Below are 55,926 nucleotides of genomic sequence, written 5' to 3'. Positions count from 1 at the left end.
GCCCACCCTACGTATCCCAAGAACAGAAACACGATGACCGTCGCTTCAATCGAGAGCAGTTCCTCGGCTCAGGCTCCCCTCGAAAAGATTCCGCTCGAAACCTATGTGCCGCCGGCCAAACCATCGCTGATCGGCCTCTCTCGCGCTGAGATCGCCGACCGGCTCGGCGAGATCGGCGTGCTGCCCGCGCAGCGCAAGATGCGCACCCAGCAGCTCTGGCACTGGATGTATGTCCGCGGCGCCAAAGATTTCGACGCGATGACCAGCATCTCCAAGGAAATGCGCGCCCAACTGGTGCAGCATTTTACCGTCGATCGTCCCGAAGTGGTCGCCGAGCAGGTCTCCAACGACGGCACCCGCAAATGGCTGCTGCGGCTGCCGAGCGGCAATGCCCTCGAGAAGGCGCATGAAGTCGAGTGCGTCTATATCCCCGAAACCGATCGCGGCACGCTGTGCGTTTCTTCGCAGGTCGGCTGCACGCTGACCTGTTCGTTCTGCCACACCGGCACGCAGCGGCTGGTGCGCAATCTCACCGCCGGCGAAATCGTCGGCCAGATCATGGTGGCGCGCGACCGCCTCAACGACTGGGCCGATCGCGAGACCCCGACCGGCAGCCGCCTCGTCACCAATGTGGTGATGATGGGGATGGGCGAGCCCTTGTACAATTTCGACGCGGTGCGCGATGCGCTGCTGATCGTGGCCGACAATGAAGGCATCGGCATTTCCCGCCGCCGCATCACGCTGTCGACCTCGGGCGTAGTGCCGAACATCGTCCGTGCCGGCGACGAAATGGGCGTCATGCTGGCGATCTCGCTGCACGCGGTGCGCGACGAATTGCGCAACGAGCTGGTGCCGCTCAACCGCAAATACCCGATCGCCGAATTGCTGCAGGCCTGCCGCGATTATCCGGGCTCGTCCAACGCGCGCCGCATCACCTTCGAATATGTGATGCTCAAGGGCGTCAACGATTCCATGGACGACGCCAAGCTCCTGGTGAAAATGCTCAAGGGGATTCCGGCCAAGATCAATCTCATTCCGTTCAACCCGTGGCCGGGCACCAAATACGAATGCTCGGACTGGGACCAGATCGAAAAATTCTCCGAGTATATTTTCAACGCCGGCTATTCCTCGCCGGTGCGCACGCCGCGCGGCCGCGACATCCTCGCCGCCTGCGGCCAGTTGAAATCGGAAACCGAAAAACTGTCCGCGCGCGAGCGTCAGGCGCTGCGCGCGATGGCGATGACGGATTGAGTTGATCAACGTAACTATTCGTCATGGCCGGGCTTGTCCCGGCCATCCACGTCTTAACGTGGTCTCAGCGAAGCAAGACGTGGATGGCCGGGACAAGCCCGGGCATGACGGTGGAGAGGTTCGTGACCGAGCAGCGACGCAATGACGGTGGACTAATCCAATGGCGCTGATCGGCCGCTTCTTCGTCATCCTGTTCGGATTCCTGTTCGCCTGCCTGGCGGCGGGGATGATCGTGGTCGGTGCGGTGCTGTATCCCGAATTCAGCGATCTCGGCGCAGGGCCGATCGATCAGGGCGCGATCAATGTGGTGCTCGGATTCGGCTTCATCTTCATCTCGGGTTTTGCGCTGTTGCCGGCGCTGATCGTGGTTCTGATCACGGAAGCGTTTCATGTCCGGGGCGTGCTGACCTACGCGATCGGCGGCGCGCTCGTCGGCTGCGCCTGCTATCTCGGTCTGGTCCCGTTCGATCCCGAAACGATGCGCTTTGACGGCATCGTCCGCCGCCATCTCGAAATCATGACCGGGGCGGGCATCGTCGCGGGCCTGGTCTACTGGATGATCGCCGGGCGCACCGCCGGCGCATGGCGCGAACCGCCGAAACCCTTGCGGCCGCCACCGCCGCTGCCGGCGCATTCACGGCCGCATCCGTGAGCCTTTTCAAGACCCATCCCCTCGGCTAAACACCGCGCCATGAACCGGACCGGACTTTTCATCGCGCTGGGGCTGGCGCTCGTCATCGGACTGCTGTTCGGGATTTTTCCCGAACTCGATCTCAAACTGGCGGCGCTGTTCTACGATCCCGCGACCCATTCGTTTCCGTTGAAGCAGAGCTGGATCGCGGGCATCGCCCGCGACGCCGCGATGTGGATCGCGTGGGCGCTCGCATTGCCGTCGCTCGCGGCCATCGTGGTGAAGATGGTGCGGCCGGATTTGCCGATGTTCATTCGCGCGCGTACCGCCGTATTCCTGCTGAGCACGATTTTGCTGTCTGCGGTCGTTCTCACCAACCTCACCTTCAAGACCTATTGGGGCCGGCCGCGGCCGGTGGTGGTCACGCAATTCAATGGGCCGCAGGAGTTCGTGCCGTATTGGGATCCGCGCGGCACGTGCGGACGCAACTGCTCGTTCTTCTCCGGCGAGGGCGCCACCGCGTTCTGGGCTTACGCGCCCGCGGCGCTGACGCCGCCGGCATGGCGACCCCTGGCCTATGTGGCGGCGACCCTGTTCGGTATCACGACCTCTGTGCTGCGGATGGCGTTTGGCGGGCATTTTTTCACCGATGTGGCGGCCGCCGGCCTGGTGAGCTTTCTGGTGATCTGGCTGGCCCATGGCTGGCTATACCGCTGGCCGTCGACCCGGGCCTCGGATGCGGCCGTCGAGGCCGCGCTGACTCGCCTGGCCCGGCCCTGGAACCGTCTGGCCAAGGGCTCGCGCCAGCCGGGCTGAGCCATCCCGGCCGGCAGCCGCCCGGTGCTATTAAACACGTGCCGACAAGCGCAAAGTTTGATATTCGCGCACCCAAAGCCGCACCCGACCTCAGCCATTTCGACCGATTGGAAGCACGATGAGCACGATCCTGAAGAGCCTGCCCAAAGGGGAAAAAGTCGGCATCGCTTTTTCAGGCGGCCTCGACACCTCGGCGGCGCTGGTGTGGATGAAGCAAAAGGGCGCACGCGTCTTTGCCTATACCGCCAACCTCGCCCAGCCTGACGAGGCCGACTACGAGGAGATTCCGCGCAAGGCGCTCGAATTCGGCGCCGAAAAAGCCCGCCTGGTGGATTGCCGCACGCAACTGGTGCACGAAGGCATCGCCGCCATCCAGTCCGGCGCCTTCCACGTCTCGACCGGCGGCAACACCTATTTCAACACCACGCCGCTTGGTCGCGCGGTGACCGGCACGATGCTGGTCGCGGCGATGAAGGAGGACGGCGTCAACATCTGGGGCGATGGCTCCACCTACAAGGGCAATGATATCGAGCGGTTCTATCGCTACGGCCTTTTGACCAATCCGAGCTTGCGGATTTACAAGCCCTGGCTCGACCAGCAGTTCATCGACGAACTCGGCGGCCGCGCGGAAATGTCAGCGTTCATGACCGCCAACGGCTTTGCCTACAAGATGAGCGCCGAAAAGGCTTACTCGACCGACAGCAACATTCTGGGTGCCACCCACGAGGCCAAGGATCTCGAGAGCCTCGGCACCGGCATCAAGATCGTCAATCCGATCATGGGCGTGCCGTTCTGGCGCGACGACTGTGCCGTCAAGGCCGAAAAGGTCGTCGTGCGTTTTGCGGAAGGCCAGCCCGTCGCGCTGAACGGCCAGACCTTCGCCGATCCGCTGGCGCTGTTCCTCGAGGCCAACGCCATCGGCGGCCGGCACGGCCTTGGCATGAGCGACCAGATCGAGAACCGGATCATCGAGGCCAAGAGCCGCGGCATCTATGAGGCGCCCGGCATGGCGCTGCTGCACATCGCCTATGAGCGCCTGGTCACCGGCATCCACAACGAAGACACCATCGAGCAATACCGGATCAGCGGCATGCGCCTCGGCCGGTTGCTCTACCAGGGGCGGTGGTTCGATTCCCAGGCCCTGATGCTGCGCGAGACCGCCCAGCGCTGGGTGGCGCGCGCCGTTACCGGCGAGGTCACGCTCGAGCTGCGCCGTGGCAACGATTACTCGCTGCTCAACACCGAAAGCCCGAACCTGACCTATCAGCCGGAGCGGCTGAGCATGGAGAAGGTGGAAGATGCGGCGTTCACGCCGGCGGACCGTATCGGCCAGCTGACCATGCGCAATCTCGACATCACGGATACCCGCGCCAAGCTGAAGCTCTATTCGGACACCGGCCTGCTTTCGAGCGGCGATGGCTCCGAGATCTTCAAGCTCGGCAACGACAAGAGCTGAATCCGCGAGGCCAGACTGTATTTGGCACCTCTGCAACTCTGCGGGCCGCCGTTACATAGCTGTCATCCGGGGTGGATAGAACGGGTCACCTTCACTTCTTGCTGAGCAATGGCTGTCGCTGTCCCGCCGGCAAGCACGCGCGGAGCCGAGATCTTGATCAAGCCAGTCACCGTCATCACCCTCGCCGCCGTGCTCTCGGCATCGCCGGTCGTTGCCCAAACAGTCTATCCGATCGACCGCGCCGAAATCCTCTCCGGCGCGCGGTTCGACTTCAAGGTCGAATTTCCTGATCGGGTCGACCAGTCGAAACTGAAGGTAACGGTCAACGGCGAGGACCATGCCGCCGTGTTCGGCCGGGCCGCAACGTTTATCGAGCGTGAGGACGACAGGGATCAATCCGCGCTGATGCTCCGCGATGTCGAGCTGGCAAAGCCCGGGCCGGTCTTTGTCGAGGTCAGTGACGGCACGAAGAGCCGCAAGGTGACGTGGACGGTCTACGACACCGGGCCGCGCAAGGCGAAGAACGTGATCCTGTTCATCGGCGACGGGATGTCGCCCGCCCATCGCGTCGGGGCGCGGCTGCTTTCCAAGGGCATTGCGGAGGGCAAGAGCCTCGGCAAGCTTGCGATGGACGACATGCCGCATACGGCGCTGGTGGCGACCGCCGGCTCGGATTCGATCATCACCGATTCGGCAAACTCGGCCAGCGCCTATTCCACCGGCCACAAGAGCGCGGTCAACGCGATGGGCGTCTATGCCGACCGCACCAGAGACGCGTTCGACGATCCCAAGGTCGAAACCGTCACGAGCCTTGCCAGGCGCCGGCTCAAGATGAGCATCGGTCTCGTGACCTCCACCGAAATCCAGGACGCCACGCCGGCGGCGATGGTGGCGCATACGCGCCGCCGGGCTGCCTATGACGAGATTACCGAGCAGCTTTTCGCGGCGAGGCCCGACGTGTTGCTGGGCGGCGGCAGCGCAAACTTCCTGCCGAAGTCGGCGGCCGGATCCAAGCGCAAGGACGAGGTCGATTATATCGCCCGGTTCCGCGAGGCCGGCTATGCCCTGGCGACGACTGCAGGCGAACTCAATGCGCTGGCGGCCAAACCCGAGACGCGCCAGTTGCTCGGGCTGTTCGCTACGGGAAACATGGACGGGGCGCTCGATCGCAAATTCCTCAAGGGCGGCGGCGTCAAGAAATTTCCTGAGCAGCCCGACCTGACCGAGCAGCTCCAGGCTGCGCTGAACGTGCTGTCGAAGAACGAGGCCGGCTTCTTCCTGATGGTGGAATCCGGATTGATCGACAAGTACGCGCATGCGCTCGACTTCGACCGCGCCGTCTACGACACCATCATGCTCGACAATGCGGTGCGCCTCGCCCGCGACTGGGCGAGCAAGCGCGGCGACGACACCCTGATCCTGGTGACGCCGGACCATAACCACCCCAACGCACTGGTCGGCACCATCAATCACGACATGGGCACGACGTCGGAAGCGCCGATGCGCGAGCGCGTCGGCGTCTACGAAAAGGCCGGCTTCCCGAATTACCCGGCGCCCGATGCCGACGGCTATCCCTCGCGCGTCGACGTCAGCCGGCGGCTCGCCATCTTCTCGGCCAGCCTGCCCGACCATTACGAGACCTTCCGCCCCAAACTCGACGGCCCGAACGACCCGACCATGAAGGGAGACGATGACGGAACCTTCAAGGCCAACGAAAAGTACAAGGGCGTTCCCGGCGCCGTGCTGCGGCCCGGCAATCTGCCGGCGATGATGAACGCCAGCGTGCATTCCGGCGAAGACGTCATCCTGACCGCGACCGGGCCCGGCAGCGACCGGGTCAAGGGTTCGATGGACAATACGGAAGTCTTCCGCGTGATGGTCGACGCGCTGGGGCTCGCCGCGGCTAAACCGTAGTAGAACTCTCATCGTCGTCCCTGCGAACGCAGGGACGACGGGTGGGATGAAAGCGCACCAAACAAAAATGGCCGGGATTGCTCCCGGCCATTTTCATTTCAAAGCGATCAGCCTCAGCGCCGCGGCGGCGCGGTGCCGGGCGGGGGCGGCGGCAGTGAAGCCTGCCCGCCGTTGAGCAGCGGCGTGATGTTGCGGATGGTAACGCGCCGATTGATCTCGCTCGGTCCGTCCACCGGGTCCTTCGGATACTGCTCGCCATAACCCTGCGAGGTCAGGTTCTCCGCCGGCACGTTGAACTGCTGCGTCAGCAGCGTTGCGGCGGATTCGGCGCGGCGGTCCGACAGCGAGAGATTGTCGACGTCGGAGCCCACCTTGTCGGTGTGCCCTTCGATCAGGAACACGGCGCGCGGGTTGGCCTGGATCGCCTGGTTGAGGCCGTCGGCGATCACCTGCAGCTTCGTGGCCTGGTCCGGCGGGATCTCCCACGAACCGGTCGCGAAGTTGATCGAGTTGACGTCGATGCTCGGCATCTGCATCCGCACATTGGGGCTGTAGCGGATTTCGTCGAGCGAGTAGCGCCGGTTGATCCGTTGCACCGGCGGCGCCCTCAGCGTCTCGTAGATCACTTCCGGGGACGCTTCGTCGGCGCTGACGATGTAGCGATCGTAGGGCATGCTGACCACCGGCGGCGGAAGGTCGACATAGAAGCCGCCGACGGCTTGCGGATCGCGGTAGCTGTTGTCGATGATGATGATCTCGCGGCCACGGTCGTCGCGGCGGATGCGGCGCAGCAGCCGCCCGTCAGCGCCGACCACGGTGATGATCCGGCTGCCGTCCGGCCGGATCACGACGGTGCGGGTTTCGCCGCCGACGGTCTCGGTCTGGATGTCGCGCGCACCATAACGGAAGCGATTGAAATCGTTGCCGCGAACGTACTGCTGCCCGCTCGGGTCGCGGATGATGATCCGGTCCGGCTCGGTGTAGATGGTGCGACCGCCTTCGACGGTTTCTCGCCGCTGGCTGTGCATGTTGGCGATGGTCGCGCCGACCACGGCGCCGGCGACGACCCCCGCACCGATCGCGAGCGGCGTCATGTTTTCACGCCGCGGCGGTGGCGGCGGCGGCAGTTGCGTTGTGATCGTGGGTGCAGCCCGGAACGCCGGTGCAACCGTCGGCGGAGCGTTTTGCGATCTGCCGGGCGGTGCTGTTGCGGCTGCCGAGCCGGGAACGACACTCGGTGCCGCGACGCCGGCGGGAGGCGCAGGCGGAATGGCCGGGCGACCCTGCTGACCGGGCGTCGGAGACGTCGGCGCGCCAGCGGCCGGCGCTCCGGCTGACGGAGGTGCGCCCGCAGGCGGCGTCGTTCCGGCAGCGGGCGGTGCGCCAGCAGGCGGTGTCGTTCCGGCAGCCGGCGGTGCGCCGGCTGGCTGACCGGGGCGTGACGGCTGGCCACCCGGAGGTGTCGTCGTCGCGCCACCCGCGGCGGGCGGCGCTGTTGCGCCAGGACGCGAGGGCGCTGTCGGTGCTGCGCCGGCAGGAGGCGTCGAAGGCGTTGCAGCGGCCGGAGGCGTGGTCGGCGATGGTGTAGCGGTCGGCGTTGCCGTGGGGGCTGCGCTCGGCGCTCCCGGCACACGCTTGGTGCCAGCCGGAGGCGCGCCCGTGCCGGGGCGCGGTGGCGCGCCCGGAGGTGTCGTCGTTGTGCTGCCTGCAGCGGGCGGCGATGCGGTCGGCGCAGGCGTCGTGGTTGCCGCCGGCGGAGGCGGCGTACGCGCGGGCGGAGTTGCAGCAGGCGGCGGCGTTGGTGTGGTACGCGCGGGCGGAGCCGCAGCCGGCGGCGGCGTTGGTGTCGGACGTGGAGGCGGCGCAGCGGCGGGCGGTGCCGGCGGAGCAGGTGGCTTCGGCGCAGCGGCCGGTGGCGGCGCGGGAGGAGGTGTCGGCCGCGGCGGCGGCGCGGCAGCGGGCGGTGCCGGCGGCGGTGCGGGACGCGGCGGAGGAGCCGCAGCAGGCGGCGGAGGTGTCGGGCGCGGAGGCGGAGCCGCAGCCGGTGGCGGCGCGGGCGGTGTCGGTGGCTTCGCGGCCGGCGGCGGCGCGCCCTTTGGCGGCGCCTTGGGCTTTCCGTCGGGACCAAGCTCTTCCCTGGCCTGTGCGACGACCAGTGGCGCGGTTTGCGCGTGCGATGCGGATGTCGCGATCTGCGTCACCGTCAGAGCGGTCGTGGCAAGCAGCACGATGCGAAGGTTTGTCATGATGTTCTTGGTCCCTGGAAAGGTTCTGGCAGCAGAGGAATCGTTTGGCGGGTCGATCAACGGCTAATCGTTAGGCCGGATTGTGGCGGGCTGGAAAGCGCGAATGCCTTTTATTTCGAGGGCGCAACAGGTTGCATGCGCAATTGTTCATTGCGTATTCAGGCGACGCTTTCAAATCGAAGTCAAATTGCTCCCTGTGGCCGATCTGTGGCCGGATTGGGCGTCGAGGGCCCGTTCGGCCCGCGCACCGGCAGTTCATCCGGCGTCTTGCCCGGCAGTTCCTGCGGCGGCGGCGGAGCGCCCGGCTCGCGCATCGGTGGCGGCACCTCCGGACGGGGGTTGCCCGGAGGATCTTCGCGCGGTGGCTCGGTTGGTTTTCCCGGCGTCGGCGGCGGGATTTCGGGAGGTTCGATCGGCATCTACATCGCGACCTTGCGATTGTCGCCGATCTCGGGCCGCGTCCCGGTCACCGCGGCGGCGGCCATCTTCACGTAGCTGATGACGGTGCCCGGTGAATCCCAGAACTCGGCATCGTCGGGCGTAATCTTCAACACGCGGATGTTGGGGTCCTCAGCCGAATCCCACCAGGCTTTCGCCTCCGTCGAGAACAACTGCTTGATCTTGGCGCGGTCGTTCGAGACGACAGCCGTGCCCGTCACCGAGACATACTTCTGATCGCTGGCGTCCGCGAACGACAGGTTGATGCCGGGATTTTTGGCGATCTCTTCGTCCTTGTGGCGCCGCGCGTCGGTCAGGAAATAAACCGCATTGTTGTCGCGATCCAGATACGCGCTCATCGGCCGCGCGCGGAGTTTGTCACCGTCGCGGGTGACCAGCATCGCAAAGCTGATCTTCCGCATCAGCTCCCAGGCGCGATCGACATCGCGCGCATTATCATTGGCCATATTTCGCTCCATTACTGCCTTGGCGATAACGGAACTGATGCTGTGATGTTCCCGACGTAATCGGAAGGGAACCGCCTCATCCCGGTGCGTCAGTCACCCCGGCGTGTGGCAGACCGCCTCGATGTTGTGGCCGTCGGGGTCGAGCACGAAGGCGCCGTAATAGTTCGGGTGATAATGCGCGCGAATTCCAGGCGGGCCGTTGTCGCGCCCGCCGGCAGCCATGGCGGCGTTGTAGAACGCATCCACGGTGGCGCGGTCCTTGGCAAGGATCGCGACATGCAGCGGCTTGTTCAAGCCGCCTTCGCCGCCGATCCAGAAATCCGGCTTGCCGCCAGCGCCAAAGCCGGCGGCGGGATCATGGCCGGTCTGATCCTGCGTCACTTCCATGACCAGCGCATAGTCGAGCGGCGCCAGCGCCTTCACATAGAACGCCTTGGCGCGTTCATAATCCGAAACCGGAAAACCGATATGGTCGATCATCGAACTCTCCCTTGGTTAGAAGATGGTCGGTTCAGCCGCGCACCAGCAGCGTATTGCTGCGGGTCTTGCCGGTTTCGGCATAGCCACGCGCGCGCATGTCGGCGATGCAGTCATTCTGCCATTCATTCGATGACAGATGTTCGATCACGACCGCGCGGGGCCACAGCGCCTGCGGGGCTTCCTTGAAGAAGCCGGTCAACACGCGGTCCTCAAAACCTTCGACGTCGATCTTCAGCGCATCGACATGCGAGACACCTGCTTCATCGAGGATACGCTGCAGCCGCAGCGAGGGCACCTTGATCGCCTTGCTCGAGGCCTGCCCCGACACGATGTGGCTTGCGCCGAGATTGTCGCCATCGGTCTCGATCATCAGCTCGCCATCGGCGGGACCGGCGGCCGCGGCCACCAGTCTGGTCTGGGCAAAGCCGGAGGCGGTGTTGTTGAAGGCGAGCCTTGCATGGGTGACCGGATGCGGCTCGATCGCGATCACCCTGCCGCTGGCGCCGACATGGCGCGCGAGCGCCAGCGCATAGGTGCCGACATTGGCGCCGACATCGACGAATACGCCGCCTCCAGGGGCGTGCGCGCGCAAAAAATCCAGCTCCTCGATGTTGTAGTCCGGATTGAACAGCGCGCCGCGCTCGGTGGCGCTGGCCTGGTGATAGAAACGAAACGATGCGCCCTGGTATTGCACGTCCACCGGCCCCGCGCGCAGCACATTGACCAGCCGCGACAGCATCGGCCGGAACGCGCCGCGCTTCAGCCGCGAGCGGTGGGCCAGCGCAATGATCGCGGCCTGCGCAGCATTCGGTGCGAACGCGCCGAACGGCGCGGGCGTGGGGTCGTTGTCGGGCTTCAAACTGATATCCTCGATGGAAAGCGGCGCATGCATAGCGACTTTTAGCGAGGACTCCAACCGCTAGCGTCGTCCCGGCGAAGGCCGGGACCCATAACCACAGGGCGTTGTGAGTTAAGGAAGTCGCCGACCACCGCCTTTAACAAGCACGGCCGCGGCGTATGGGTCCCGGCCTTCGCCGGGACGACATTTAGTTTTCACGCCGCCTTTTTTGCCGGCGGCTTGCGTTGGCGCAAGAAGCGGCCGAGCAGGCGGCGTTTGCCCTTGCGCGGGATCAGATCGACGTCGCTGACGAGTTTGGCGCCGCCCTTGCGCCGTTCCAGCACGATCTTGCGGCTATGGAAGGCTTCCAGCTCGGCGCGATGGGCGACGCTGACGATAGTTGCTTTCGGTAGCTCCTTGATGACGATCTCCATCATCTTGTCCTGGCTCTTCTCGTCGAGCGCGGAGGTCGCTTCGTCCAGCACCACGATGTCGGGGTTGTGCAGCAGCAGCCGCGCGAACGCCAGCCGCTGCTTTTCGCCGCCCGACAAAGTCTGGTCCCACGGCGCCTCTTCCTCGATCTTCTCCTTGAGATGGTCGAGGCCGACCTTGTGCAGGGCTTCGCAGAATTGTTCGGACCTCCAGTCCTCGGCGGCGCCGGGATAGGCGATCGCGCGGCGCAGCGTGCCGGTGGGGATGTACGGCCTCTGCGGCAGCATGAAGAGCCGGCGGTCAGGATGGAAATTGACGCTGCCGCCGCCCCATGGCCACAGCCCCGCAATCGCGCGCACCAAGGTGCTTTTGCCGGTGCCGGATTCGCCGGCCACCAACAACCGTTCGCCGGGTTCAATCACGACTTCGGTCTCGCCGACCACGGCGGTGCCGTCGTCGAGCGTTACCGAAAAATCGTTGAGGCTGAGCATGGCCTCGCCCTCGGTCTCGCCGCGCTTGATGCGGCCGAATCCGTCGCCGCGTTCGGCCCGCTCCAGCCCGTCGAGCGACATCATCAGCGAGGCGATCCGGCGCGCGCAGGCGTTCCAGTCGGCAAGGCGCGGATAATTGTCGACCAGCCAGCCGAACGCGGTCTGCACGATGGTGAAGGCAGAGGCCGCCTGCATCACCTGTCCGAGCGTCATGCTGCCGTCGAGGAATTTCGGCGCGCACAGCAATAGCGGCACCACGGGCGCAATCAGTCCCGACCCCTGCGACACCAGCGTGGTGCGCATGTGCTGGCGGGCGAGCTGCGACCATTGCCGCAGCACATTGGAGAAGTTCTTGTCGAGACCGTCGCGTTCTTCCTCCTCGCCGCCGAGCAACGCGATGCTCTCGCCGTTCTCGCGCACCCTCGTCAGCGTGTAGCGGAATTCGGCCTCGGCCTGGTTCTTGTCCTCGGACACCTGCACGAAGCGGCGGCCGATGGCCATGATCGAGCCGGAGGCGATCGCGGCGTAGACGACCGCGGCAATGACGAGAAAGCCGGGTATCGTTACAACAGATCCGCCGAGCGTCACCGTCAGCGCGCCGCCGATGGTCCAGAGCACCACGATGAAGGTTGCGGCGGAGAGGAAGGCCGAGGTGACGCCGGCGACGAAATCCACCGGCGAGTCGGTGGCGATCCGCAGATCCTCGGCGATGCGGTGTTCCGGATTCTTGTGGTCGCCGCCGACGAGGTTGAGCTGGTAATAGCGGCCGCTGGTCAGCCAGCGCGTCATGACAGAGCTGGTCAGCCACCCCCGCCAGCGCCGCTGGATACCCATCCGTGCGAACACCTGCGCGACGCCGAGCAGCACGCTGCCGATCGCAAGCGGGAAGAACACCGCGGAGAGATAGAAGACGGTGGCGGATTCGCGCTTCTCGATGGCATCGAAGATCGCCCGGTTCCAGACATTGATGCCGTACTGGAATCCGACATTGACGACGATCAGGATCAACAGCCCGATCGAAAACACCCATGCCAGCCGGTCGCCGCCTCTGCCCCAATAGCCGCGCGCGCTGATCCAGAATCGCGTCAGCAGATAATCCTTACGCGCCTGCTCGGCCTCCTCCGGCGACAATTCCGGGTCGGGCTCGACCACCTCCGGCGGCGGCGGGTCGACTTGATCGCCGTCTTCCGCGACCACATCGATAATCTCGGCCTTTTCCTCCGATGGCGCTTCGGAAGCGGCTTCTTTCTTGGAAGGCGATTTCTTCGAGGAATCGGATTTCTTCGAGGAAGGCTCGGACTTTACGGCGGGCTTCGCATCGGACTTACTATCAGTCTTGGCCATGGCCCGATAACGCGAAGAAAATCAGAAGGTTCCCTGACGGCTCCTCCCCGCGTCATGGCCGGGCTTGTCCCGGCCATCCACGTCTTTCTTGCGTATTGCGGGCCAAGACGTGGATGCCCGGCACAAGGCCGGGCATGACGACGTGCGGAACATGGCACTATTTCATTGATCTCTTTTTGAGTCGGGCTCACGACGCCCGCGTCGCGGTGGCGCGTTTCATCATGCGCCAGTGGGCGACCGCGTGCAGCACGCGCGAAAGCTGCTCGATCGAGTAGGGTTTTTGCAGCAGCTCCAGACCGTCGCTGCCGCTTTCGGACAGGCCGTGGCTGTAGCCGCTGGTCAGCACGACCGGCAGATCGGCATGGTAACGGCGGATTTCCTGCGCCAGCTCGATGCCGCTCATGCCGGGCATCACGACGTCGGTGAACACCACGTCGTAGCGGTCGGCGCCAGTAGCCAGTTCTTCCAGCGCGTGCGTGGCGTTGTCGACCAGGGTTGTGCCGTAGCCGAGTTCGGCCAGCGCGTCGGTGGCGAATTTCCCGACCTCGATATTGTCTTCGACCACGAGCACCGACATGCCCCTGCCGTCGAGCGGCGGAGCATCTTCCACCGTTATCTGCTGCGGCTTGCCGTCACCGGTGGCACGCGGCAGGTACAGCGTGAAAACGCTGCCTGCTCCCACTTCGCTGGTCACCACCACTTCGCCGCCGGATTGCCTGGCGAAACCGAACACCTGGGACAGGCCGAGCCCGGTGCCCTGGCCGACCTCCTTGGTGGTGAAGAAGGGTTCGAAGATGCGACCGTACTGCTCCTGGGGAATGCCGACGCCGGTATCCTCGACCGAGACGGCGACATAGCCGGTGGGTTTCTGGCCGGCGCGATTCTGGCTGGTGGAATCCTGGTTGCGCGGAGTTGGCGAACCTGCGACGTCGCTGGGCAATTCGGTTGCCGTGTGCACCGTGATGGTCAGCCTGCCACGGCCGTCCATGGCGTCACGGGCGTTGACCGCCATGTTGATCATCGCGGTTTCGAACTGCCCGGCGTCGGCATTGACGACGCATGGTTCGGTCGGCCCATGGATCTCGATCTCGATCCGCGATCCGATCAGCGTCTTGATCATCTCGCTCAGCATCTGCACGTTTTGGCCGACGTCGAACAGTTCCGGCTTGAGTGTCTGGCGGCGTGCGAACGCCAGCAGCTGGCTCGTCAGTCGTGCCGCGCGCGTGACCGTGTCCGAGATCGCGTCGATGTAGCGCAGCCGGCGCGGCTCCGGCAGGTCCGGCCGCCGCAACAGATCGACGGAGGCGCGGATCACGGTGAGCAGATTGTTGAAGTCATGCGCGACGCCGCCGGTGAGTTGCCCCAGCGCCTCGAGCCGCTGGCCATGCTTCAGCGCTTCCTCGGCCTCCTGCCGCTTGGCAGCCTCGGCGTAAAGGTGCCGCGTTCGACGCAGCGCGAGAGCGAGCAGGAAAAACAACAGGGCGGTGGCCGGCGCGCCGAAGATCAGGTGCTGGCTGATGGTGGAGAACCAGCGCTGCCGGATTGCCGACGTCTCAAGGCCGGCGCTGATATAGATCGGATATTCGGCGAGCCGCTGGTAGCCGAGGCGGCGCTCGATGCCGTCGGTGGGCGACGTCACGGTGATGAGGCCGGCCTTGGGGTTCGCCGCGATCTGCTGTCCGACCGTTCCTGAGAGGTCGAGGCGGGCTTCCTGATCGACGGTCGGATAGCGCGCCAGCACCGCGCCATTGGTCAAAGCGAGCGCAAAGAAGCTGCCGGGCTCGCGGCCGATCCGGGCGTAGAATTTCTCGAAATATTCCGGCAGTACCGACGCCTGGATCACGCCGGCAAAGCTGCCGTCCTCGGTTTGCCGGCGCCGGCTGAAGCCGAAGAACGGCGCGCCCTGATAGGGCGGCCGTGGCGTCAGCGCCTCGCCAATATAGGTTCCGATGTCGCCGGCGACATGGACCTTGAAATAATCCCGGTCCGAGAAGTCGATCTCGGGCGGCGGCATGACGAGGCTGTTGACGAGCGCGTGGCCCCTGGCGTCGAAGATCCAGGTCGATTTCACCTGCGGCAGCGACCCGACAAGCTGCTTCAGCCGCTGATGCAGCGTCTCCTCGCGGGAAGTAATGCCGACGTCGGGAATGCCGCGGATGATTTCGCCGATTTCAGACAGGCTGCGGTCGATGGTCTCGAACACTTTCAGCGCGTGCTCGTGCACGACATCGAGCGAGCGCTCGATTTCCCGGTCGGCGGTCTGGTTGATCGAGATCCAGGAAACCGCGGATGCAAAGATGAAGAGCGCCAGCGGGAGGGCCAGCGAGGCCGCCATCATCCATTGCAGCAATCTCAGCGAATTGCGTTGTGCGGTCTGCACGGGCGCTCCTGCTCCGGAGCGAATCTTACGTCAAACCTGTAACGGAACAAAGCGGCGCGGAAGCTGAAACTTTGCGCGGCGTCGGCCTGGCCGTTGACCGGGCTACTCGGCACAAATTAGCTAAATTTGCCGCTCGACCATCTTCAGCTTGAGCTCGGCGATGGCTTCCGACGGGTTGAGACCCTTCGGGCAGGCCTTGGCGCAGTTCATGATGGTGTGGCAGCGATAGAGCCGGAACGGGTCTTCGAGATTGTCGAGCCGCTCGCCGGTGGCTTCATCGCGCGAATCGCTAACCCAGCGCGTCGCCTGCAGCAGCGCGGCGGGGCCCAGGAAGCGATCGCTGTTCCACCAGTAGCTCGGGCACGAGGTGGAGCAGCAGGCGCACAGGATGCATTCGTAGAGGCCGTCGAGCTTTTCGCGGTCCTCGTGGCTCTGCTTCCATTCCTTCTGCGGCGTCGGCGTGGTTGTCTTCAGCCACGGCTCGATCGAGGCATATTGCGCATAGAAATTGGTCAGGTCAGGCACCAGATCCTTCACGACGGGCTGGTGCGGCAGCGGGTTGACTTTGACCGCGCCGTCTTTGACGTCGTGCATCGACTTGGTGCAGGCCAGCGTGTTCTGGCCATCGATGTTCATGGCGCAGGAACCGCAGACGCCCTCGCGGCAGGAGCGGCGGAAGGTCAGCGTCGGATCGATGTGGTTCTTGATCCAGATCAGGCCGTCGAGCACCATCGGCCCGCATTCGCTGGTATCGATGTGATAGGTGTCGACGCTCGGATTCTTGCCGTCGTCCGGATTCCAGCGATAGACCCGAAACTCGCGCGTCTCGGTCGCGCCCGCCGGCTTCGGCCAGGCCTTGCCGCCGGTGATCTTCGAGTTTTTTGGCAGTGCGAATTCAACCATGATTGCTTCCAGTGTTGAGTGCCAGCTTTCGGTTCGACTGGCGTGTCGCGTCTCTCACTCCAACCCACCATCCCAGTCCGAAAAACGAACCGATGAGGGCCAAGGAGAGCAGGAGGAGAGGCACGTCAGCCGCGGCCTTCTCGAAACCATAAACGGTCGCGACCCACGCCAGTAAACCAGCCGGAACGATCGTCAACGAAATCAGCGCGTTCCGGAGCTGCAAAAATCCTTGCAGGAAATACCCCAGGCCAGCAGCAAGAAAAGCAGCAAGGACCACGAGAACTCCGTACGCGAGAGCAGCTACCCACCAAGGCGCTCCTCCTTCGAAAGCGTCCCCGGCCGCGAAGGCTGGCGTAGCAAGCAGAGCCACGAAAGCAATTCCTGCCGCCCTCGTCATCAATACACCCGCGCCTTTGGCGGGATGTACTGCACGTCGTTGGTCATCGTGTAGTCGTGCACCGGGCGGTAATCGATCGTGGTTTTGCCGCGCCCGTCGATCCACGCCAGCGTGTGCTTCATCCAGTTCTTGTCGTCGCGCTCGGCGAAATCCTCGCGGGCGTGGGCGCCGCGGCTCTCGGTGCGGTTGGCCGCCGAGTCCATCGTCACCACAGCCTGCACGATCAGATTGTCGAATTCGAGGGTTTCGATCAGGTCGGAATTCCAGACCAGCGAGCGGTCCGTGGTCGCGACGTCGCCGATGCCGCCATGCACCTTGTGGATCAGGTTCTGGCCTTCGCTCAGGACTTCGCCGGTGCGGAACACCGCGCAATTGCTCTGCATCACATGCTGCATGCTGTCGCGCAGTTTTGCGGTCGGCGTGCCGCCGGAGGCGTAGCGATAATGATCGAGCCGGCCGAGTGCCAGTTCGGCGGAGTCCGCCGGCAGTTCCGGCTGCTTGCCGTTCGCGGTCAGTTTCTCGGCGCAACGCAGCGCCGCGGAGCGGCCGAACACGACGAGGTCGATCAGCGAGTTGGAGCCGAGCCGGTTGGCGCCGTGCACGGAGACGCAGGCGGCCTCACCGAGCGCCATCAGGCCGGGCACGGTGGCGTTGTCGTCGCCGTCCCGCTTGGTCAGCACTTCGCCGTGATAATTGGTGGGGATGCCGCCCATGTTGTAGTGCACGGTCGGCGTGATCGGGATCGGCTCGCGGGTGACGTCGACATTGGCGAAGATCTTCGCCGATTCGGAGATGCCCGGCAGTCTTTCCTGCAGCACCTTGGGATCGAGATGATCGAGGTGCAGGTAGATATGGTCCTTTTTCTTGCCGACGCCGCGGCCTTCGCGCATTTCGATGGTCATCGCGCGCGAGACCACGTCGCGCGAGGCAAGGTCCTTGGCGGATGGAGCATAGCGCTCCATGAAGCGCTCGCCCTCGGAATTGACGAGATAGCCGCCTTCGCCGCGCGCGCCTTCGGTGACGAGGCAGCCCGAACCGTAGATGCCGGTCGGGTGGAACTGGACGAACTCCATGTCCTGCAGCGGCAGGCCGGCACGCAGCGCCATCGCGCCGCCGTCACCGGTGCAGGTATGCGCCGAGGTGCAGGAAGCGTAAGCGCGGCCATAGCCACCGGTGGCGAGAATCGTGGTCTGGGCACGGAAGCGATGCAGCGTGCCGTCGTCGAGCTTGAGCGCGATGACGCCGCGGCAGACGCCCTGGTCGTCCATGATCAGGTCGATGGCGAAGAATTCGATGAAGAACTCGGCGGCGTGGCGCAGCGACTGGCCGTACATCGTGTGCAGCATGGCGTGACCGGTGCGGTCGGCGGCGGCGCAGGTACGCTGCGCCTGCCCCTTGCCGTAATCCAGCGTCATGCCGCCGAACGGACGCTGGTAGATCTTGCCGTCTTCGGTGCGCGAGAACGGCACGCCCCAATGTTCGAGTTCGTAGACGGCTTCAGGCGCGTTGCGCACCATGTATTCGATGGCGTCCTGGTCGCCGAGCCAGTCCGACCCCTTGACGGTGTCGTACATGTGCCAGCGCCAATCGTCCTTGTGCATGTTGCCGAGCGAGGCCGAAATGCCGCCTTGCGCCGCGACCGTGTGCGAGCGGGTCGGAAACACTTTTGTGATGCAGGCGGTGCGCAGGCCGGCTTCCGAGCAGCCGACCACGGCGCGCAAGCCCGCGCCGCCGGCGCCGACCACCACCACGTCATAGGTGTGGTCTTCGATTGGATAGGCTTTTCCGTTGGTGGCGGGACCACTGCCGTTGGTGGCCTTGCCGTTACCTTCAGTCGCCGAATTCTTAGAAGCCATGGGTTAAACTCCCGATGACATTTTGAGGATCGCGTAGATTGAGGCGAGCGCCACCGCGATACAGAAGAAATTATTGGCCATCACGCTGGCGAGCTTGATCTTCTCATTGTGCACATAGTCTTCGATCACGACCTGCATGCCGATCTTCATGTGCCAGGCACTGGCGAGGATGAAGAGCAGCATGATGATTGCGATGGGCACCGAGCTGAAGATTTGCTTGGCGCCCGCCTGGTTGCTGCCGAGCAGCATCAAGACCACCACGATGACAGGCACGATCAGCAAGGTCATCGCGACAGCGGTGAGGCGCTGACGCCAGAAATCGGAGGTACCGGAATGCGAGGAGCCGAGGGCGCGGACGCGCGCGAGAGGCGTGCGCATGGAAGGCGACTTGGGCGCGTTCATCGTCCGCCTCCGATGGTCATGTAGGCGACGATCCAGACCAGGATGGTCAGCGAAATACCGCCGATCAGCGCGCCCCAGGTCAGGGCCTCGCGCTCATTGGCCTTGAAGCCGTAGCCGAGGTCCCAGACCAGATGCCGCAGACCCGACAGCAGATGATGCATCAGCGCCCAGGTGTAACCGAACACGATCAGGCGTCCGATGAAGCTGCCGGTAAAAGCCTGCACATTGGCGTAGGCGCCGGGGCCGGAAGCGGCGGCGATCAGCCACCAAGCCAGCAGCAGGGTTCCAAAATACAGCGCCACGCCGGTGGCGCGGTGGACGATGGACAGCGCCATCGTGAGCGTCCAGCGGTAGGTCTGCAGATGAGGAGAAAGCGGTCGTTCGATCCTGGCGGTCATCGGCGGCTTTGAAGTTGGCGGGACGTGGTGCGGCCCATCGGGGATCGCGTTAAAGCAATTCTATTTACGTAGTCGAACCAGCGAGCGCAACGATCAAATGCCACGAAATCGAACGGTCGTTCATTACTAGATCAAGGATGAAACGAGGGCGATCAGCGACTTGGTATACCACGCTTGCGCTCGCGCAGGGAAAGAACGAATCTTTGTTCGCTTGTTGTAGTGAGCTGTCGCCGCCTGCGTGAATAAAGGGGTCGACGGTAGCGTGACCGGCGGCCCGAGGTCGAGGAGCGGACGGCGTCCCTTCGTGGCCGTCCCCGAGCGCGTCCACGCTATTCCCGCAGAGCCGACCGGATATGCGAATCCAGCGCACGCCCTGACCGCGCGTCCCCGGCCCCGACCTTGCAATTCAAGCCCTGCATTTGATCGCGAGAACTGCCGCCGGCGCGGCAATGGTCGCGCCGCGATTCGTCGGGTAACGCTGCATTGTTCCTCAACGTGCAGGCGGGATTGTTTATGGCCGGACTTAATCTCGTCGAGCTTGTCGAACTGGCGCTGATGCTGGTTGCGGTCGGCGCGGTGTCGGGGTTTTTCGCCGGCATCTTCGGGATCGGCGGCGGCGCGATCCTGGTCCCGGTGTTCTACGAGTGCTTCCGGCTTGCCGGCGTGCCGCTGGATGTGCGGATGCCGCTCTGCATCGGCACATCATTGGCGATCATCATCCCGACCTCGATCCGTTCGTTTCGCGCCCATCACGCCCGCGGCGCGGTTGATCTCGGCGTACTCAAATTGTGGTGGCTGCCGATCATCATCGGCGTCATCGCCGGCAGCATCACCGCGCGTTACGCGCCCGAGCGGCTGTTCAAGATCATTTTCGTCGGCGTGGCATGGTCGGCGGCCGCGCGCCTGCTGCTGGCGCGCGACAACTGGAAATTCGGCGACGACATCCCCAAGGGCCCGCTGATGCGGCTCTATGGTTTCTTCATCGGTCTGCTGTCGACCCTGATGGGGGTCGGCGGCGGACTGTTCGCCAATCTTCTGATGACGTTCTATGGCCGTCCCATTCATCAGGCGGTCGCGACCTCCTCGGCGCTGGCGGTGCTGATCTCGATCCCCGGCGCGCTCGGCTACATCTATGCCGGCTGGCCCGCGGCGGCGCGCTACCCGGATGTCACCGCGCTGCAGCTGCCGTTCGCGATCGGCTTCGTCTCGCTGATCGGCACCCTGCTTGTGATGCCGACCAGCCTTCTCACGGCGCCGCTCGGCGTGCGCGCGGCGCATGCGCTGTCAAAGCGCAACCTGGAGATCGCGTTCGGCTGCTATCTCTTCATCGTCGGCAGCCGGTTTGTGATCAGCCTGTTGTAGGAAGCATCCTCGACATGAAGCGGCACGCGACCGCACGCCCTCAGCGGTTCAAGGCGACTTCCCGGAATGCCTTGACGAGCGGGGCCTCCAGCTTGCCGTGCATCGAGCCCAGAATTTCATAGGCTTGCGCACGCGGCATCGCGGGGCGGTACTGGCGAAATTCGATCAGCGCCGCAAAAATATCGGCGATGGTCAGGATCCGGACCAGGTCGGAGATGCTTTCGGCGCAAAGCGCATCGGGATATCCGCTGCCGTCGAGATATTCATGGTGGTGCCGGACCGCGTGCAGGATTTCCGCCGAGATGCCGCGCGTCCCCTTCAGGATGGTGTGCCCGGCCGCCGGATGGGTTTCGATCAACGCGCGCTCGCCCGGCTCGAGACGGCTGGGTTTGTCGAGCACCGCGAGGGGAATCCTGGCCTTGCCGATGTCGTGGAACATCGCCGCCGAGTACAGCCGCTCGATGTCAGCTTCGGCCAACCCCAGGCTCAGTCCGAAGGCGACCGCCGTTCCCGTCACCAGCAGGCAATGCTGATAGGTGCCCTCATGGTGGCGGCGGACGACTTCCAGCCATTCGGAGAGACCATCCTCGGCAACGCAGTTGGAAATCTTGCAGGCGGCCGATTTGGCGTCCGCGACGTCGATCGGCTGGCCATGCAGCACCGCGGCGAACATCAGCGCCAGCGAGGCGGCGCCTGCCGAGGCCGCGCCGCGCGCGCCCTGGCCGGTTTCCCGGCCGCCGGCGTCGTCAGTGAGCTCGATCGAACCGGGGTCGATCAGCACCGCGAGCAGCGATCGCGCGGTGACCGGGTTGAACAGCACGTGCGTGGCGCCAAGCGCATAGGCCTGCGCCGCAAACAGCCGCGCCTTCTGGTCGATGATGAAGATCTTTCGCCTGGCGCCCTTGAATTTCGCCGACAGCTCCTTGAGCGCGACGATGTTGTCGGCGTCTCGAAGATCGACGCTGACGATGGCGGCGTCGCAATTCTTCGGGACGTTGTGTTCCTTGCGGAGCAGGGACGAGCTGACGCTGCACTGCGCCCCCAGCAGCATGCGGAGCGTCGAGATTCGATCCGGTTGATCTGCGACGACATGCAGCAACATCGATAACTTTACCTGGAAGGCGGTTTGGCCCGATCGCCGTCGCTTCCGAAAATCAAACCGGCTCGCTGTTCCAAAACGACCGTAATATTACGGAAGTTACAACGAGCCATTCGTCACGCTATCCGCGAAACGGAATTTTTCGGTTAAGTGGCAATGCCCAAAAAGTGTTCACATGCGCCGCGCGTCATGGAACTCGCCATCGCGGAACTCGTCGTCATGGAACTTCCGTCGTGGAACTGGTCAGCGCGGCTTCGCCGGCTCAGGCTCAGGCTCAGGCTCACCCGGACGGGGGACGGCTCTATTTTGCGTAAATCTTTGCGTAAGTATCCCGCAGAATGTTCTTCTGCACCTTGCCCATCGCGTTGCGCGGCAATTCGTCCACGACGAAGACGCGCTTCGGCATCTTGAACTTTGCAAGACGGCCGTCGAGTGCTTGCAGCACCGAGGCTTCGCTGATGTCGGCGCCCTTGTTGCAGACCACGACCGCGGTGACGCCTTCGCCAAAGTCCGCATGCGGCACGCCGATCACGGCGGATTCGATCACGCCCGGCATGGCGTCGATCTCGCTCTCGATTTCCTTCGGGTAGACGTTGAAGCCGCCGGAGATCACCAGATCCTTGCCGCGGCCGAGAATGTGCACATAGCCCTTGTCGTCGATCTTGCCGAGATCGCCGGTGATGAAGAAGCCGTCATCGCGGAACTCGGCTTTTGTCTTCTCCGGCATCCGCCAGTAGCCCTTGAAGACGTTGGGGCCCTTGACCTCGATCATGCCGATGGTGTCGCGCGCGATCTCCTTGCCGGTTTCGGGATCGGTGACGCGTAACGAGACGCCGGGCAGCGGCAGGCCGACGGCGCCGGGCACGCGGTCGCCGTCATAGGGGTTGGAGGTGTTCATGTTGGTTTCGGTCATGCCGTAGCGCTCGAGGATGGCAAAACCTGTTCGATCAGACCATTCGCGATGGGTGTCGGCGAGCAACGGCGCGGAGCCGGAAATGAACAGCCGCATGTGTTTGGCGGATTCCTTCGTCAGCGCCGGGCTCTGCAGCAGCCGCGTGTAGAAGGTCGGCACCCCCATCAGCACGGTTGAGCGCGCCATCAGCTTGATGATCAGTTCGGCATCGAGCTTCGGCAGGAAGATCATCGAAGCGCGCGCGAACAGCGTGACGTTGCTCGCCACGAACAGGCCGTGGGTGTGGTAGATCGGCAGCGCGTGGATCAGCACGTCGTCCCCAGTGAAGCGCCAATAATCGACCAGCGAGAGCGAGTTCGAGGCGAGATTGTCGTGCGTCAGCATCGCGCCCTTGGAACGGCCCGTGGTGCCCGACGTGTAGAGGATCGCGGCGAGGTCGTCGCTGGCGCGGGCGACCGTTGCAAACGAAGTGTCCGCCTTGGCGGCGGCATCCGTCAGCGAGCCCTTGCCGTTGGCATCGAGCGTTTCGACCCTGGCGTTGACCTTGGCCGCGATCGCGCCGATGCCCTCCGCCTTGGAGGGATCGCACACCACCAGCGACGGCTCGGCGTCGGTGATGAAATATTCGAGCTCGTTCAGCGTATAGGCGGTGTTGAGCGGCAGATACACTGCGCCGGCGCGCACGGCGGCAAGATAGAGCACCAGCGCCGGCACGGATTTTTCGGTCTGCGCCGCCACGCGGTCGCCCGGTTTGACGCCTCTCGCGACCAGCACATTCGCCATCTGGCCGGCGCGGGCGATCAGATCGGCATAGCTGATGCGCGTGCCGTCGAGCATCTCGATCGCGAGCCGGGCGGGATCGTCGAGCTTGTCGAACAGGCGGGAAAACAGGTTGGCGCTGGCGGTGGTGTTCATGCAACATTCCCTGAGGGGCATCAGGTGGCTGGATTAGCAAAAAGGCCCCTCAAAAAGCAACGGAGACAGTTTGCATGTCAAATAATGGGAAACGCGTGGCCTGGGTGACCGGCGGCGGCACGGGAATCGGTGAATCCGGCGCGGAGCATCTCGCGGCGGACGGCTGGACCGTCGTGGTCTCGGGACGCCGCCAGGCAGAACTGGACCGGGTCGTGGCCAGCATCACAAAAAAGGGCGGCAAGGCCGAGGCGATCGCGCTCGATGTCAGCAACAGGGCCGACGTCAACAAGGCCGCGGAAACGATCCTCGCCAAGCACGGCCGGATCGACCTCTTGGTCAACAGTGCCGGCGTCAACGTACCGAAGCGGAGCTGGGCGGATGTGGAACCGGAGGGCTGGGACAAGGTCGTCAATATCAACCTCAACGGCGTCATGTTCTGCATGCACGCTGTGCTGCCGGCGATGCGCAAGCAGCAGGATGGCTGCATCATCAACGTCGCGTCCTGGGCCGGTCGTCATGTCTCGAAGATGACGGGCCCGGCCTACACCACCACCAAGCATGCGGTGCTGGCGCTGACCCATTCCTTCAACATGGACGAATGCGTCAACGGGCTGCGCGCCTGCTGCCTGTCGCCCGGCGAGGTCGCAACCCCGATCCTGAAATCGCGCCCGGTGCCGCCGAACGAAACCCAACTGGCGAAGATGCTGCAGCCCGAGGATTGCGGCCGCACCATCGCGTTCGTCGCCAGCCTGCCGCCGCGCGTCTGCGTCAACGAGATACTGATCAGCCCGACACACAATCGCGGCTTCATCCAGACGCCGGCGAGCAACGATTAGAGATCGTAGGGTGGGCAAAGCCAACGGGTCGCGCGAATGCGCGCCCGATGACAGGCTCCGCGTGCCCACTTATGACGCCAAATTGTGGTGGGCACGGCGCAAGCGCGCCTTTGCCCACCCTACAAGCTTGAGCCGCATACATTCTCCCGCTATACCTAGGCTCTCGCGCGACTGGCGATCGCAGATGGGGCACCATCGGGAAGCGCGAGATTTTCAGCCGCGCGCCTGGGCAATCGGAAAAAATCCGATCCACCTTCTGATGAAGGAGCGGCCCATGTTGACGACCATCCAGATATCCGGATTGCAGACCTTCGGATATCACGGCCTGTTCGAGGAAGAGCGCCGCCTCGGCCAGAAATTCACCTTCGACATCGACGCGACGTTGAAGGCGGCGCCGACGCACCGGGACGACAGGCTGGATGCATCGATCCGCTATGATGCCGTGGTGGACGCTGCCGTCAGTCTTGCCGGCGCGACGAAATACCAAACGCTGGAAGCGCTCGGGGAAGCGGTTGCGATCGGCCTGCTGCGGCGCTTCGCCTTGATCGACACCATCACCGTTGGCGTCGCCAAGTTCAGCCCGCCGATCCCGCATACGCTCAGCAAGGTCGGGATCACGGTGCGCCTGGCGCGCGCTGACCTCGTGGATCGGCCGGTCGAGCAAGCAATGGAAGAATTGGCGTAGATGTTTGTGTGAGCTGCTCTCTCGTTCCCTCCCGTGCGGGGGAGGGAGCCGACCGTTCGTGTGGCGAGCATGGAAACTGTCGTTACGCACCTTGTCATTCCCCGATGCGCAATTGCGCATCTGAGGGCGCGCGTAGCGCGAGCCCGGAATCCATCAGGCCGCATGCGCTGTCGCTCGATGGATTCCGGGCTCGATGCTGCGCATCGCCCCGGAATGACGGCGGATAGAACTGCGGCAAAACAACCCGACGGGCAAATCAGTTCTGATTTACGGAAATCATGTCAAGTCCTAAATTTCCGAAAATCAAAAATATTTCTCTTCCCTTTGACCCCAAATCACCTGCACATCAGTAGCCATCCCGTCCCATTCAGAGGGGCGTCGGCCGTCGTCATGACGAGGGGCGGGGATGCGGTGGACGTTGATGTTGCGATTGACGGTCGCAGCAAAGGCGTACGGCGAAAGCGTGTGGTCCTGGCGCCCGTAACGGCGTCAAGCTGCGCAAGGGCTCACGCCATGCGCAGTGACGGTGGCAATAGAGGCCGTCTCACCGGGGAGAGCGCGTTATAAGCTGTAAAGCCACTGCGCAGGGAATGTCGGATGTTCTCCGCTGCCCTGTATGCTCGTGTGCAGCTTCTTTAGCACAATCGCACACGAGACCGCGGGTGCAGCGCGCATCCGGCATTCCCTGCGCCCTCTGGATTCTTAGAGGGCGGAACGAACTTGAAAACCTCGGGCGCAATGCGTCGCGAGAATGCAGCCACATATTCAGTTGTCGTCACCCGCCCGAGTGCGCAATTGCGCACGGGGGGCGGGTGAGCCAGTATTCCAGAGACGCCAGTGATTGAACCGAGAAGCCGCGGCGTACTGGATCACCCGCCTTCGCGGGTGATGACAGTTGTGGGTGGAACTGGACACCTTCGCAACGAAGCCCCCACGGACCACCCTCCCGAAAGTTTCAGCCATCACGATAAATTATCCGCCGAAACTGCCCGAAAAACCTCCCGTAGCTCGGCCAACGACGACGAAAACGGTCAACCGACCAGCGTCGTTGTTCTCAGCACCGGCGGCCCCCCGCCGGAGACCTCAATCATCGGGAGAAGATCCATGTCGAACCGTATTGCTTATCTGACCGCCGCCGCCTTCAGCGTGCTCGCGTTCACCGCCACTGTGTCCGCACCGGCCAGCGCGGAAGAAAAGACCGTGATGGTCGGCGGCGCCGCGATGTTCCCCTCGAAGAACATCGTCCAGAACGCCGTCAACTCCAAGGACCACACCACGCTGGTCGCCGCCGTGAAGGCCGCCGGTCTGGTTCCCACGCTGGAAAGCAAAGGCCCGTTCACGGTGTTCGCGCCGACCAACGCCGCCTTCGGCAAGCTGCCGGCCGGCACCGTCGACACGCTGGTGAAGCCTGAGAACAAGGCGACCCTGACCAAGATCCTGACGTACCATGTGGTGCCCGGCAAGCTCGCCGCAGCCGACCTCAAGGACGGCATGAAGCTCAAGACCGCCGAAGGCGAACAGCTGACCGTGAAGCTCGACGGCAGCAAGGTCTGGATCGTCGACGCCAAGGGCGGAACCTCGATGGTCACGATCTCGAACGTCAACCAGTCCAACGGCGTGATCCATGTGATCGATACCGTGCTGATGCCGGCTTCGTGATCTCCGCGCACGCCTGATTAGTCCCAACGGGATGCGTGGATGGGCGAGCCGGGGCGACCCGGCTCGCTTTTTTGTGACCTCGATACGCCCCCTGCATCGATCTGATAGCATCTGGGCAGTAACGAAAACCCGGTTCCCGGCGTATAAACCGGTAGCCCATTGCAACGACGGATCAGGCCATGTCGAGCATCACCGCCAGCGACCAAGCCAGCGCCAAAGCGACGCCCAAGGCCAAAGTCATTCAGCCGGCCTGGGTGCGGGCCCTGCACTGGACCAACGCCTTTGCGATGGTCCTGATGATCATGTCGGGATGGAAGATCTACAACGCCTCTCCGCTGTTCGACTTCACCTTCTCGGACAGCATCACGCTGGGCGGTTGGCTCGGCGGCGCGCTGCTCTGGCACTTTGCCGCGATGTGGCTGTTGATGGTCAACGGCCTGATCTACCTCGCTCTGGGGCTCGCCACCGGCCGCTTCCGCAAGAAGCTGCTGCCGATCACGCCGGAGGGCGTGCTTGCCGATACCAAGGCGGCGCTGACCGGCAAGCTGTCGCACGAGGATCTGACCAAATACAATTACGTGCAGAAGCTGCTCTATGCCGGCATCATCGTGGTCGGTATCCTGATCGTGCTGTCGGGTCTGGCGATCTGGAAACCGGTGCAGCTGCAATATCTGACGGCCATGTTCGGCGGCTATGAAGCCGCCCGTTACGTCCACTTCTTCTGCATGGCCGCGATCGTCGCCTTCATGGTGGTGCATGTCGTACTTGCGCTGCTGGTGCCGAAGAGCCTTCGCGCCATGATCATCGGTCGTTGAGGAGAATGACTATGGGCCGCCTTCGCAACCTTCTAATCCCCGGCGTCGACAAGACCCTGTTGCTCAAGGACGCCGTCAAGACGATGCCGGACCTGACGCGCCGGCGCTTCATCTCCGGCGGCGCCAGCCTCGGCGCGCTGACGCTGCTCACCGGCTGCGACGTGACGGACCAGTTTTCGGCCGAGGAAATGCTGAAGCAGGTTTCGAAATTCAACGACGGCGTGCAGGCATGGATGTTCAATCCCGATGCGCTGGCGCCGACCTTCCCGGAAAGCGCGATCACCAAGCCGTTCCCGTTCAACGCCTATTACAGCCTCGACGAGGCCCCCGAGATCGAGGCCAAGGACTGGAAGCTCGAGGTGCGGGGCCTGGTCGAGAACAAGAAGTCGTGGACGCTCGAGGAATTGTACAAGCTGCCGCAGGTCAAGCAGGTCACGCGCCACATCTGCGTCGAGGGCTGGAGCGCGATCGGCAGCTGGACCGGCACGCCGCTGCGCGATTTCCTGCAAATCGTCGGCGCCGACACGCGCGCCAAATATGTCTGGTTCCAGTGCGCCGACAAGGACGGCTACAATTCGCCGCTCGACATGCGCAGCGCGCTGCACGCGCAGACCCAGATGACGTTCAAATTCGGCGATGAAATCCTGCCGCGCGCCTATGGTTTCCCCATGAAGATTCGGGTGCCGACAAAACTCGGCTTCAAGAATCCGAAATACGTGATCTCGATGGAAGTCACCAACGACTACAAGGGCGGCTTCTGGGAAGACCAGGGATATAATTCGTTCAGCGGAAGCTAGCTCCACCCACCCTACGCAGTCGTCTTCAGCCGCTTCTGAAACGCGCACAAGACCGCGCCGGTCGCCAGCATCGCCGCGGAAACGTTGAGCGCAAACGAAAGACTGCCCACCGCGTCGGTGATCGCGCCAACCACGATCGGCCCCAGCGTCTGGCCGATGCCAAACGAAATGGTCATCGCCGCGATCCCCATAGGCCAGGCGGACGGCGGATAGTTGAAGCGCACGAAGGCGGTGGTCGATCCCACCACCGCGAAGAACGCGACGCCGAACACCAGCGCCGAGATTGCCAGCAACAGCGGCGAGTGCCCGAAGATCGGCAGCGCCGCGCCGATCGCGTTGACGCCCAGAATAATTGCGGTGGTGAGGCCGCCGCGATCCAGCGCCAGCACCCGCCGCCATACCCAGGGCGTTGCGAACGCACTCATCCCGATCAGGCTCCAGAACAGGCTTTGCGCCGCCGCGCCGCCGCCGCCATCGCGGACATAGGCGATCATGAAGGTCATGTAGGCGATGTAGCCGGCGCCGAACAGGAAGTAGCCGATGAGATAGGGCAGCACCGGGCCGACCGAGAATCTGGCCGGTGCCGCGCTGTCGATATCAACGCCACCGCCCAGCGGCGCCAGCAGCAGCGGCATGATCAGGAGGGCGGAGAGCAGTGTCATCGCCCACCAGACGATCCACCACGATCCCGGCCCAAAACCTTGCAGCACGAACGGAGCGATCAGTCCCGAGGCGAGGATGCCGAGCCCGGGCCCGGCATAAAACAGGCTGAGCAGGAAATTGGCGCGCTCGGGGCGCGTCTGCGCGATCGTGGCCGCCAGCGCCGCGCCGCCGACGAATCCGCCCGCGGCGCCGATGCCCGCCAGCAACCGGGCAAAGCTCAGCACGAAAAAATTGCCTGAGACGGCGCAGAGCGCCAGCGAGATGACGGCGGCCAGCGTTCCCCAGCGCAGCGTTCGCGTCAGCCCGAACCGCCGGATCATGCGCGAGGCGAGCAGCGCGCCCGCGAGATAGCCGACGGCGTTGATCGTGTTCATGAAGCCGGCCGCGGAATAGGACCAGCCCAGCGCGTCGCGCATGTCCGGCAGCACCAGGGCATAGGCGAAGCGGCCGATTCCAAGACCGATCGTCGGCGCCAGCGACAGAACGAGGATCAGCCACGCGGGGTGCGTGGTGGACGGTGGTTGGACGGCGGCCTTCACAGGATACTCCGGCAAGGCCGCGATTGTGACAGGCGGCTGCCGGCTTGCACAGCCGCGCAGGGAGCAATGGTGTCGTGCCGTTTGCGCAACATCAGCCGACCAGCACCAGCGCCACGCCGGCAACCGTCAACACCGCGCCGGCGACGATGCGGGGTGTGATCCGTACGTGGTGCAGCACCATGGCGCTGAGCAGCAGGGTGACGAGCGGATAGATCGCGGCGACAGGTGCGACCAGCGTGATCGGGCCGTTGCGCAGGGCGGCGAACAGCGACAGCAGGCTGAGGCCGTTGCAGAGGCCGGTCATGGCGAACCAGAACCGGCCCGGCCATGGCGCCGTCACGACGAAGCTCCCCTTGCGGACGCGCTGCACGATCAGCACCACGAAGGACGATACGACATAGCCGATCAGGCAGGCCCAGAGCGGGCTCGGCCAGATTTCGAGCCCAAGCTTGACGATCGGCGGCACCACGCCGCGCAGTAAGGCGCTGGCGAGCGGCAATAACAATGCCCAGCTTCGCCAGTCGCCGAGGTCGCGCGGCCGGGTCACGGTGATGATCACGGCGCCGGCGACCGCGATGACGAGGCCGGCGAATTGCAGCGGGTGGAGCGGTTCATGCAGGAGGACGACGGCGAGCGCGACTGCGAACAGCGGCGCCAGATTGCCGAGCGTCGAGGTGACGACCGGGCCCAGCGCGCTGTTGGAGGCAAAGGTCAGCAGGGTCAGCATCGCCGGAAATACCAGCCCGATCGCGGCGAAGATCGGCAGGGCCCGCCAGACCACGGGCTCGCCGGCCAGTAGCAGGGGCGAGACCAGCAGGAACAATAGCGTGAACGAGGGGACGCTGATCGCGGCTCCCGACAGCGGTTCGACCGTTCGCAGCCCGAATTGCGCCGTCACGACGCCCGCGCCCAGGAAGCCGGCCGAGGCGAAGGCGAACAGGATGGCTGTGGTCATGAGGTCGAGATGTCCGTCTTGGGGCGGGCTTGTCAGCCTTTGTGGCCTGTCCAAGCCGCCTTGCCAATCCGCCCCGGGCGTTTTAGCACTCCCGCGGAATTCACGGGTATTCGTCATGCCCGGCCTAGTGCCGGGCATCCACGTCTTCCCTGTTGGTGAAAGTTAGACGTGGATGGCCGGGACGAGCCCGGCCATGACGATTGGATGAGGAAACCCCATGGCGACCCATAAACTGCTGCTTCTCCCCGGTGACGGCATCGGCCCCGAAGTGATGGGCGAGGTGCAACGCCTGATCGACTGGCTCAACGCGCAAGGCATTGCCCGTTTCGAGACCGAGCAGGGGCTGGTCGGCGGTTCCGCCTATGACGCCCACAAGGTCTCGATCAGCGAGGGCGACATGGCGCTGGCGACGGCGGCCGATGCCGTGATCTTCGGCGCGGTCGGCGGTCCGAAATGGGACGCTGTGCCCTATGACGTGCGGCCCGAAGCCGGCCTGTTGCGGCTACGCAAGGATCTTGGCCTGTTCGCCAATCTGCGCCCGGCGGTGTGCTATCCGGCGCTGGCGGAAGCCTCCAGCCTGAAGCGCGAGATCGTCGAAGGCCTCGACATCATGATCGTGCGCGAGCTGACCGGCGGCGTCTATTTCGGCGAGCCGAAGACCATCACCGATCTCGGCAACGGCCAGAAGCGCGCCGTCGACACCCAAGTCTATGACACCTACGAGATCGAGCGCATCGCCCGCGTCGCGTTCGACCTGGCGCGCAAGCGCCGCAACAAGATGACCTCGATGGAAAAGCGCAACGTCATGAAGTCTGGCGTGCTTTGGAACGAGGTGGTGACGCAGGTGCACGCCCGCGAATACAAGGACGTGACGCTGGAGCATCAGCTCGCCGATTCCGGCGGCATGATGCTGGTGAAGGCGCCGAAGCAGTTCGACGTCATCGTCACCGACAACCTGTTCGGCGACATGCTGTCCGATATCGCCGCGATGCTGACGGGTTCGCTCGGCATGCTGCCCTCGGCCTCACTCGGCGAAATCGACGCCAAGACCAAGAAGCGCCGCTCGCTGTTTGAGCCGGTGCACGGCTCGGCGCCCGATATTGCCGGAAAAGGCCTCGCCAATCCGATCGCGATGATCTCCTCGTTCGGCATGGCGCTGCGCTATTCGTTCGACATGGGCGCGCTCGCCGACAAGGTCGACGCGGCGATTGCCGCCGTGCTCGCCAGCGGCCTGCGCACCGCGGATATCAAGTCCGAGGGCACCACGGCAGCCAGCACCACGCAGATGGGCGATGCGATTTTGAAGGAATTGCAGAAGCTGCACGCGTAAGCCGAGGGACTCTCCGCATCGTCGTCCCGGCCTTGAGCCGGGACCCATAACCACCGTCGGTTATCATGGCGAAGAAAGTCGTCGAGCAGCTTTAGTAGATCGATGGGCCGCGGCGTATGGGTCCCGGGTCAAGCCCGGGACGACATTGTCGGCTTTGGCTCAATACAGCGGGAAGCGCTGCGGATAGCCGCCCATGTCCGACGGCGGGTTGAGCGGCTGACGGTCGATCGGGCGATTGAGGTTTTCGCGCGCGAATGACGGGTAGCCGAGATCCGGCGGAAACGCGTAGTCTTGGAATTTGCGGTCGCCCGGCAACACTTCAGTGCCGGCGTCGAGCCAGGAGCGCGTCGTGACATAAACGCGGGTGTTCGGACCCTGCTGGTAGACCCGGTTGGGACCACTGCGTCCGTAATAAGGGCGCCCGTCCTTGTCGTATTGAGCCCTGGACTGGGCGCTGGCTTCGGTCGCGCCGACCGCAACGAGGGCGGCTGCAGCAAGCATCACCACGAGCTTGCTCGCAGCAGGGAATTTAGGGGTCATCGCATCCTCGTCATTCTCAGCCCGTTGGGGCCGATCGCCAAATCGGGTTGGCGTTCATTGTAGCTGCGGCAGGGTGGGCGTCACTAGGTCAATTGCGCCACACCGGACCACAATAATGCCGGCACTGGCGAAAAAGTTTCATGAAAACCAGTATCTTGGCGCGGTATGGCAATTAGAAGGCGCCGCGCAGCCGCGGGTTGTCTCGGCCAGTCAGCCAATCCGCCGACAGGGCCGGCATGGCCGAGGTCGCGCAGTCCGCGCGCCTGAGTTCGGCGCGGGCGAATATTTCCGCCAGCTTCGGGTCGTTTCCGGTGCTGAGCAGGGTCAGCCGGTTCAGCATGCAGGAGATTGCGGCGCGGCGGGCCGGCAGATTGTCGCCCTGGCACGACCAGCCGGAGATACGGAAATGGGAGTCGCTGACGCGCTTCATGAATCCGAGGCAGCCGCGGGCCGCCTCAGCGCCGCTGATCAGGCGCAGCAGGGTCACGGTACCGAACTTGCTGTCGATCAGGCCCGCGGCTTCCAACTCGCGCAGGCCGCCTGGGTCCATTCGGGCAGCTATCTCCGCGATCGCGGGGTCGGCATGGCCGAGTTCGCTGCCGGGGCGATAGATCTCGAGTTCGGCAACCGGCCTTTTGTCGGCGGCGCGCCACTGGAAGACGTCCCGGCGGCCGCCCTTCGGGTGCCGAAAAATCTCGTAAGCCTCTGTTTTATCGTGCGGATCAAACTGGCTGACGGCAAAAGCGCGCGACGAGCGGTCGACCAGGCTCCAGGCATCCTTCAGTGAGGCGTCCCCCAATGAGGCGTCTCTGGACGAGGGGTCCATCGCTATGGCATCGGGCAATTGTTCCCACAGCGCCATGCCGCCCATGGCGAGCAGGGCGAGGGTCATTACATACGCAACCAGGCGAGCCAGCGTACCGCGGAGCTCGTCCGCAAAGCTGGTCAGCGCCGGATGGATTCTCGCCGTATAATGGGGCTTGTAATGGGACTTGGCCGGTTCGGCCGAAAAGGACTGCATCAAACGCCCAAACGCAACGGTCAAACGTTCTTGCAAACGTTGTACTGAGGGTGTTTCTCGCATAGAAGCGCTGCCTCTTCCCTTTCCGCCGCGGGCGGGGGGACGGCATTTTTCGTCGGAGAGTGAACGATGGGTTACAAAGTCGCGCTGGTCGGAGCGACCGGCAATGTCGGGCGGGAAATGCTCAACATTCTCGACGAACGCAAATTCCCCGCGGACGAGGTCGTGGCGCTGGCGTCACGCCGCAGCGTCGGGGTCGAGGTGTCGTATGGCGACCGCACCCTGAAGTGCAAAGCCCTCGAGCACTACGATTTCTCCGATATCGACATCTGCCTGATGTCGGCGGGCGGGGCGGTGTCGAAGGAATGGTCGCCGAAGATCGGCGCCGCCGGCGCCGTCGTGATCGACAATTCGTCGGCATGGCGGATGGATCCGGACGTGCCGCTGATCGTGCCCGAAGTAAACGCCGACGCCGTGACCGGCTTCACCAAGAAGAACATCATCGCCAATCCGAACTGCTCGACCGCCCAGCTCGTGGTGGCGCTCAAGCCGCTGCACGACAAGGCCACCATCAAGCGCGTCGTGGTCGCGACCTACCAGTCGGTGTCGGGCGCCGGCAAGGATGCGATGGACGAATTGTTTTCGCAGACCAAGGCCGTCTACACCAACAGCGAACTGATCAACAAGAAATTCCCCAAGCGTATCGCCTTCAACGTCATCCCCGAGATCGACGTGTTCATGGAGGACGGCTACACCAAGGAAGAGTGGAAGATGATGATGGAGACCAAGAAGATTCTTGATCCCAAAATCAGGCTGACCGCGACTTGCGTGCGCGTGCCTGTCTTCGTCGGCCATTCCGAAGCCGTCAACATCGAGTTCGAGAATCCGATCACCGCCGATGAAGCGCGCAATATCCTGCGCAACGCGCCGGGTTGCCTTGTGATCGACAAGCATGAGCCCGGCGGTTACGTCACGCCTTATGAAGCCGCCGGCGAAGACGCGACCTATGTCAGCCGCATCCGCGAGGACGCCACCGTCGAGAACGGACTGTCGCTGTGGTGCGTCTCCGACAATCTGCGCAAGGGCGCGGCGCTGAACGCGGTGCAGATCGCCGAATGCCTGATCAACCGCAAGCTGATCAGCGCCAAGAAGAAGGCGGCGTAGTCCCTAAACGCTGCCTTGCATCTCGCTGACGGCGTGGAATTCCTTCGCCGTCGGATCGAGCACGAACAGCGATCCCTCGGCGACGCCGAAATAGGCGCCGTGCAGATTCATCTCGCCGCGTTCGACCAGCGTGCGCACGAACGGAAACGTCATCAGATTCTCGAGGCTGCGGAACACCGCCGCCTTTTCGATCCGCACCGTAAATTCCTGCATCGACTCGCGGTCACGCTGCTCGACGACTTCGCCCGGCTTGATGAACATCTGCATCCATCGCCCGATGAAATCGCCGGGCGACAGAGGTTCGATTTTGTCGATGAAGGCGCGGATGCCGCCGCATTGTGCATGGCCGAGCACCACGACGTGCTTGATGCGGAGCACGTTGACCGCATATTCCAGCGCCGCGGATACGCCGTGGGCGCCGCCGTCCGGCTGATAGACCGGCACCAGGTTGGCGACATTGCGGACCACGAACAGTTCACCGGGGCCGGCGTCGAAGATCACCTCGGGCGAGACTCGGGAATCACAGCAGCCGATCACCATCACAGCGGGCGACTGGCCGCGCTCGGACAGTTCCCGGTAGCGTGACTGTTCCGTAGGCAGTCGCTGCGAGGTGAAGGTCCGGTAGCCGTCGATCAGATGTTGCGGAAATGCGGTCATGGCCCTTGCCTAACCATAGACCGATGACCGGAACAAGGCTTTCGGCGGCTCGTTTGAAATGATATCGCGTGGGGATCAAGTCCTCAGGAAACCAGCCCATGATCCGTCCGCGTCGCAGTCTGTTGTTCATGCCCGGATCGAACGCGCGGGCGCTGGAAAAGGCGCGCAACCTTGCCGCCGACGGTATCATCCTCGACCTTGAGGATTCGGTGGCGCCGGACGCCAAGGCGCTGGCCCGTGACCAGATCGCCAAGGCCATCGCGGCCGGCGGGTTCGGCAAGCGCGAGGTGCTGATCCGGGTCAACAGCCTGGATACGCCGTGGTGGATCGAGGACGTCACCATGGCCGGCAAGGCGCGGCCCGACGGCATCCTGGTTCCCAAGATTTCCAGCGTCGCCGATCTCAACGCCATCGCCAATCGCCTCAGCGACATCGGCGCGGATACCTCGATCCGGGTCTGGGCCATGATCGAGACTTCGCGCGCGGTGCTGGACGCGGACAAGCTCGCCGCGGCGTCGAAGGACTCGGAAACGCGTCTCGCGGGTTTTGTGTTCGGGCCGAACGACATTTCGCGCGAAACGCGCATCCGGATGCAGCCGGGCCGGACCGCGATGATCCCGATGATCATCCACTGCATCCTGGCGGCACGCGCGCATGGCCTCGAAATCCTCGACGGGCCCTACAGCGATATCAGCAACGTCGACGGCTTTGCGGTTGAATGCGCGCAGGGGCGCGATCTCGGGTTCGACGGCAAGACGCTGATCCATCCGAGCCATATCGAGGCCTGCAACGCGATCTTCACGCCGCCGGTCGAGGAAGTTGCGGAAGCGCGCAAGATCATCGCGGCGTTCCAGCAGCCCGAAAACGCCTCCCGCGGCGCCATCCAGCTCGACGGCCGCATGGTGGAACGGCTGCACGCCGACATGGCCAAGCGCACCATCGCCATTGCGGACGCGATCGCCGCGATGGGGCATTAGAGACCTTCACATCACAGTCCACGTCGTCCCGGCCTTGAGCTCAGATGCGCAATTGCGCATCGGGGGACCCATACCGCGTGATCTATCGGTAGAAAAACCCCGACGTATACTGCCTGCAATTACTACGGCCGCGGCGTATGGGTCCCGGCTCAAGGCCGGGACGACGGAATCAACCAAATTTCTCCGCCGCCCACGCATACAGACTGCCGGGAATCGGCTGTTGGCCGCCGCGGCCTTTCGGCGAGATGTGTAATCCGACGATCGCGGGATCGGCCAGCAGTGCCGAAAAATCTGACGGCTCGAAAAATAATCTCGGCTCGGCGTGGACCGCATAGAATGATTGCTTCGGCAATGCGTGCTGCAATTCGCCTCCACGGCGCGCGAGTGCGGTGAGGGCGGCCGGACCGAAGATTGCGACGCGAATATCTGAGAGGCGGTTCGATCCGCCGCGCAGTTGCCGCAGCATGAAGGTCAGGCGATGGCGCAGCGCCAGCCAGTCCGGCGTCAGTTCGTCCTGCTTCATCAGGTTTTCGAACGCCGTCACGATCGGATCGCCAGGGGGCAGATACAAAACCGAATTGCCGAGCTGGCGCGGCCGCTCCCAGGCGAAATAGGGTTTTGCAGGATCGATCTCGACCGGCTTCAGCAGCAGGACATCGGCGTCGAGCCACAGGCCGGCCTTCTCCGCCATCAGCCGCATGCGGAAGAAATCGCTGAACTGCAGAATGGTCCAGTCGCGCCAGCTGCCGTCCGGCTGCGGCGGGCGAAGCCGCTCGGAAAAGGAATGCGGCAGGATCGCTTCGGCCTCGGCGTTGCCGACGCCGTCGGGCAAGCCGGCAAGCGGGTCGAAACTGTAGACGGTGACCTTGTGGCCCGCTGCGACCTGCGATCGCAGGCATGTCCGCCGCAGCGCATCGAGCGGGCCATGCCAGAAGGTGACGACGTCAGGCCGCATCGGCGTCGTCTCTATTGTCGAGCGAAGCGCGCGACCGTGATCAGGCCCAGGCGCGCTCTTGCTTGGCCTTGGCCTCGTAGGTGTCGATGGAAGTCTTCTTCTCCATCGTCAGGCCAATGTCGTCGAGACCGTTGAGCAGGCAATGCTTGCGGAACGGGTCGATCTCGAACTTCACGGTGCCGCCGTCGGGGCCGCGGATTTCCTGGGTCGCGAGGTCGATGGTCAGCGTCGCGTTGGCGCCGCGCTCGGCGTCGTCGAACAGTTTGTCGAGGTCGTCCTGGGTGACGCGGATCGGCAGGATGCCGTTCTTGAAGCAGTTGTTGTAGAAGATGTCGCCGAACGAGGTCGAGATCACGCAGCGGATGCCGAAATCCAAGAGCGCCCACGGCGCGTGCTCGCGGCTCGAGCCGCAGCCGAAATTGTCACCGGCGACCAGCACCTTGGAATTGCGGTAGGCGGGCTTGTTGAGGATGAAATCCGGATTCTCGCTGCCGTCATCCTTGTAGCGCTGTTCCGAAAAAAGACCCTTGCCAAGGCCGGTACGCTTGATGGTCTTCAGGTACTGCTTCGGAATGATCATGTCGGTGTCGACATTGATGATCTTCAGGGGCGCAGCGACGCCTTCCAGTGTGGTGAACTTGTCCATCGATCGTACTTCCCGGCTGAAATGAGGGGATAGGGCCGTTGATTTATCGCGAAAACGGCCCCGGCAAAAGGCCAATTTGCGCAATCCTACCCTGCTACTCCTAACTCGTTCCTACCCCTCTTGGGCCTCGATCCCCTCCATATCGGCATCCGACAGCCCGAAATGGTGGCCGATTTCGTGGATCAGGACGTGGCGGACGATGTGGCCCAGCGTTTCCTCATGCTCGGCCCAGTAGTCCAGGATCGGCCGCCGGTAGAGCCAGATCATGTTGGGCAGGCGGGCGACGTCGTTATTGCTTTGCTGCGGCAGGCCGAGGCCCTGGAACAGCCCGAGCAGGTCGAACTCGCTTTGCGCCTGCATTTCGTCGAGGACCTCGTCGGTCGGGAAATCGTCGACGCGGATGATCACGCCCTCGCAAAGGGCTCGAAAGCCTTTTGGCAGGCGCTCGAAAACCTCATGCGCCATGGCTTCCATTTCGGCGAGCGACGGCGCTTTTGCTTCCTTCCACATCTCGCCTGTTTAGCGCGTGTTCCACCGGCGCGCCTACTGATTTTGAATATCATCGCAAGGTTGACCTTGGCGCGGCAATCGGAGACCGTACCGCCCGATAACAGGCTTTGGGTGGGCGGAAATGAAGCGGATTGTGACGGCGGCGGTAGTGGCGATTTTGACCGGATTCTTGTTGCCGGGTGGCGGCGCACAGGCCCAGACCGCACCGTCGGGGGTGCGCACCGCGCAGGCAGCGAAGCCGGCCGCCACCGATGCGTCAGCACAACGCCGGCGCCCACTCCGCCGCGTGCCGATCTACCGGCAGGACCAGTGGGAACCCGATGTCTATCCGCGCTACAATCCGGGCCCGAATGCGGTTCGCAGCTGCACCGCGACCTATGTGCAGGAATACCGGCCGAGCGGCATCGTCATCACGCCGCGCATGAACTGCTACTGGCGGCCCGGTTAGCGCCTGCGCGCTAGCTCCCAGATCGATCAGCGTTCCAAATATATCTGCGCCGGCGAGCCATGAATGAGAATGGCCGTCGCCACGTGCGATGTCGTGGCGTTCATGTTTGAAATCATGACGGGCTCATGAGTGCAGAGTGTCTGCAGCGATGCAACGGCAGTCTGCGCCGGTTTGACGCGCCGCTGAAATTAATCGGAACCGATGTACACGCTCCCTGTTCATCTTCGTGGCGCAGTCATTCAGTTCGCATTCACGTCCTCAGCATCAAGCTTTGAACTGCGTCGCGGCGTAGCGGCTGCTTGTCGAGCACCGCTTGCCACGAACGTGAAATCCCCGCGTGAGCGTAAGCTCATCGCTGAAGGACCAAGGAGACTACATATGCAGATGACGAAAGTTCTGGGGCTTGCCGCCTTTGGCGCCATGCTCGTTATAGCCGCTCCAACCGAGCGCGCTAACGCGTTGTCGCTGAGCAACCCCGGCGCTGCCGCCGCCGTTCAGGAGGATGTCAAGCCCGAGACGACAGAGGCGGGATGGCGACATCGCCATCATCGCTGGCATCGTCATCACCACCACCGTCGGCATCATCATCATCGTCACCATCATCGCCGCTGGTGATCGCGAATTTGCATTAGTGAAGTGAGCAGGCCCGTTCATCGCGGGTCTGTTTTCACTTCAAGGTGACTGCCACGAAACGGGCGCCATTGCTGTCTGTTATTTGATGATCCTGAATCAGAAGAGGTAGATCGTCATGAAGACTTTGATCGGAGCAGCTGCTGTCGCGGGCGCTCTGGTGTTTGCCGGCCCGGCGGCGGTCAATTCGGCAGCCGCGGCATCGCCGCAAATGAAGCAACAAACCGCCGGCACATCAGGTGCGACCGACTTCAGCGCGCAACGCTATTACCGGCGCCATTACGGTTACGGATATTATCGGCCGTTTGCTCGCCCATACTATCGGCCGTATTACGGACCCCGCTATTACACGCGCCCCAATTACTACCGGCCATATCCCTATTACGCACCGGCGCCGTTCACGTTCGGCTTCGGGTTCGGGCCATATTGGTGAGCGACGCGCTATGGTGGGCACGGCGCTTGCGCGCCTTTGCCCACCCTACGGTGTGATAGCGATCAGGCGGCGCGAATGAGATCGAGGAAAGTGTTGACGTCGGCGCGCAGCTTCTCCGATTGATGGCTGAGGTCGTCAGCCGCCGTCAGCACTTCCGACGCCGCGGCGCCGGTCTCGTTGGCGGCGTCGTTGACGCTGCCGACGTTCGAAGATACCTCGGTCGTCCCCTTCGAAACTTCCTGGATGTTCTGCGCAATGTCGCGGGTGGCAGCGCTCTGCTGCTCGACCGCGGCAGCGATCGCCGTGGCGATTTCGTTCATCTGGGCGATCGTCGTTCCGATCGTCTTGATGGCGGTCACGGCGTTGCCGGTCTCCTGCTGGATCGCGGCGATCTGGGCTGAAATATCCTCGGTCGCCTTCGCGGTCTGGGTGGCAAGCGCCTTCACCTCGGTGGCGACGACGGCAAAGCCCTTGCCGGACTCGCCGGCGCGCGCCGCTTCGATCGTGGCGTTGAGCGCCAGCAAATTGGTCTGCGACGCGATGTTCTGGATCAGCGCAATGACATCGCCGATCTTCTGTGCCGCTTCGGCCAGGCCCTCGACGGTCTTGTTGGTGCGGTCGGTTTCGGCGACCGCAAGGTTGGCGGTCTGGGACGCCTGCGCCACCTGGCGCGAGATTTCGCTGATTGAGGCATGCAGTTCCTCGGTCGCCACGGCAACCGTCTGCACGTTCGCGGAGGCGACGTCGGAGGCGTTGGCGACAGCGGTGGCCTGCCGGCTGGTTTCCTCCGCCGTTGCCGTCATGCTGCCGGCAGTGGCGTGCATCTCGGCCGACGCCGCGGTCAGCGTTTGCAGGGCTTCGGAGACCTGGACGTCGAAGGTCGCAATGTAACCTTCGATGGCACGCTGCCGGGCTTCCTTGCGAACCTGCTCCTCGCGCTGTTCGGCTTCGAGGCGCCGCGCCGTCATCGCATTTTCCTTGAAGACGGTGAGCGACTTGGCGAGACCGCCAACCTCGTCGGTGCGGCCGGCACCGACGATCGAAATATCGAGATCGCCCCCGGCAAGCTTGGTCATTTCAAGCGTCATGCGCCGCAATGGCTGGGCGATCTGGCCGAACGCGATCCAGCCGAGGATAGCAAAGGCCAGCAGCAGGCCGACAATCGCCCCGACCACGAGCAAGAAACGGGTGTATTCGGCGCTGGCGACGCTCGCGTCGCGCGCGGCGCGCATGGCGTCCGTATTAATGGTGATGAGTTGTCCCACCGCCGCGATCGCGGTCTGGCGATGCTTGGCCGCGACGTTGACCGAATAGGCGAATGCTTCCTCCATTTTGCCGGCGGCCGCCAGTTCGAACACCTTGGCGCTGGCGACCCGGCGGTCCTTGACTGCGGTTCGCATGGTGTCGATCAACTGGCGCTGTTCGGGAGCGGTGGTGACGGTCGCCAGACGATCGATCGCCTCCAGCGTGGCATCGGTGGCCTTGCCGTAGGACTCGACGTTCCGGCTGATAGCCTTGCTGTCCGTGCCGGAGAGGATGACGTTCTTCTCGCTCACCGCGGCGCTGTTGAAATGGCTTTCGGCCTGCAGACTGTATTGCACCCGCATCGCGTTGCCGTCGACGAGGCTCGCCGCCGTCGCGGACAAATTGCTCAGCGCCATCGAGGCCTGCACGACGATCCCGACCGCCACAAGGGCGACGATCGCGGCAGGTACCGCGATCTTGGCAATAATGGGCAGGTTTTGAAATCTGGCGATCATTTTCTCAAGTCTCTCTGGAGGAAAATTTGCGCTGCCGAACCGTTGCGGCGGCCCCGGGGACCGCCCGTGGCGCGGCGCCGCGTCGGATCAAGCCCTCGACACGAGGGGATCCTAAAGGCAGCTATCGATTTTCTGATTGGTTAAGGGGGAGTTTACCAGCCGGCCCTTAGCAAAGTGTTGACGCTGTCGGATCGAGTTCCTTGAACGAGGCCCCGGCCAGGCCCGGGAAGCAAAACAGGCGCCCGCTGGGGCGCCTGTTTTTTATGAAAGCGACGAGCGCAAAGGCTCAGTCCCAGTCCTTGCCCTTCCAGGGCTTGATCTTCCACGGCGTCAACGCTTCCAGCCGCCATTCCCGCCAATGCTCGGGCGGCCAGTTGCTGAGGCGCCTTGTGTCCTTGGGTGTGGCGGGGACGAGATCGACAATGCGCGAGACGTTGCGCCGGCTCTGGCGCGTCGCCTCGCTGATCATATCGACATATTCTGGTTTATCGGCCACTTCAGGCTCCTCGCGATGATCATTCCCGCCGAGGAGCCAGTCTGAGCCCTGCGCCTTAACGAGGCGTTGCCAGAATGGATCGAGGTTGAGGCAACGCGCGTTAACGCCACTCCCTGATGTCGACGAAGTGCCCGGCAATCGCAGCTGCGGCCGCCATCGCCGGCGACACCAGATGCGTGCGGCCCTTGAAGCCCTGCCGGCCCTCGAAATTGCGGTTCGAGGTCGAGGCGCAGCGCTCTTCCGGCGACAGCTTGTCGGGGTTCATGGCCAGACACATCGAGCAGCCCGGCTCGCGCCATTCGAAGCCGGCCTTGATGAAGATCTTGTCGAGGCCTTCGGCTTCCGCCTGTTCCTTTACGATGCCCGAGCCCGGCACGATCATCGCGCTGACGTGGCCGTTGACGGTCTTGCCTTCGGCGACTTTCGCCGCCGCGCGCAAATCCTCGATGCGGCCGTTGGTGCAGGAGCCGATGAACACGCGGTCGAGCTTGATGTCGGTGATCCTGGTCCCTGCGGTCAGGCCCATGTATTTCAGCGCGCGATGCTTTGAGAGCCGCTTGGCTTCATCGGCGATCTGGTCGGGGTCCGGCACCATGCCCGTGATCGACACCACGTCCTCGGGCGAGGTGCCCCAGGTGACGATCGGCGGCAGCTTGGCCGCATCCAGCCGGATCTCGTGGTCGAAATGTGCGCCTTCGTCCGAGCGCAGGGTTTCCCAGTAGCGCATCGCGGCGTCCCACGCCTCGCCCTTCGGCGACATCGGACGGCCCTTGAGGAATTCGAACGCCTTTTCATCCGGCGCGATCAGGCCGGCGCGGGCACCGCCTTCGATCGACATGTTGCAGACCGTCATGCGGCCTTCCATCGTCAGCGCGCGGATCGCATCGCCAGCATATTCCAGCACGTAGCCGGTGCCGCCGGCGGTGCCGATCTCGCCGATGATGGCCAGGATGATGTCCTTGCCGGTGACGCCGTCGGGCAATTTGCCGTCGACCACCGCGCGCATGTTTTTTGCTTTTTTCTGGATCAGCGTCTGCGTCGCCAGCACGTGCTCGACCTCTGATGTGCCGATGCCGTGCGCCAGCGCGCCGAACGCGCCATGCGTTGACGTGTGGCTGTCGCCGCAGACGATGGTGGTGCCGGGCAGCGTGAAGCCCTGCTCGGGGCCGATCACGTGCACGATGCCCTGGCGCTTGTCGTGCTCGTTGAAATAGGTGATGCCGAATTCCTTGGCGTTGTCGGCCATCACGCGCATCTGCTCGATGCTTTCAGGATCGGGATTCGGCTTCGAGCGATCGGTGGTCGGGATGTTGTGGTCGACGACGGCCAGCGTCTTCTCCGGCGCGCGAACCTTGCGGCCCGTGGCGCGCAGGCCTTCGAACGCCTGCGGAGAAGTCACCTCGTGCACCAGATGGCGGTCGATATAGAGCAGGCAGGTGCCGTCATCGGCTTCGTGCACCAGGTGGTCGTTCCAGATTTTGTCGTACAGCGTGGTGGGGTTGGACATGAGCGTAAGCTCCAAAAATGATTCTGTGTGAGCGGTCAGCGCGGTTATCAGCGCAAGCAACGGGCAGTCAGCGCGGCATCAAAGGCCGCAGCTAAGCTCTGACGTCGCCGAGGTCGCAAAGCGTCCGAAGAAACGGCCGGGCAGGCGCGAGCGGTCGTCGATCACGAAGGGATCGACGCGCCGGCCTGCAAAGCTGGTTTGATCTGGAACCATTCTAGCCTCATAGCACATGAGGTATCTAAGCGCGATATGCGTTTATATCCACCGTCATTGCGGGCCGTTGCAATGACGAAACGCCCAACAAAAAAAGCGCGGGGCCAAACCCCGCGCTTTTGGTCACATCCCCCTGCAGGAGACGAATTACTCGCCGACGGCGGTCGCGCGCTCGGTCTTCTCGACGATGCGGGCCGACTTGCCGCGCAGTTGGCGCAGGTAATACAGCTTGGCGCGACGCACCTTGCCGCGGCGCACCACCTTGATCGAGTCGATCATCGGCGACATCACCGGGAAGACGCGTTCCACGCCTTCGCCGTAGGAAATCTTGCGAACGGTGAAGCTCTCGTTGAGCCCGCCGCCGGAACGGCCGATGCAAACGCCTTCATAGGCCTGCACGCGGGTGCGCTCGCCTTCGACCACCTTGACGTTGACGATCACAGTGTCGCCGGGGCCGAATTCGGGGATCGACTTGGTCGCGGCCAATTTGTCGAATTGCTCTTTTTCGAGCTGTTGAATGATGTTCATTGAAATCTCCATCGGCGGCGCGCCCAGCCAGTCCAGCGCGGGCTGCGCGAACGTCCATCTATCCTGCTGTATGCTGCGGATTTGGCGCTCGTATAAGGCATCGAAGCGTGCTTGTCACCCGTCTGTCGTGCTTTTTGGGCGTTTTTGGCGGGCCTTAATCGCCCACAAATCCGGCCGCCGCGCCCTGGTCAGGGCTTCAGCCTCGGCCTGACGCCAGGCGGCAACCTTGGCATGGTCGCCGGAAGTGAGGATTTCCGGGATCGTTCGGCCCTCGAACTCCTGCGGGCGGGTATATTGAGGGTATTCCAGTAGTCCCTCGGAAAAACTCTCCTCGGTCCCCGAGGCCAGTCTTCCCATCACCCCCGGCAAGAGCCGGACACAGGCGTCCACCAGCACCATGGCGGCGACCTCACCGCCGGACAGCACGTAATCGCCGATCGAGACCTCCTCGAGCCCGCGGGCTGCAATGACCCGCTCGTCGATGCCCTCGAACCGGCCGCAGACGATCAGCGGTCCCGGACCGGCGGCGAGCTCGATCACCCGGGACTGGGTCAATGGCCGACCCCGGGGGCTCATCAGGAGCCTTGGTCGATCCTTTGGACCGGACGGGCCGGCATCCGCAGCATCGATCGCCGCCGCCAGCACGTCGGCGCGCAGCACCATGCCGGGCCCGCCGCCGGCCGGGGTGTCGTCAACGCTGCGGTGGCGGTCGGTGGCCGATGCCCTGATGTCGCGGGATTCCAGCGCCCACAGCCCGGAGGCCAGCGCCTTGCCCGCCAGGCTGACGCCGAGCGGTCCCGGAAACATGTCCGGGAACAACGTGAGGATGGTGGCGCGCCAGGGACCTTCAGAACTGGTCATTAAAAAACCGATCACGTAAGCGTCGGAACGTCGTCGCCTTCAATTTCCTTGGGCAGTTCTATCACGACGCGGCCGCCCGCAAGGTCGACCGTCGGCACCACGGCATTGGTGAACGGCAGCAGCATGGTCGGGCCCTGCGGTGGTGCGATCTCGATGATGTCGCCGGCGCCGAAATTATGGATCGCGGTGACGCGGCCGAGCGGTTCGTTCGCGGCATTCACCGCGGCCAGCCCGATCAGATCGGCGTGGTAATATTCGTCGTCGTCGGTCTCGGGCAGTTTGTCGCGCGCGATATAGAGCTCGATGCCGTTGAGGCGTTCGGCGTCCTCGCGGGTGGCGACGCCTTTGAACGTGGCGACCAGATGATCCTTGGCCTCACGGGCATGCGCCAGTTCGAACTGGCGCGCGCCGTCCTTGGTCGTCAGCGGGCCGTAATCCCTCACGGCCAGCGGGTCTTCGGTAAACGTCCACAGTTTTACCGCGCCGCGCACGCCATGCGCGGCGCCGATCCGGGCGACACAAATCGGTGCTGCCACCGCCCCGCGCCGCTAACGCTTATGACTTCGCGGCGGCTTCGGCAGCGGCCTTGCGCTCCTTGCGCGGCACGGCCTTTTCCGGGTTGTTGCGCGCGGCACGCTTCACGACACCGGCGGCATCGAGGAAGCGGGTGACGCGGTCGGACGGCTGCGCGCCCTTGGCGAGCCAGGACTTGACCTTGTCCATGTCGAGCTTCAGCCGGGCTTCGTTGTCCTTCGGCAGCAGCGGATTGAAATGGCCGAGACGCTCGATGAAGCGGCCGTCGCGGGGAAAGCGCGAGTCGGCGACGACGACGTGATAGACCGGGCGCTTCTTGGTGCCTGCGCGAGCGAGGCGGATAACGACTGACATTGTATTCTCCGTAAGTTTGGTTTGATGTGATGAGAGTGAATTGATCGCGATTATTTCTTCTTGCCGGGGAAGCCGCCGAGGCCCGGCAGCGTCGGCTTGCCGCTGAGGCCTGTCAGCCCCGGCAAATTCGGCAGGCCCTGACGCAAGCCCACCGGAATATCCTTCGGCAGCGCGGGCATGCCGCCCGGGCCTGCGCCACCCGGCATTTTCTCCGCCAGTGCCTTCATCTGTTCGGCCGACGGCATGCCGCCGCCGCCAAATCCCATCGCCTGCGCGATGCCGGCCATCGGGCCGCGTTTGCCCGAACCCATTGCCTTCATCATGTCGGCCATGTTCCGGTGCATCTTGAGGAGCTTGTTGACTTCCTGAACCTCCAGGCCAGCGCCAGCGGCGATGCGCTTCTTGCGGCTGGCTTTCAGGATGTCGGGATTCTTGCGCTCCTGCCGCGTCATCGAATCGATCACCGCGACCTGACGCTTGATGATCTTGTCGTCGATCCCCGCATTGGCAATCTGGTTCTTCATCTTGGCGACGCCGGGCATCATGCCCATCAGCCCGCTGATGCCGCCCATGTTCGCCATCTGCAGCAACTGCTCACGCATGTCCGACAGGTCGAACTGGCCCTTGCGCATCCGTTCGGCGGTGCGCGCAGCCTTTTCGGCGTCGATATTCGCTGCCGCCTTTTCGACCAGCGACACCACGTCGCCCATGCCGAGGATGCGGCCGGCGATACGGCTGGGATGGAAATCCTCCAGCGCGTCGGTCTTTTCACCGGTGCCGATCAGCTTGATCGGCTTTCCCGTGACCGCGCGCATCGACAGCGCGGCGCCGCCGCGGCCATCGCCATCAACCCTCGTCAGCACGATACCGGTCAGGCCAACGCGCTGGTCGAACGAGCGCGCGAGATTGACTGCGTCCTGGCCGGTCAAAGAATCCGCGACCAGCAGCACTTCATGCGGGCTGGCGGCGGTTTTGATCTCCGCGGCCTCGCTCATCATCTCTTCGTCGAGCGTGGTGCGGCCGGCGGTGTCGAGCAGCACGACGTCGTAACCGCCGAGCCTGGCGGCTTCCAGCGCGCGTTTGGCAATTTGCGCCGGCTTCTGGCCGGCCACGATCGGCAGCGTCGGAATATCGAGATCGCGCCCGAGCACGGCGAGCTGCTCCATCGCCGCGGGGCGATAGATGTCGAGCGAGGCCATCAGCACCTTGCGCTTGTCGCGCTGGGTCATGCGGCGGGCGAGTTTTGCGGTGGTCGTGGTTTTGCCGGAGCCCTGCAGACCGACCATCATGATCGCGACCGGCGGCACCGCATTGAGGTCGATGGTCTGGCCGTCAGCGCCAAGCGTGGCGACCAGTTCGTCATGGACGATCTTGACCACCATCTGGCCGGGTGTGACCGACTTGACGACGGTGGCGCCGATTGCCTGCTCGCGCACGCGGTCGATGAAGCTGCGGACGACGTCGAGCGAGACGTCGGCCTCGAGCAGCGCGCGGCGCACCTCGCGCATCGCGGCGTCGACGTCCTTTTCGGACAGCGCACCGCGGCCCGTCAGCCGATCGAGTATTCCACCAAGCTTTTCCGACAGATTGTCGAACAATGCCGTAGTCCTTTTTCCTGCTTGCGCAGGGTGTTGCGTCACTTACCGCCGTCATACCCGCGAAGGCGGGTATCCAGTACGCCGCAGCTTCTCGGCTCAATCCGAGGACTCTGGGATACTGGATCACCCGCCCCAGTGCGCAATCGCGCACAAGGCGGGTGATGACACCGAACCAAACACGTTTGCGCCCGAGGGCGCATCGCGCTGTCGGGCGTTGGCCTCCGGTCTCAAGGGCCGGGCGGCGAGTCGAAAAGAACGTCTTTCCGAGAAGTGCCGGGGTTAAACGCCCGGAAGCCATCAAAGTCAAGGGGAAACTAGCCCAAAACGGCCTTGAACGACGCGTTAAGTCATTGAAACAAAGCAATTTTATGCCGATTTGCCGGCGCGAAGTTGCGCGTTCCCTCTGCCGCGGGTTCCAACTTGGTCAGGGCACGCCATATAACGCCCCGTACCCTTCGCTCCCGCTCTATGTGATCGCGCCCGTGCCCATTACCCGCCGCCGTGTCTTTGCAGTGCTCGCCGGCCTCGGCCTGGCCGTCGGCGCGCCGTCTGTCTGGATGTCCCGCATGAAAACCTATGACGGCCCCGTCTCCGACCATTTCGACGGCCTGACCTTCTTCGATCCGGATGGTTCGCCGCCGAAATCATTGGCCGAGGTACTGCGTTGGCAGTTTGGCGGCCGCGGGCAGCGTGCGAGCTGGCCGGATTGGGTGCCAAGTGCGCATGCCGATACACCGCCGCCGCGTGTTGACGGCAACAAAGTGCGGCTGTCGTTCGTCGGCCATGCCAGCTGGCTGATCCAGGCCGGCGGCCTCAACATTCTGGTCGATCCGGTGTGGTCGATGCGGGCCTCGCCGTTCAGCTGGGCCGGGCCGAAGCGGCACAACGATCCCGGCATTGCCTTCGACGCATTGCCCAAGATCGATGTCGTGCTGGTGTCGCACGGCCATTACGACCATCTCGATCTGGCGACGCTGTCCAGGCTCGCGAAAACGTTTGCGCCGCGCGTGATCACGCCGCTCGGCAATGACGTCACCATGCGCGACGCGGATGAAACGATCAAAGTCGAAGCGTTCGACTGGAAGGATCGGGTCGAACTCGGCAACGGCATCGCCGTGACGCTGGTGCCGACGCGGCATTGGTCGGCGCGCGGATTGTTCGACCGCAACAAGGCGCTGTGGGCGAGCTTTGTGCTGGAGACGCCGGCCGGCAAACTCTACATCGTCTGCGATTCCGGCTACGGCGACGGCAAGCATTTTCGCCGGGTTGCCGAAGCACATGGCCCGCTGCGGCTGGCGATCCTGCCGATCGGCGCCTATGAACCGCGCTGGTTCATGCGCGACCAGCACATGAACCCGTCGGATGCGGTGAAGGCCTTGGCCGATTGCGGCGCGCAGACCGCGCTGGCGCATCACCACGGCACGTTCCAGCTCACCGACGAGGCGATCGACGCGCCGGTGATCGCGCTCGGCGAAGCGCTGGACGAAGCGAAGGTTCCGCGCGAGCGGTTTGCGGCGTTGAAGCCCGGGCAGGTGTTTGAGGTCTAACGCGAGCTTGTTTGTGATCCCTCATGCTGAGGAGGCGCTTCAGCGCCGTCTCGAAGCACGAGGGCCCATATCCATCCTTCGAGACGCGCGCGAAGAGCGCGCTCCTCCAGCGATGAGCTTACGCTCACGCGGGGATGAGGTCTGTCTGTCGAGCGAAAGCGAAACTACTCCTTCGGCTTGATCGCCCAGGATACGCTCACTGAAACCGAGAGCGTCTCCTCGCCTTGCGCCACCGGCGCGCCGGCGGCCATCGGCGCTGCCACCTTGCTGCGAAACACCGGCACGGCCGCGCCCTCCTCGGAAATACCGATCGGTTCGCCGAGCGTGACGCCGGCGGCCTTGGCGTAGATATCGGCCTTGCGGCGCGCGTCCGCGATCGCCTTCTCGCGGGCCTCGTCCAGATGCTTGGACGGCTGCGTTACGATGAAATTGATGCCGCCGATCTCGTTGGCGCCGGCGCCGACCAGCACGTCGATCACGCTCGCGACCTTGGTCACGTCGCGGATCTTGATCGTGACGCGGTTACTGGCGCGGAACCCAACGACGCCTGGCCGCTCCACGGTTTTGGATGAGGTCGCATACTGTGGCTGCAGCGACAGCCGCGAGGTCTGGTAATCCTTTTCGTCGATCCCGGCACCTTTCAGCGCCAGCAGCACCTTGCCCATCGCCGCGTTATTGGCGTCGGACGCCTCGCGCGCGGTCTTGGCGTCGGTGGCAACGCCGCCATCGATCTGCGCCTGATCGGGTGCCACCGAGACATTGGCTTCGCCGGTCACGGAGATGGCGGGCGGCGGCACCGTCTGGGCCAGTGCGGGCGTGGCCAGCAGCACGGCTGCGGCGATAACAAACGCGAGCGGATGCTTCATGTCTCTCACTTCAGCGGCACATAGACGTTGATCACCAGCTTGTCCTCTGCGGTCTTCAAGGGATCGGTGATGTATTCCTCGACGAAGGTGTCCTTGGCTTCGAGTTTCTTGTCGTCGAGGTGATTGGTGATCGCCTCATAGGTGTTGTCCATGTTGTCGTAGGAGCCGCGATGGACGAACTTCAGGGCTTTGCCCTCGGGCGATTTGCCGATGCTCATGTCCTTGGTCAGGTTCTTCGGCTCCTGGTCGACTGGAATCTCGGCCAGGAACGTAAAGCCGCTGTCGTCGGTCGAGGTGTAGACGATCATCGAATTGCCCGCGGCCTTGATGCCCTGCTTCTCGAGCAGCGCGTTCAGCGCCTTGAACGAATCGATCAGCGTGTCGAACGCCGAGTCCCAACTGGCGGTGCCCTTCATGACCACCACTTTCCTGGGCTCCAGCGTGAACTGCTCACCGAAGGGATCGGCGGTCTGGACGGCCGCAGGGGGCGTGGCCGGGGTCTGGGCGGCCGCGGGTGGCGGTGAGGGGGCAACGGACGGGCTTGCCACCGGCGCGGGGGAGGTTCCCGGTGCCGGGATCGCGGATGCCGCCGGTGAAGGCGTCTCCGCCGGGGCAGGGGAAGCAGAAGCGGCGGGCGCCGGTGCCGCGGAGGGGCTGGCAGCTGGCGAGGCGGCTGGTGCCGGTGATTGCGCCAGCGCAGGGCCGCCCACCGCGATTGCCACCATCGGGACCAGCGCGGCCATGGCCGAGCGGAAACGGCTGATACGGTTCATTTTAGGCATTCTCCATCCATCCCAGGCGGTCGCGGTGTGTCCCCACACGCCCGCAAAGACGCCGCCATCCCTAACATGCAAGGTCCGCCTCGTCCCATGACAGATGCGTCATGGACCCCTGCGTACTAGGCAATCGGCCATCATTCGCCATATAAGACAGGCAGAAATTGGGAAATTCCATGAGCGCGCTGGCCAATCACGCATTTGCCAAGATGAACGGTATCGGCAACGAAATCGTCGTGGTCGATCTGCGCGACAAGCCGGCCAAGGTGACCGCGGAGGAGGCGCGCGCCGTCGCCTCGCCCGCCGGCGTGCCCTATGACCAGTTGATGGTATTGCAGCCGCCGCGGCTGGACGGCACCGAGGCCTTCATCCGCATCTACAACAATGACGGCTCCGAGGCCGGCGCCTGCGGCAACGGCATGCGCTGCGTGGTGCGGCGGCTGTTCGAGGAGACCGGCCAGACGGCCGTGACCTTCGAGACCCGCTCGGGTCTGCTGAATTGCTGGCAGGGGCCGCAGCCCGATCTCTACACGGTCGACATGGGCGCGCCAAAATTCGGCTGGCAGGAGATTCCGCTCGCCGAGGAGTTTCGCGACACGCGCTACATCGAACTGCAGGTCGGCCCGATCGACGCGCCGATCCTGCATTCGCCGTCGGTCGTCAACATGGGCAATCCGCACGCGATCTTCTGGGTCGACGACGTCAACGCCTATGATCTCGAGCGCTTCGGGCCGCTGTTGGAAAATCATCCCATTTTCCCTGATCGCGCCAACATCACGCTCGCCCATATCGTCGATCGCGACCACATCACGATGCGCACCTGGGAACGCGGCGCCGGCCTGACCAGGGCCTGCGGCTCGGCCGCCTGCGCCACCGCGGTCGCGGCAGCGCGGTTGAAGCGCACCAACCGCATTGTCGAATTGTCGCTGCCCGGAGGCAAGCTCTCGATCGAATGGCGCGAGCGCGACGATCACGTGCTGATGACGGGCACGGCAACGTTCGAGTATGAAGGCCGCTTCGATCCGGCGCTGTTCGCCAGCGTCGCGTAGAGCATGATCCGGAAAAGTGTGAAGCGGTTTTCCGAAGAGATCATGCTCAAACAAAGAATAGCTTGATGAGCGTTGACGTCCTCACCTTTGGCTGCCGCCTCAACGCCTTTGAATCCGAAGTGATCCGGCACGAGGCGGAGCGTGCGGGCCTTTCCGATACCGTCGTCATCAACAGCTGTGCGGTCACCAACGAGGCGGTGGCGCAGGCGCGGCAATCGATCCGGCGGCTGAAGCGCGAGCGGCCGGATGCGCGGATCGTCGTGACCGGTTGCGCGGCGCAGACCCAGCCTGAAATGTTCGCCGGCATGATCGAAGTCGATCGCGTCGTCGGCAATGACGAGAAGATGCGCGGCGAGGCCTGGCGCAGCGCGCGTGCGGCGTTCGATTCCGGCTTCGGCATCGAGGCCAGCGAGAAGATCGCGGTCGCCGATATCATGGCGGTCACCGAGATGGCGCCACATCTGCTGGAAGGCTTTCAGAGCGGCCTGCCGCGGGTGTTCGTGCAGGTACAGAACGGCTGCGACCACCGCTGCACCTTCTGCATCATTCCCTACGGCCGCGGCAATTCGCGCTCGGTGCCAATGGGTGCTGTTGTCGAACAGGTCCGCGCGCTGGTCGAGCGCGGTCATGCCGAAATCGTGCTGACCGGCGTCGATCTCACCAGCTACGGGGCTGATTTGCCAGGCACGCCAAAGCTTGGCCAGCTGACAAAACAGATCTTGCGGCATGTGCCGGAGCTGAAGCGTTTGCGGATTTCATCGATCGACTCGATCGAAGCCGATCGCGATCTGCTCGACGTCATCGGCGACGATGAACGCCTGATGCCGCATCTGCATCTGTCGCTGCAGTCCGGCGACGATCTGATTCTGAAGCGGATGAAGCGGCGGCATTCACGCAGCGATGCCATCGAATTCTGCGCGCAGGTGCGCCGGCTGCGGCCGGACATCGCGCTCGGCGCCGACATCATCACGGGCTTTCCGACCGAGACCGAAGCGATGTTCGCACGATCGCAGGATCTCGTCGAGGAATGCGGTCTCACCTTCCTGCATGTGTTTCCTTACTCAAAACGCCCGGGTACGCCGGCCTCGCGGATGCCGCAGGTCGCGGGCGAGGCCATCAAGGACCGTGCCAAGCGCTTGCGCGCGACGGGCGAGGCGGCGTTGCGGAAACGGCTGGCGTCGGAGATCGGCGCAACGCGACAGGTGCTGATCGAGAGCGGTAAGCAGGGGCGGACGGAGCATTTCCTGCCGGTAGCGATCAGTGGTGAAATGCCGGGTGCGGTGCAGGCGTTGACGATGATCGGACATGACGGCGCGCGGCTGAACGTTTAGCTCTCCGTCATGCCCGGGCTTGTCCCGGGCATCCACGACTTACTTTCTGTTGTGCAACAAAGACGTGGATGGCCGGGTCAAGCCCGGCCATGACGAGTTGGGGCTACTCCCCGTTCCACCCGCAGGCCCTGAGCCGCTCCTGCATATGCTCCGGCGCCGGCGCGACCACGCGGACCGGTTCCTTGTTCCTTGAAATCGGAATCACGATTTCGCGGGAATGCAGATGCAGGCGCGGCTCGCCGAAGCGGGGGCCGTTGCCGTAGATGTTGTCGCCGACGATCGGCCAGCCTGTGGCCGATGTGTGCACGCGCAATTGATGGGTGCGGCCGGTGACCGGTTCCAGCTCTAACCAGGCGAGCCCGTCGCCGCGGCCGCGCACTTTCCAGTTTGTGACGGCTTTTTGACCGTCCGGATCCGGCTTCTGCCACCAGCCGCGCTCGACGTTGAGCCGGCCGAGCGCCATGTCGATGGTGCCCTCATCTTCGGCAGGTCCGCCTTCCACGACGGCCCAGTAGGTCTTGCCGATCTTGCCGTGCTTGAACAGCAGGCCGAGCGAGGCGGTGGCCTTGCGATGGCGTCCCAGCACGAGACAGCCGGACGTGTCCTTGTCGAGGCGGTGCGCCAGCACCGGCGGCCGCGGCAGGCCGAATCGCAGCCCGTCGAACGAGGTTTCCAGATTGGCGCCGCCCTTGGGGCCGCGATGCACCGGCAGGCCGCAAGGCTTGTCGATGACCAGCATCAGCCCGTCGCGGTGGAGCACGCGTGCCTGGATTTCTTCCGCCGTCAGGTCGGCGACATCAAGGGATGCGCCGGGAACATCAAGGGATGTCCCGGGAATATCAATGGGTTTGTTGTGGCTTTCGTTCATGGCGCGAAACCGCTAACACACGTCCGACATGAGCGATACCACTCCCGGAACTCCCAAACTGAGCTGGTGGCGGCGGCTTTCGAGCGGCCTGAAGCGAACCTCGAGTTCGATCGGGTCCGCCGTTGCCGACCTCGTCACCAAGCGCAAGCTCGACCGCGCCATGCTCGATGATATCGAGGATGTGCTGCTGCGCGCCGATCTCGGCACCGAGGTCGCAGTGCGGATCGCGGATGCCGTCGGCGCCGGCCGCTACGACAAGGCGATCTCGGCGGATGAGGTCAAGGCCGTCGTTGCAACCGAGGTCGAGAAGGTGCTGGCCCCGGTGGCCAGGCCGCTGGTGATCGATACGGCACACAAGCCGTTCGTTATCCTGGTGGTCGGCGTCAACGGTTCCGGCAAGACCACCACCATCGGCAAGCTGGCGGCGAAACTCAGCGCCGAAGGCCGCAAGATGATGCTGGCGGCGGGCGACACGTTCCGTGCCGCCGCGATCGAGCAGTTGAAGGTCTGGGGCGAGCGGACCAAATCGCCTGTTATCGCGGGCGCGCAGGGATCGGATTCGGCCAGCCTCGCCTTCAATGCGCTGACGGCGGCGCAGGAGCAGAAGATCGACGTGCTGCTGGTCGACACCGCCGGGCGATTGCAGAACAAGGCCGAGCTGATGAAAGAGCTCGAAAAAGTCGTCCGCGTCATCAAGAAGGTCGACGCCTCGGCCCCGCATGCGGTGCTGCTGGTGCTCGACGCCACGGTGGGACAAAATGCGCTGTCGCAGGTCGAGGCATTTCATCGTACCGCAGGCGTCACCGGCCTCGTGATGACCAAGCTCGACGGCACCGCGCGGGGCGGCATCCTGGTGGCGCTGTCGGAGAAGTTCAAACTGCCGGTGCACTTCATCGGCGTCGGCGAAGGCGTCGACGATCTGGCGCCGTTCACCGCGCGGGATTTTGCGAACGCGATTGCAGGGATCGAGGCATAGGTTTCTTCTCGTCATGCCCCGCGGAGGCGGGGCATCCAGTACGCTGCGCTGCTGATTGGAATCGAGACGCCGCGGAATACTGGATCACCCGCTTTCGCGGGTGATGACAGCAACGTAGGATTTGAAATGGACAAGACCCAGCCGCATCCGCTGTTCAAGCTTGCGACCGAACTCGGTCCGCTGATCGTGTTCTTTGTCGCCAACGCCAAATTCGGTCTGTTCGTCGCCACCGGCGCCTTCATGGTGGCGATCATCGCGGCGATGATCGCGTCCTATGTGGTGACCAGGCATGTGCCGATGATGGCGATCGTCACCGCCGTCATCGTCATCGTGTTCGGCACGCTGACGCTGGTGCTGCATGATGAGACCTTCATCAAGGTCAAGCCGACCATCATCTACGGCCTGTTCGCCGCCATCCTCGGCGGTGGCCTGTTGTTCGGCCGTTCCTTCATCGCCGTCATGTTCGATCAGGTGTTCAACCTGACGCCGCAGGGTTGGCGCATCCTCACCATGCGCTGGACGCTGTTCTTCTTCGCCATGGCGCTTTTGAACGAATTCGTCTGGCGTACCCAGTCGACCGACTTCTGGGTCGGCTTCAAGGTGTTCGGCGTGATTCCGCTGACGATGATCTTTGCGATTGCCCAGATGCCGCTGACCAAGCGTTACCATCTGGAGCCGGCCTCACTGGAAGCCAGCGAAGCGGACGCGGGAGATGTGAGGAAGGGGTGAGGCTTGGCGCCGCTCTGCTCCCTCGCCCCGCTCCTCGCGGGGTCGAGACGAGCGAAGCTCGCTCTTAGAGGGTTGGGGTGAGGGGCCTCTCTCCACGAGCGAGGTGTTGGTGAGTTCGGTACCCCCTCACCCGCCGCGCAAGAGCGCGTCGACCTCTCCCCGCAAGCGGCAGGGCTATCGCATATGGCTGAGGGTAGCCAAGAGGAAGGCGTCGTCCCAACCGGCGCGCTTGATTTTACGCCGG

General features: G+C 63.9%; 58 protein-coding genes and 1 riboswitch. Of the genes, 23 read left to right on the top strand and 35 right to left on the bottom strand.

Annotation, left to right across the window (positions count from 1 at the left end):
- Positions 1-33 precede the first annotated feature (33 nt).
- The 5 genes from rlmN (at position 34) to JQ641_RS02835 (ending at position 6,068) form a co-directional block, all read left to right on the top strand.
- Positions 34-1,251, top strand: coding sequence for a dual-specificity RNA methyltransferase RlmN (gene rlmN, locus JQ641_RS02855; protein ID WP_211994336.1), 1,218 nt, complete (start codon positions 34-36; stop codon positions 1,249-1,251).
- Between the two features lie 160 nt (positions 1,252-1,411).
- Positions 1,412-1,903, top strand: a complete 492-nt coding sequence (locus tag JQ641_RS02850; RefSeq protein ID WP_211994335.1) for a hypothetical protein — start codon at positions 1,412-1,414, stop codon at positions 1,901-1,903.
- Between the two features lie 39 nt (positions 1,904-1,942).
- On the top strand, positions 1,943-2,698 hold the full coding sequence (locus JQ641_RS02845) for a phosphatase PAP2 family protein (RefSeq protein WP_211994334.1): 756 nt from the start codon (positions 1,943-1,945) through the stop codon (positions 2,696-2,698).
- A 118-nt stretch (positions 2,699-2,816) separates the two neighbouring features.
- A complete protein-coding gene (gene argG / locus JQ641_RS02840; RefSeq protein WP_211994333.1) occupies positions 2,817-4,154 on the top strand; it encodes an argininosuccinate synthase in 1,338 nt (445 codons plus the stop codon).
- A 156-nt stretch (positions 4,155-4,310) separates the two neighbouring features.
- Positions 4,311-6,068, top strand: a complete 1,758-nt coding sequence (locus tag JQ641_RS02835) for an alkaline phosphatase (protein WP_502754927.1) — start codon at positions 4,311-4,313, stop codon at positions 6,066-6,068.
- A 113-nt stretch (positions 6,069-6,181) separates the two neighbouring features.
- Here JQ641_RS02835 and JQ641_RS38635 read toward each other — a convergent pair whose 3' ends face one another.
- Positions 6,182-7,162, bottom strand: coding sequence for an OmpA family protein (locus tag JQ641_RS38635; RefSeq protein ID WP_349628486.1), 981 nt, complete (start codon positions 7,160-7,162; stop codon positions 6,182-6,184).
- A gap of 68 nt (positions 7,163-7,230) precedes the next feature.
- Here JQ641_RS38635 and JQ641_RS38630 point away from each other — a divergent pair, with 68 nt between their 5' ends.
- A complete protein-coding gene (locus tag JQ641_RS38630) occupies positions 7,231-7,656 on the top strand; it encodes a hypothetical protein (protein ID WP_349628485.1) in 426 nt (141 codons plus the stop codon).
- Positions 7,657-7,727: 71 nt separating this feature from the next.
- Positions 7,728-8,381 (top strand): hypothetical protein, encoded by a 654-nt coding sequence (locus tag JQ641_RS38625; protein WP_349628484.1) that lies wholly within the window; start codon positions 7,728-7,730, stop codon positions 8,379-8,381.
- A 115-nt stretch (positions 8,382-8,496) separates the two neighbouring features.
- On the opposite strand, the gene JQ641_RS02825 is transcribed toward JQ641_RS38625, so the two are convergent.
- From JQ641_RS02825 to sdhC, 11 genes are all read right to left on the bottom strand, one after another.
- Complete coding sequence (locus JQ641_RS02825) at positions 8,497-8,733, bottom strand: hypothetical protein (RefSeq protein WP_211994330.1); 237 nt, start codon at positions 8,731-8,733, stop codon at positions 8,497-8,499.
- Positions 8,734-9,219 (bottom strand): pyridoxamine 5'-phosphate oxidase family protein, encoded by a 486-nt coding sequence (locus JQ641_RS02820; RefSeq protein ID WP_211994329.1) that lies wholly within the window; start codon positions 9,217-9,219, stop codon positions 8,734-8,736. It lies immediately after the preceding gene.
- A 93-nt stretch (positions 9,220-9,312) separates the two neighbouring features.
- Positions 9,313-9,699 carry a VOC family protein gene (locus tag JQ641_RS02815; RefSeq protein WP_211994328.1) on the bottom strand — a complete coding sequence of 129 codons (387 nt, stop codon included), beginning with the start codon at positions 9,697-9,699 and terminating at the stop codon, positions 9,313-9,315.
- A 31-nt stretch (positions 9,700-9,730) separates the two neighbouring features.
- The gene (locus tag JQ641_RS02810; protein ID WP_211994327.1) at positions 9,731-10,558 is read right to left on the bottom strand and encodes an FkbM family methyltransferase; all 828 of its coding nucleotides are present in this window, start codon (positions 10,556-10,558) and stop codon (positions 9,731-9,733) included.
- 194 nt (positions 10,559-10,752) lie between these two features.
- Positions 10,753-12,804 (bottom strand): ABC transporter ATP-binding protein/permease, encoded by a 2,052-nt coding sequence (locus tag JQ641_RS02805; RefSeq protein ID WP_211994326.1) that lies wholly within the window; start codon positions 12,802-12,804, stop codon positions 10,753-10,755.
- Between the two features lie 187 nt (positions 12,805-12,991).
- Complete coding sequence (locus JQ641_RS02800) at positions 12,992-15,184, bottom strand: hybrid sensor histidine kinase/response regulator family protein (RefSeq protein ID WP_211994325.1); 2,193 nt, start codon at positions 15,182-15,184, stop codon at positions 12,992-12,994.
- A gap of 120 nt (positions 15,185-15,304) precedes the next feature.
- Positions 15,305-16,087, bottom strand: a complete 783-nt coding sequence (locus JQ641_RS02795) for a succinate dehydrogenase iron-sulfur subunit (RefSeq protein ID WP_211994324.1) — start codon at positions 16,085-16,087, stop codon at positions 15,305-15,307.
- A complete protein-coding gene (locus JQ641_RS02790; RefSeq protein ID WP_211994323.1) occupies positions 16,080-16,364 on the bottom strand; it encodes a hypothetical protein in 285 nt (94 codons plus the stop codon). Before JQ641_RS02790 ends, JQ641_RS02795 begins: the two co-directional genes overlap by 8 nt.
- 119 nt (positions 16,365-16,483) lie before the next feature.
- Complete coding sequence (gene sdhA / locus JQ641_RS02785) at positions 16,484-18,340, bottom strand: succinate dehydrogenase flavoprotein subunit (RefSeq protein WP_211994322.1); 1,857 nt, start codon at positions 18,338-18,340, stop codon at positions 16,484-16,486.
- 3 nt (positions 18,341-18,343) lie between these two features.
- Complete coding sequence (sdhD, locus tag JQ641_RS02780) at positions 18,344-18,718, bottom strand: succinate dehydrogenase, hydrophobic membrane anchor protein (RefSeq protein ID WP_211994682.1); 375 nt, start codon at positions 18,716-18,718, stop codon at positions 18,344-18,346.
- Between the two features lie 20 nt (positions 18,719-18,738).
- Positions 18,739-19,140: a succinate dehydrogenase, cytochrome b556 subunit gene (sdhC, locus tag JQ641_RS02775; protein WP_192739356.1), complete on the bottom strand. Its 402-nt coding sequence runs from the start codon at positions 19,138-19,140 to the stop codon at positions 18,739-18,741.
- Positions 19,141-19,653: 513 nt separating this feature from the next.
- On the opposite strand from sdhC, the gene JQ641_RS02770 reads away from it, so the two are divergent.
- Positions 19,654-20,502, top strand: a complete 849-nt coding sequence (locus tag JQ641_RS02770) for a sulfite exporter TauE/SafE family protein (protein WP_211994321.1) — start codon at positions 19,654-19,656, stop codon at positions 20,500-20,502.
- 40 nt (positions 20,503-20,542) lie between these two features.
- On the opposite strand, the gene JQ641_RS02765 is transcribed toward JQ641_RS02770, so the two are convergent.
- A complete protein-coding gene (locus tag JQ641_RS02765) occupies positions 20,543-21,604 on the bottom strand; it encodes an HD-GYP domain-containing protein (RefSeq protein ID WP_211994320.1) in 1,062 nt (353 codons plus the stop codon).
- A gap of 298 nt (positions 21,605-21,902) precedes the next feature.
- Positions 21,903-23,429, bottom strand: a complete 1,527-nt coding sequence (locus JQ641_RS02760; RefSeq protein WP_211994319.1) for a malonate--CoA ligase — start codon at positions 23,427-23,429, stop codon at positions 21,903-21,905.
- A 74-nt stretch (positions 23,430-23,503) separates the two neighbouring features.
- Here JQ641_RS02760 and JQ641_RS02755 point away from each other — a divergent pair, with 74 nt between their 5' ends.
- The 5 genes from JQ641_RS02755 (at position 23,504) to JQ641_RS02735 (ending at position 28,221) form a co-directional block, all read left to right on the top strand.
- Positions 23,504-24,265, top strand: coding sequence for an SDR family oxidoreductase (locus JQ641_RS02755; protein WP_211994318.1), 762 nt, complete (start codon positions 23,504-23,506; stop codon positions 24,263-24,265).
- 157 nt (positions 24,266-24,422) lie between these two features.
- Positions 24,423-24,503: riboswitch (ZMP/ZTP riboswitch) on the top strand.
- Positions 24,504-24,539: 36 nt separating this feature from the next.
- The gene (gene folB / locus JQ641_RS02750) at positions 24,540-24,950 is read left to right on the top strand and encodes a dihydroneopterin aldolase (protein ID WP_211994317.1); all 411 of its coding nucleotides are present in this window, start codon (positions 24,540-24,542) and stop codon (positions 24,948-24,950) included.
- A 1,104-nt stretch (positions 24,951-26,054) separates the two neighbouring features.
- A complete protein-coding gene (locus tag JQ641_RS02745) occupies positions 26,055-26,609 on the top strand; it encodes a fasciclin domain-containing protein (RefSeq protein WP_211994316.1) in 555 nt (184 codons plus the stop codon).
- A gap of 179 nt (positions 26,610-26,788) precedes the next feature.
- The gene (locus JQ641_RS02740; RefSeq protein ID WP_211994315.1) at positions 26,789-27,424 is read left to right on the top strand and encodes a cytochrome b/b6 domain-containing protein; all 636 of its coding nucleotides are present in this window, start codon (positions 26,789-26,791) and stop codon (positions 27,422-27,424) included.
- Between the two features lie 11 nt (positions 27,425-27,435).
- Complete coding sequence (locus JQ641_RS02735; protein WP_211994314.1) at positions 27,436-28,221, top strand: molybdopterin-binding protein; 786 nt, start codon at positions 27,436-27,438, stop codon at positions 28,219-28,221.
- A gap of 11 nt (positions 28,222-28,232) precedes the next feature.
- Here the strand turns inward: JQ641_RS02735 and JQ641_RS02730 are convergent, their stop codons facing one another.
- Together JQ641_RS02730 and JQ641_RS02725 are read right to left on the bottom strand one after the other, a co-directional pair.
- Positions 28,233-29,423: a YbfB/YjiJ family MFS transporter gene (locus JQ641_RS02730; RefSeq protein WP_211994313.1), complete on the bottom strand. Its 1,191-nt coding sequence runs from the start codon at positions 29,421-29,423 to the stop codon at positions 28,233-28,235.
- Between the two features lie 91 nt (positions 29,424-29,514).
- Positions 29,515-30,378: an EamA family transporter gene (locus JQ641_RS02725; RefSeq protein WP_211994312.1), complete on the bottom strand. Its 864-nt coding sequence runs from the start codon at positions 30,376-30,378 to the stop codon at positions 29,515-29,517.
- Positions 30,379-30,595: 217 nt separating this feature from the next.
- On the opposite strand from JQ641_RS02725, the gene leuB reads away from it, so the two are divergent.
- The gene (gene leuB / locus JQ641_RS02720) at positions 30,596-31,708 is read left to right on the top strand and encodes a 3-isopropylmalate dehydrogenase (RefSeq protein ID WP_211994311.1); all 1,113 of its coding nucleotides are present in this window, start codon (positions 30,596-30,598) and stop codon (positions 31,706-31,708) included.
- A gap of 159 nt (positions 31,709-31,867) precedes the next feature.
- Here the strand turns inward: leuB and JQ641_RS02715 are convergent, their stop codons facing one another.
- Both JQ641_RS02715 and JQ641_RS02710 read right to left on the bottom strand, forming a co-directional pair.
- Entirely contained in the window at positions 31,868-32,248 is a 381-nt protein-coding gene (locus tag JQ641_RS02715) for a hypothetical protein (RefSeq protein WP_211994310.1), read from the bottom strand.
- Between the two features lie 172 nt (positions 32,249-32,420).
- On the bottom strand, positions 32,421-33,332 hold the full coding sequence (locus tag JQ641_RS02710; RefSeq protein WP_502754926.1) for a hypothetical protein: 912 nt from the start codon (positions 33,330-33,332) through the stop codon (positions 32,421-32,423).
- A 66-nt stretch (positions 33,333-33,398) separates the two neighbouring features.
- Between JQ641_RS02710 and JQ641_RS02705 the strand changes: the two genes are divergently transcribed.
- Positions 33,399-34,433: an aspartate-semialdehyde dehydrogenase gene (locus tag JQ641_RS02705; RefSeq protein WP_211994309.1), complete on the top strand. Its 1,035-nt coding sequence runs from the start codon at positions 33,399-33,401 to the stop codon at positions 34,431-34,433.
- 3 nt (positions 34,434-34,436) lie between these two features.
- On the opposite strand, the gene JQ641_RS02700 is transcribed toward JQ641_RS02705, so the two are convergent.
- On the bottom strand, positions 34,437-35,090 hold the full coding sequence (locus JQ641_RS02700; RefSeq protein ID WP_211994308.1) for a carbonic anhydrase: 654 nt from the start codon (positions 35,088-35,090) through the stop codon (positions 34,437-34,439).
- 98 nt (positions 35,091-35,188) lie between these two features.
- Between JQ641_RS02700 and JQ641_RS02695 the strand changes: the two genes are divergently transcribed.
- Positions 35,189-36,067 carry an HpcH/HpaI aldolase/citrate lyase family protein gene (locus JQ641_RS02695; RefSeq protein WP_211994307.1) on the top strand — a complete coding sequence of 293 codons (879 nt, stop codon included), beginning with the start codon at positions 35,189-35,191 and terminating at the stop codon, positions 36,065-36,067.
- Positions 36,068-36,236: 169 nt separating this feature from the next.
- Here the strand turns inward: JQ641_RS02695 and JQ641_RS02690 are convergent, their stop codons facing one another.
- The 3 genes from JQ641_RS02690 to JQ641_RS02680 form a co-directional block, all read right to left on the bottom strand.
- Positions 36,237-37,022, bottom strand: a complete 786-nt coding sequence (locus JQ641_RS02690; RefSeq protein ID WP_211994306.1) for a glycosyltransferase family 32 protein — start codon at positions 37,020-37,022, stop codon at positions 36,237-36,239.
- Positions 37,023-37,062: 40 nt separating this feature from the next.
- The gene (gene leuD, locus JQ641_RS02685; RefSeq protein ID WP_211994305.1) at positions 37,063-37,668 is read right to left on the bottom strand and encodes a 3-isopropylmalate dehydratase small subunit; all 606 of its coding nucleotides are present in this window, start codon (positions 37,666-37,668) and stop codon (positions 37,063-37,065) included.
- A 111-nt stretch (positions 37,669-37,779) separates the two neighbouring features.
- A complete protein-coding gene (locus JQ641_RS02680) occupies positions 37,780-38,178 on the bottom strand; it encodes a metallopeptidase family protein (RefSeq protein WP_211994304.1) in 399 nt (132 codons plus the stop codon).
- Positions 38,179-38,299: 121 nt separating this feature from the next.
- On the opposite strand from JQ641_RS02680, the gene JQ641_RS02675 reads away from it, so the two are divergent.
- Positions 38,300-38,626 carry a hypothetical protein gene (locus JQ641_RS02675; RefSeq protein WP_211994303.1) on the top strand — a complete coding sequence of 109 codons (327 nt, stop codon included), beginning with the start codon at positions 38,300-38,302 and terminating at the stop codon, positions 38,624-38,626.
- A gap of 372 nt (positions 38,627-38,998) precedes the next feature.
- On the opposite strand, the gene JQ641_RS38620 is transcribed toward JQ641_RS02675, so the two are convergent.
- On the bottom strand, positions 38,999-39,280 hold the full coding sequence (locus JQ641_RS38620; protein ID WP_211994302.1) for a hypothetical protein: 282 nt from the start codon (positions 39,278-39,280) through the stop codon (positions 38,999-39,001).
- A gap of 94 nt (positions 39,281-39,374) precedes the next feature.
- Here JQ641_RS38620 and JQ641_RS02665 point away from each other — a divergent pair, with 94 nt between their 5' ends.
- A complete protein-coding gene (locus JQ641_RS02665) occupies positions 39,375-39,689 on the top strand; it encodes a hypothetical protein (RefSeq protein WP_211994301.1) in 315 nt (104 codons plus the stop codon).
- A gap of 62 nt (positions 39,690-39,751) precedes the next feature.
- Here JQ641_RS02665 and JQ641_RS02660 read toward each other — a convergent pair whose 3' ends face one another.
- From JQ641_RS02660 to ffh, 9 genes are all read right to left on the bottom strand, one after another.
- Positions 39,752-41,449 carry a methyl-accepting chemotaxis protein gene (locus JQ641_RS02660; protein WP_211994300.1) on the bottom strand — a complete coding sequence of 566 codons (1,698 nt, stop codon included), beginning with the start codon at positions 41,447-41,449 and terminating at the stop codon, positions 39,752-39,754.
- Between the two features lie 286 nt (positions 41,450-41,735).
- Positions 41,736-41,945, bottom strand: coding sequence for a hypothetical protein (locus tag JQ641_RS02655; RefSeq protein ID WP_192739332.1), 210 nt, complete (start codon positions 41,943-41,945; stop codon positions 41,736-41,738).
- A gap of 100 nt (positions 41,946-42,045) precedes the next feature.
- On the bottom strand, positions 42,046-43,452 hold the full coding sequence (gene leuC, locus JQ641_RS02650; protein ID WP_211994299.1) for a 3-isopropylmalate dehydratase large subunit: 1,407 nt from the start codon (positions 43,450-43,452) through the stop codon (positions 42,046-42,048).
- 78 nt (positions 43,453-43,530) lie between these two features.
- The gene (locus JQ641_RS38390) at positions 43,531-43,665 is read right to left on the bottom strand and encodes a hypothetical protein (RefSeq protein WP_283815156.1); all 135 of its coding nucleotides are present in this window, start codon (positions 43,663-43,665) and stop codon (positions 43,531-43,533) included.
- Positions 43,666-43,812: 147 nt separating this feature from the next.
- Positions 43,813-44,193: a 50S ribosomal protein L19 gene (gene rplS, locus JQ641_RS02645; protein ID WP_192739330.1), complete on the bottom strand. Its 381-nt coding sequence runs from the start codon at positions 44,191-44,193 to the stop codon at positions 43,813-43,815.
- A 114-nt stretch (positions 44,194-44,307) separates the two neighbouring features.
- Positions 44,308-45,054, bottom strand: coding sequence for a tRNA (guanosine(37)-N1)-methyltransferase TrmD (gene trmD, locus JQ641_RS02640; protein ID WP_211994298.1), 747 nt, complete (start codon positions 45,052-45,054; stop codon positions 44,308-44,310).
- Between the two features lie 11 nt (positions 45,055-45,065).
- A complete protein-coding gene (rimM, locus tag JQ641_RS02635) occupies positions 45,066-45,590 on the bottom strand; it encodes a ribosome maturation factor RimM (RefSeq protein ID WP_211994297.1) in 525 nt (174 codons plus the stop codon).
- 19 nt (positions 45,591-45,609) lie between these two features.
- The gene (gene rpsP, locus JQ641_RS02630; RefSeq protein ID WP_192739327.1) at positions 45,610-45,942 is read right to left on the bottom strand and encodes a 30S ribosomal protein S16; all 333 of its coding nucleotides are present in this window, start codon (positions 45,940-45,942) and stop codon (positions 45,610-45,612) included.
- Positions 45,943-45,992: 50 nt separating this feature from the next.
- The gene (gene ffh, locus JQ641_RS02625; RefSeq protein WP_211994296.1) at positions 45,993-47,540 is read right to left on the bottom strand and encodes a signal recognition particle protein; all 1,548 of its coding nucleotides are present in this window, start codon (positions 47,538-47,540) and stop codon (positions 45,993-45,995) included.
- 482 nt (positions 47,541-48,022) lie between these two features.
- Here ffh and JQ641_RS02620 point away from each other — a divergent pair, with 482 nt between their 5' ends.
- On the top strand, positions 48,023-49,087 hold the full coding sequence (locus JQ641_RS02620; protein WP_211994295.1) for an MBL fold metallo-hydrolase: 1,065 nt from the start codon (positions 48,023-48,025) through the stop codon (positions 49,085-49,087).
- 164 nt (positions 49,088-49,251) lie between these two features.
- On the opposite strand, the gene JQ641_RS02615 is transcribed toward JQ641_RS02620, so the two are convergent.
- A complete protein-coding gene (locus JQ641_RS02615) occupies positions 49,252-49,953 on the bottom strand; it encodes an SIMPL domain-containing protein (protein ID WP_211994294.1) in 702 nt (233 codons plus the stop codon).
- Between the two features lie 5 nt (positions 49,954-49,958).
- Positions 49,959-50,726, bottom strand: coding sequence for a GyrI-like domain-containing protein (locus JQ641_RS02610; RefSeq protein WP_211994293.1), 768 nt, complete (start codon positions 50,724-50,726; stop codon positions 49,959-49,961).
- Positions 50,727-50,905: 179 nt separating this feature from the next.
- On the opposite strand from JQ641_RS02610, the gene dapF reads away from it, so the two are divergent.
- Positions 50,906-51,778, top strand: coding sequence for a diaminopimelate epimerase (dapF, locus tag JQ641_RS02605; protein ID WP_211994292.1), 873 nt, complete (start codon positions 50,906-50,908; stop codon positions 51,776-51,778).
- Between the two features lie 65 nt (positions 51,779-51,843).
- Positions 51,844-53,109 carry a tRNA (N(6)-L-threonylcarbamoyladenosine(37)-C(2))-methylthiotransferase MtaB gene (gene mtaB, locus JQ641_RS02600; protein WP_211994291.1) on the top strand — a complete coding sequence of 422 codons (1,266 nt, stop codon included), beginning with the start codon at positions 51,844-51,846 and terminating at the stop codon, positions 53,107-53,109.
- A gap of 103 nt (positions 53,110-53,212) precedes the next feature.
- Here mtaB and JQ641_RS02595 read toward each other — a convergent pair whose 3' ends face one another.
- Positions 53,213-53,977, bottom strand: coding sequence for a pseudouridine synthase family protein (locus JQ641_RS02595; protein WP_211994290.1), 765 nt, complete (start codon positions 53,975-53,977; stop codon positions 53,213-53,215).
- 28 nt (positions 53,978-54,005) lie between these two features.
- Between JQ641_RS02595 and ftsY the strand changes: the two genes are divergently transcribed.
- Positions 54,006-54,953 carry a signal recognition particle-docking protein FtsY gene (gene ftsY / locus JQ641_RS02590; protein ID WP_211994289.1) on the top strand — a complete coding sequence of 316 codons (948 nt, stop codon included), beginning with the start codon at positions 54,006-54,008 and terminating at the stop codon, positions 54,951-54,953.
- A 126-nt stretch (positions 54,954-55,079) separates the two neighbouring features.
- Positions 55,080-55,682, top strand: a complete 603-nt coding sequence (locus tag JQ641_RS02585) for a septation protein A (RefSeq protein WP_192739318.1) — start codon at positions 55,080-55,082, stop codon at positions 55,680-55,682.
- The last annotated feature ends 244 nt before the right edge of the window (positions 55,683-55,926 follow it).

It is taken from the genome of Bradyrhizobium sp. JYMT SZCCT0180, from assembly GCF_018130165.1.
Taxonomy (GTDB): domain Bacteria; phylum Pseudomonadota; class Alphaproteobacteria; order Rhizobiales; family Xanthobacteraceae; genus Bradyrhizobium.
Note: the sequence above shows the minus strand (reverse complement) of the source record. Positions and strands in the feature narration are given on the sequence as shown.

Bases quoted from the DNA above. Each gene is read 5' to 3' on its own strand.
- rlmN (WP_211994336.1), top strand. From the start codon at position 34: ATGACCGTCGCTTCAATCGAGAGCAGTTCCTCGGCTCAGGCTCCCCTC.
- JQ641_RS02850 (WP_211994335.1), top strand. From the start codon at position 1,412: ATGGCGCTGATCGGCCGCTTCTTCGTCATCCTGTTCGGATTCCTGTTC.
- JQ641_RS02845 (WP_211994334.1), top strand. From the start codon at position 1,943: ATGAACCGGACCGGACTTTTCATCGCGCTGGGGCTGGCGCTCGTCATC.
- argG (WP_211994333.1), top strand. From the start codon at position 2,817: ATGAGCACGATCCTGAAGAGCCTGCCCAAAGGGGAAAAAGTCGGCATC.
- JQ641_RS38635 (WP_349628486.1), bottom strand. From the start codon at position 7,162: ATGACGCCGCTCGCGATCGGTGCGGGGGTCGTCGCCGGCGCCGTGGTC.
- JQ641_RS02825 (WP_211994330.1), bottom strand. From the start codon at position 8,733: ATGCCGATCGAACCTCCCGAAATCCCGCCGCCGACGCCGGGAAAACCA.
- JQ641_RS02820 (WP_211994329.1), bottom strand. From the start codon at position 9,219: ATGGCCAATGATAATGCGCGCGATGTCGATCGCGCCTGGGAGCTGATG.
- JQ641_RS02815 (WP_211994328.1), bottom strand. From the start codon at position 9,699: ATGATCGACCATATCGGTTTTCCGGTTTCGGATTATGAACGCGCCAAG.
- JQ641_RS02805 (WP_211994326.1), bottom strand. From the start codon at position 12,804: ATGGCCAAGACTGATAGTAAGTCCGATGCGAAGCCCGCCGTAAAGTCC.
- JQ641_RS02795 (WP_211994324.1), bottom strand. From the start codon at position 16,087: ATGGTTGAATTCGCACTGCCAAAAAACTCGAAGATCACCGGCGGCAAG.
- sdhA (WP_211994322.1), bottom strand. From the start codon at position 18,340: ATGGCTTCTAAGAATTCGGCGACTGAAGGTAACGGCAAGGCCACCAAC.
- sdhD (WP_211994682.1), bottom strand. From the start codon at position 18,718: ATGCGCACGCCTCTCGCGCGCGTCCGCGCCCTCGGCTCCTCGCATTCC.
- sdhC (WP_192739356.1), bottom strand. From the start codon at position 19,140: ATGACCGCCAGGATCGAACGACCGCTTTCTCCTCATCTGCAGACCTAC.
- JQ641_RS02770 (WP_211994321.1), top strand. From the start codon at position 19,654: ATGGCCGGACTTAATCTCGTCGAGCTTGTCGAACTGGCGCTGATGCTG.
- JQ641_RS02765 (WP_211994320.1), bottom strand. From the start codon at position 21,604: ATGTTGCTGCATGTCGTCGCAGATCAACCGGATCGAATCTCGACGCTC.
- JQ641_RS02760 (WP_211994319.1), bottom strand. From the start codon at position 23,429: ATGAACACCACCGCCAGCGCCAACCTGTTTTCCCGCCTGTTCGACAAG.
- JQ641_RS02755 (WP_211994318.1), top strand. From the start codon at position 23,504: ATGTCAAATAATGGGAAACGCGTGGCCTGGGTGACCGGCGGCGGCACG.
- folB (WP_211994317.1), top strand. From the start codon at position 24,540: ATGTTGACGACCATCCAGATATCCGGATTGCAGACCTTCGGATATCAC.
- JQ641_RS02745 (WP_211994316.1), top strand. From the start codon at position 26,055: ATGTCGAACCGTATTGCTTATCTGACCGCCGCCGCCTTCAGCGTGCTC.
- JQ641_RS02740 (WP_211994315.1), top strand. From the start codon at position 26,789: ATGTCGAGCATCACCGCCAGCGACCAAGCCAGCGCCAAAGCGACGCCC.
- JQ641_RS02735 (WP_211994314.1), top strand. From the start codon at position 27,436: ATGGGCCGCCTTCGCAACCTTCTAATCCCCGGCGTCGACAAGACCCTG.
- JQ641_RS02725 (WP_211994312.1), bottom strand. From the start codon at position 30,378: ATGACCACAGCCATCCTGTTCGCCTTCGCCTCGGCCGGCTTCCTGGGC.
- leuB (WP_211994311.1), top strand. From the start codon at position 30,596: ATGGCGACCCATAAACTGCTGCTTCTCCCCGGTGACGGCATCGGCCCC.
- JQ641_RS02715 (WP_211994310.1), bottom strand. From the start codon at position 32,248: ATGACCCCTAAATTCCCTGCTGCGAGCAAGCTCGTGGTGATGCTTGCT.
- JQ641_RS02710 (WP_502754926.1), bottom strand. From the start codon at position 33,332: ATGCGAGAAACACCCTCAGTACAACGTTTGCAAGAACGTTTGACCGTT.
- JQ641_RS02705 (WP_211994309.1), top strand. From the start codon at position 33,399: ATGGGTTACAAAGTCGCGCTGGTCGGAGCGACCGGCAATGTCGGGCGG.
- JQ641_RS02700 (WP_211994308.1), bottom strand. From the start codon at position 35,090: ATGACCGCATTTCCGCAACATCTGATCGACGGCTACCGGACCTTCACC.
- JQ641_RS02695 (WP_211994307.1), top strand. From the start codon at position 35,189: ATGATCCGTCCGCGTCGCAGTCTGTTGTTCATGCCCGGATCGAACGCG.
- JQ641_RS02690 (WP_211994306.1), bottom strand. From the start codon at position 37,022: ATGCGGCCTGACGTCGTCACCTTCTGGCATGGCCCGCTCGATGCGCTG.
- leuD (WP_211994305.1), bottom strand. From the start codon at position 37,668: ATGGACAAGTTCACCACACTGGAAGGCGTCGCTGCGCCCCTGAAGATC.
- JQ641_RS02680 (WP_211994304.1), bottom strand. From the start codon at position 38,178: ATGTGGAAGGAAGCAAAAGCGCCGTCGCTCGCCGAAATGGAAGCCATG.
- JQ641_RS02675 (WP_211994303.1), top strand. From the start codon at position 38,300: ATGAAGCGGATTGTGACGGCGGCGGTAGTGGCGATTTTGACCGGATTC.
- JQ641_RS38620 (WP_211994302.1), bottom strand. From the start codon at position 39,280: ATGAACGGGCCTGCTCACTTCACTAATGCAAATTCGCGATCACCAGCG.
- JQ641_RS02665 (WP_211994301.1), top strand. From the start codon at position 39,375: ATGAAGACTTTGATCGGAGCAGCTGCTGTCGCGGGCGCTCTGGTGTTT.
- JQ641_RS02660 (WP_211994300.1), bottom strand. From the start codon at position 41,449: ATGATCGCCAGATTTCAAAACCTGCCCATTATTGCCAAGATCGCGGTA.
- leuC (WP_211994299.1), bottom strand. From the start codon at position 43,452: ATGTCCAACCCCACCACGCTGTACGACAAAATCTGGAACGACCACCTG.
- JQ641_RS38390 (WP_283815156.1), bottom strand. From the start codon at position 43,665: ATGGTTCCAGATCAAACCAGCTTTGCAGGCCGGCGCGTCGATCCCTTC.
- rplS (WP_192739330.1), bottom strand. From the start codon at position 44,193: ATGAACATCATTCAACAGCTCGAAAAAGAGCAATTCGACAAATTGGCC.
- trmD (WP_211994298.1), bottom strand. From the start codon at position 45,054: ATGACCAGTTCTGAAGGTCCCTGGCGCGCCACCATCCTCACGTTGTTC.
- rpsP (WP_192739327.1), bottom strand. From the start codon at position 45,942: ATGTCAGTCGTTATCCGCCTCGCTCGCGCAGGCACCAAGAAGCGCCCG.
- JQ641_RS02615 (WP_211994294.1), bottom strand. From the start codon at position 49,953: ATGAAGCATCCGCTCGCGTTTGTTATCGCCGCAGCCGTGCTGCTGGCC.
- JQ641_RS02610 (WP_211994293.1), bottom strand. From the start codon at position 50,726: ATGAACCGTATCAGCCGTTTCCGCTCGGCCATGGCCGCGCTGGTCCCG.
- dapF (WP_211994292.1), top strand. From the start codon at position 50,906: ATGAGCGCGCTGGCCAATCACGCATTTGCCAAGATGAACGGTATCGGC.
- mtaB (WP_211994291.1), top strand. From the start codon at position 51,844: ATGAGCGTTGACGTCCTCACCTTTGGCTGCCGCCTCAACGCCTTTGAA.
- JQ641_RS02595 (WP_211994290.1), bottom strand. From the start codon at position 53,977: ATGAACGAAAGCCACAACAAACCCATTGATATTCCCGGGACATCCCTT.
- ftsY (WP_211994289.1), top strand. From the start codon at position 54,006: ATGAGCGATACCACTCCCGGAACTCCCAAACTGAGCTGGTGGCGGCGG.
- JQ641_RS02585 (WP_192739318.1), top strand. From the start codon at position 55,080: ATGGACAAGACCCAGCCGCATCCGCTGTTCAAGCTTGCGACCGAACTC.